At 62.6% G+C, this 57,671-nt stretch carries 47 protein-coding genes (2 of these 47 running past the window's edge); 34 read left to right on the forward strand and 13 right to left on the reverse strand.

What is annotated here, in order from left to right:
* On the forward strand, positions 1–748 hold the 3' portion of the coding sequence (locus BUB29_RS01160; RefSeq protein ID WP_051915080.1) for an MFS transporter. It extends 425 nt beyond the left edge of the window; 748 of the gene's 1,173 nt are visible here — the last part of the coding sequence; its start codon lies off the left edge, out of view; its stop codon occupies positions 746–748.
* A 22-nt stretch (positions 749–770) separates the two neighbouring features.
* Here BUB29_RS01160 and BUB29_RS01165 read toward each other — a convergent pair whose 3' ends face one another.
* A complete protein-coding gene (locus BUB29_RS01165; RefSeq protein ID WP_033523646.1) occupies positions 771–1,487 on the reverse strand; it encodes a hypothetical protein in 717 nt (238 codons plus the stop codon).
* A 236-nt stretch (positions 1,488–1,723) separates the two neighbouring features.
* On the opposite strand from BUB29_RS01165, the gene BUB29_RS01170 reads away from it, so the two are divergent.
* The 10 genes from BUB29_RS01170 to BUB29_RS01220 all read left to right on the forward strand — a co-directional run bounded on the left by BUB29_RS01170 (position 1,724) and on the right by BUB29_RS01220 (position 12,750).
* Complete coding sequence (locus BUB29_RS01170) at positions 1,724–2,386, forward strand: response regulator transcription factor (protein WP_033523647.1); 663 nt, start codon at positions 1,724–1,726, stop codon at positions 2,384–2,386.
* 9 nt (positions 2,387–2,395) lie between these two features.
* Positions 2,396–3,085: a sensor histidine kinase gene (locus BUB29_RS01175; RefSeq protein ID WP_143155113.1), complete on the forward strand. Its 690-nt coding sequence runs from the start codon at positions 2,396–2,398 to the stop codon at positions 3,083–3,085.
* Between the two features lie 1,143 nt (positions 3,086–4,228).
* Positions 4,229–4,807 carry a hypothetical protein gene (locus BUB29_RS09990; RefSeq protein WP_234945669.1) on the forward strand — a complete coding sequence of 193 codons (579 nt, stop codon included), beginning with the start codon at positions 4,229–4,231 and terminating at the stop codon, positions 4,805–4,807.
* Positions 4,808–4,820: 13 nt separating this feature from the next.
* Positions 4,821–5,465, forward strand: a complete 645-nt coding sequence (locus tag BUB29_RS09470) for an ATP-binding cassette domain-containing protein (RefSeq protein WP_033523651.1) — start codon at positions 4,821–4,823, stop codon at positions 5,463–5,465.
* Entirely contained in the window at positions 5,462–6,544 is a 1,083-nt protein-coding gene (locus BUB29_RS09475; protein ID WP_033523653.1) for a hypothetical protein, read from the forward strand. Before BUB29_RS09470 ends, BUB29_RS09475 begins: the two co-directional genes overlap by 4 nt.
* Before the next feature lie 124 nt (positions 6,545–6,668).
* Complete coding sequence (locus BUB29_RS01200; protein ID WP_033523655.1) at positions 6,669–7,448, forward strand: NUDIX hydrolase; 780 nt, start codon at positions 6,669–6,671, stop codon at positions 7,446–7,448.
* A 97-nt stretch (positions 7,449–7,545) separates the two neighbouring features.
* On the forward strand, positions 7,546–8,826 hold the full coding sequence (gene nadA / locus BUB29_RS01205) for a quinolinate synthase NadA (protein ID WP_033523656.1): 1,281 nt from the start codon (positions 7,546–7,548) through the stop codon (positions 8,824–8,826).
* Between the two features lie 104 nt (positions 8,827–8,930).
* Entirely contained in the window at positions 8,931–10,577 is a 1,647-nt protein-coding gene (locus tag BUB29_RS01210) for an L-aspartate oxidase (RefSeq protein WP_051915081.1), read from the forward strand.
* Positions 10,571–11,458, forward strand: a complete 888-nt coding sequence (gene nadC / locus BUB29_RS01215; protein ID WP_033523660.1) for a carboxylating nicotinate-nucleotide diphosphorylase — start codon at positions 10,571–10,573, stop codon at positions 11,456–11,458. The genes BUB29_RS01210 and nadC overlap by 7 nt, the downstream gene beginning before the upstream one ends.
* Complete coding sequence (locus BUB29_RS01220; RefSeq protein WP_033523661.1) at positions 11,455–12,750, forward strand: cysteine desulfurase family protein; 1,296 nt, start codon at positions 11,455–11,457, stop codon at positions 12,748–12,750. Before nadC ends, BUB29_RS01220 begins: the two co-directional genes overlap by 4 nt.
* A gap of 86 nt (positions 12,751–12,836) precedes the next feature.
* Here BUB29_RS01220 and BUB29_RS01225 read toward each other — a convergent pair whose 3' ends face one another.
* Entirely contained in the window at positions 12,837–13,466 is a 630-nt protein-coding gene (locus BUB29_RS01225) for an alpha/beta hydrolase (protein WP_033523663.1), read from the reverse strand.
* A 223-nt stretch (positions 13,467–13,689) separates the two neighbouring features.
* On the opposite strand from BUB29_RS01225, the gene typA reads away from it, so the two are divergent.
* The 4 genes from typA (at position 13,690) to BUB29_RS01245 (ending at position 18,248) form a co-directional block, all read left to right on the forward strand.
* The gene (gene typA / locus BUB29_RS01230) at positions 13,690–15,618 is read left to right on the forward strand and encodes a translational GTPase TypA (protein ID WP_033523665.1); all 1,929 of its coding nucleotides are present in this window, start codon (positions 13,690–13,692) and stop codon (positions 15,616–15,618) included.
* A 120-nt stretch (positions 15,619–15,738) separates the two neighbouring features.
* Positions 15,739–16,209, forward strand: a complete 471-nt coding sequence (locus BUB29_RS01235) for an alcohol dehydrogenase (RefSeq protein ID WP_051915021.1) — start codon at positions 15,739–15,741, stop codon at positions 16,207–16,209.
* Positions 16,210–16,290: 81 nt separating this feature from the next.
* Positions 16,291–17,268, forward strand: coding sequence for a prephenate dehydratase (locus BUB29_RS01240; protein WP_033523666.1), 978 nt, complete (start codon positions 16,291–16,293; stop codon positions 17,266–17,268).
* Positions 17,262–18,248 (forward strand): prephenate dehydrogenase, encoded by a 987-nt coding sequence (locus BUB29_RS01245; RefSeq protein WP_033523667.1) that lies wholly within the window; start codon positions 17,262–17,264, stop codon positions 18,246–18,248. The genes BUB29_RS01240 and BUB29_RS01245 overlap by 7 nt, the downstream gene beginning before the upstream one ends.
* An 84-nt stretch (positions 18,249–18,332) precedes the next feature.
* On the opposite strand, the gene BUB29_RS01250 is transcribed toward BUB29_RS01245, so the two are convergent.
* Genes BUB29_RS01250 through BUB29_RS01260 form a run of 3 tightly spaced genes read right to left on the reverse strand, consistent with a single transcriptional unit; the run spans position 18,333 to position 22,299 of the window.
* The gene (locus BUB29_RS01250; protein ID WP_033523669.1) at positions 18,333–18,593 is read right to left on the reverse strand and encodes a DUF6725 family protein; all 261 of its coding nucleotides are present in this window, start codon (positions 18,591–18,593) and stop codon (positions 18,333–18,335) included.
* 11 nt (positions 18,594–18,604) lie between these two features.
* A complete protein-coding gene (locus BUB29_RS01255) occupies positions 18,605–21,466 on the reverse strand; it encodes an ABC transporter permease (RefSeq protein WP_033523670.1) in 2,862 nt (953 codons plus the stop codon).
* Positions 21,463–22,299 (reverse strand): ABC transporter ATP-binding protein, encoded by an 837-nt coding sequence (locus tag BUB29_RS01260; protein ID WP_033523672.1) that lies wholly within the window; start codon positions 22,297–22,299, stop codon positions 21,463–21,465. Before BUB29_RS01260 ends, BUB29_RS01255 begins: the two co-directional genes overlap by 4 nt.
* A gap of 95 nt (positions 22,300–22,394) precedes the next feature.
* Between BUB29_RS01260 and BUB29_RS01265 the strand changes: the two genes are divergently transcribed.
* The 5 genes from BUB29_RS01265 (at position 22,395) to BUB29_RS01285 (ending at position 29,408) form a co-directional block, all read left to right on the forward strand.
* Complete coding sequence (locus BUB29_RS01265) at positions 22,395–23,336, forward strand: tyrosine recombinase XerC (RefSeq protein ID WP_033523673.1); 942 nt, start codon at positions 22,395–22,397, stop codon at positions 23,334–23,336.
* Between the two features lie 263 nt (positions 23,337–23,599).
* Positions 23,600–25,249 carry a peptide ABC transporter substrate-binding protein gene (locus tag BUB29_RS01270; RefSeq protein WP_033523675.1) on the forward strand — a complete coding sequence of 550 codons (1,650 nt, stop codon included), beginning with the start codon at positions 23,600–23,602 and terminating at the stop codon, positions 25,247–25,249.
* Between the two features lie 234 nt (positions 25,250–25,483).
* Positions 25,484–26,410: an ABC transporter permease gene (locus tag BUB29_RS01275; RefSeq protein WP_033523676.1), complete on the forward strand. Its 927-nt coding sequence runs from the start codon at positions 25,484–25,486 to the stop codon at positions 26,408–26,410.
* Between the two features lie 23 nt (positions 26,411–26,433).
* Complete coding sequence (locus BUB29_RS01280; protein WP_033523677.1) at positions 26,434–27,384, forward strand: ABC transporter permease; 951 nt, start codon at positions 26,434–26,436, stop codon at positions 27,382–27,384.
* A gap of 17 nt (positions 27,385–27,401) precedes the next feature.
* Positions 27,402–29,408, forward strand: coding sequence for a dipeptide ABC transporter ATP-binding protein (locus BUB29_RS01285; RefSeq protein WP_033523678.1), 2,007 nt, complete (start codon positions 27,402–27,404; stop codon positions 29,406–29,408).
* A 144-nt stretch (positions 29,409–29,552) separates the two neighbouring features.
* Here the strand turns inward: BUB29_RS01285 and BUB29_RS01290 are convergent, their stop codons facing one another.
* From BUB29_RS01290 to BUB29_RS01300, 3 genes are read right to left on the reverse strand one after another with little or no spacing between them, the layout of a single operon-like run.
* A complete protein-coding gene (locus tag BUB29_RS01290; RefSeq protein WP_152571764.1) occupies positions 29,553–30,878 on the reverse strand; it encodes a hypothetical protein in 1,326 nt (441 codons plus the stop codon).
* Positions 30,781–31,167 (reverse strand): hypothetical protein, encoded by a 387-nt coding sequence (locus BUB29_RS01295; protein ID WP_034249686.1) that lies wholly within the window; start codon positions 31,165–31,167, stop codon positions 30,781–30,783. The genes BUB29_RS01290 and BUB29_RS01295 overlap by 98 nt, the downstream gene beginning before the upstream one ends.
* On the reverse strand, positions 31,148–32,194 hold the full coding sequence (locus BUB29_RS01300) for a glycosyltransferase family 2 protein (protein WP_234356044.1): 1,047 nt from the start codon (positions 32,192–32,194) through the stop codon (positions 31,148–31,150). The genes BUB29_RS01295 and BUB29_RS01300 overlap by 20 nt, the downstream gene beginning before the upstream one ends.
* A gap of 253 nt (positions 32,195–32,447) precedes the next feature.
* Here BUB29_RS01300 and BUB29_RS01305 point away from each other — a divergent pair, with 253 nt between their 5' ends.
* From BUB29_RS01305 to BUB29_RS01340, 8 genes are all read left to right on the forward strand, one after another.
* A complete protein-coding gene (locus BUB29_RS01305) occupies positions 32,448–33,308 on the forward strand; it encodes an exodeoxyribonuclease III (protein WP_033523868.1) in 861 nt (286 codons plus the stop codon).
* A 116-nt stretch (positions 33,309–33,424) separates the two neighbouring features.
* On the forward strand, positions 33,425–34,291 hold the full coding sequence (locus BUB29_RS01310; RefSeq protein WP_033523861.1) for a DUF3710 domain-containing protein: 867 nt from the start codon (positions 33,425–33,427) through the stop codon (positions 34,289–34,291).
* 2 nt (positions 34,292–34,293) lie between these two features.
* Positions 34,294–35,064 (forward strand): DUF3159 domain-containing protein, encoded by a 771-nt coding sequence (locus BUB29_RS01315; protein WP_033523860.1) that lies wholly within the window; start codon positions 34,294–34,296, stop codon positions 35,062–35,064.
* A gap of 3 nt (positions 35,065–35,067) precedes the next feature.
* Positions 35,068–36,336: a class I SAM-dependent RNA methyltransferase gene (locus BUB29_RS01320; RefSeq protein ID WP_033523858.1), complete on the forward strand. Its 1,269-nt coding sequence runs from the start codon at positions 35,068–35,070 to the stop codon at positions 36,334–36,336.
* Between the two features lie 10 nt (positions 36,337–36,346).
* Positions 36,347–36,931, forward strand: coding sequence for a type 1 periplasmic-binding domain-containing protein (locus BUB29_RS01325; protein ID WP_143155114.1), 585 nt, complete (start codon positions 36,347–36,349; stop codon positions 36,929–36,931).
* A gap of 202 nt (positions 36,932–37,133) precedes the next feature.
* Entirely contained in the window at positions 37,134–39,605 is a 2,472-nt protein-coding gene (locus BUB29_RS01330; RefSeq protein WP_033523856.1) for a cation-translocating P-type ATPase, read from the forward strand.
* Between the two features lie 201 nt (positions 39,606–39,806).
* Positions 39,807–42,506, forward strand: coding sequence for an aconitate hydratase AcnA (gene acnA, locus BUB29_RS01335; RefSeq protein WP_033523854.1), 2,700 nt, complete (start codon positions 39,807–39,809; stop codon positions 42,504–42,506).
* Positions 42,507–42,623: 117 nt separating this feature from the next.
* Complete coding sequence (locus BUB29_RS01340) at positions 42,624–43,010, forward strand: VOC family protein (RefSeq protein ID WP_033523853.1); 387 nt, start codon at positions 42,624–42,626, stop codon at positions 43,008–43,010.
* Between the two features lie 75 nt (positions 43,011–43,085).
* Here BUB29_RS01340 and BUB29_RS01345 read toward each other — a convergent pair whose 3' ends face one another.
* The 4 genes from BUB29_RS01345 to BUB29_RS01360 all read right to left on the reverse strand — a co-directional run bounded on the left by BUB29_RS01345 (position 43,086) and on the right by BUB29_RS01360 (position 48,118).
* Positions 43,086–43,691, reverse strand: a complete 606-nt coding sequence (locus BUB29_RS01345) for a sugar O-acetyltransferase (protein ID WP_033523852.1) — start codon at positions 43,689–43,691, stop codon at positions 43,086–43,088.
* Positions 43,692–43,837: 146 nt separating this feature from the next.
* A complete protein-coding gene (locus tag BUB29_RS01350; RefSeq protein WP_033523851.1) occupies positions 43,838–45,949 on the reverse strand; it encodes a GmrSD restriction endonuclease domain-containing protein in 2,112 nt (703 codons plus the stop codon).
* A 100-nt stretch (positions 45,950–46,049) separates the two neighbouring features.
* On the reverse strand, positions 46,050–46,733 hold the full coding sequence (locus BUB29_RS01355; protein WP_033523850.1) for a response regulator transcription factor: 684 nt from the start codon (positions 46,731–46,733) through the stop codon (positions 46,050–46,052).
* Positions 46,730–48,118: a sensor histidine kinase gene (locus tag BUB29_RS01360; RefSeq protein WP_051915082.1), complete on the reverse strand. Its 1,389-nt coding sequence runs from the start codon at positions 48,116–48,118 to the stop codon at positions 46,730–46,732. Before BUB29_RS01360 ends, BUB29_RS01355 begins: the two co-directional genes overlap by 4 nt.
* Positions 48,119–48,379: 261 nt before the next feature.
* On the opposite strand from BUB29_RS01360, the gene BUB29_RS01365 reads away from it, so the two are divergent.
* The 3 genes from BUB29_RS01365 (at position 48,380) to BUB29_RS01375 (ending at position 51,468) form a co-directional block, all read left to right on the forward strand.
* Complete coding sequence (locus BUB29_RS01365) at positions 48,380–49,198, forward strand: DUF5067 domain-containing protein (protein WP_033523847.1); 819 nt, start codon at positions 48,380–48,382, stop codon at positions 49,196–49,198.
* Between the two features lie 159 nt (positions 49,199–49,357).
* Positions 49,358–50,218, forward strand: a complete 861-nt coding sequence (locus BUB29_RS01370) for a Bax inhibitor-1/YccA family protein (RefSeq protein ID WP_033523846.1) — start codon at positions 49,358–49,360, stop codon at positions 50,216–50,218.
* Positions 50,219–50,517: 299 nt separating this feature from the next.
* A complete protein-coding gene (locus tag BUB29_RS01375; RefSeq protein WP_051915023.1) occupies positions 50,518–51,468 on the forward strand; it encodes a DMT family transporter in 951 nt (316 codons plus the stop codon).
* A 27-nt stretch (positions 51,469–51,495) separates the two neighbouring features.
* Here the strand turns inward: BUB29_RS01375 and BUB29_RS01380 are convergent, their stop codons facing one another.
* Positions 51,496–52,284 carry a GTP pyrophosphokinase gene (locus BUB29_RS01380; protein WP_051915025.1) on the reverse strand — a complete coding sequence of 263 codons (789 nt, stop codon included), beginning with the start codon at positions 52,282–52,284 and terminating at the stop codon, positions 51,496–51,498.
* Positions 52,285–52,307: 23 nt separating this feature from the next.
* Between BUB29_RS01380 and miaB the strand changes: the two genes are divergently transcribed.
* The 3 genes from miaB to BUB29_RS01395 all read left to right on the forward strand — a co-directional run.
* Positions 52,308–53,765 carry a tRNA (N6-isopentenyl adenosine(37)-C2)-methylthiotransferase MiaB gene (gene miaB / locus BUB29_RS01385; protein ID WP_033523842.1) on the forward strand — a complete coding sequence of 486 codons (1,458 nt, stop codon included), beginning with the start codon at positions 52,308–52,310 and terminating at the stop codon, positions 53,763–53,765.
* Positions 53,749–54,795 carry a tRNA (adenosine(37)-N6)-dimethylallyltransferase MiaA gene (miaA, locus tag BUB29_RS01390; protein ID WP_081888404.1) on the forward strand — a complete coding sequence of 349 codons (1,047 nt, stop codon included), beginning with the start codon at positions 53,749–53,751 and terminating at the stop codon, positions 54,793–54,795. Before miaB ends, miaA begins: the two co-directional genes overlap by 17 nt.
* 166 nt (positions 54,796–54,961) lie before the next feature.
* Positions 54,962–57,671, forward strand: partial view of an FtsK/SpoIIIE family DNA translocase gene (locus BUB29_RS01395; protein ID WP_033523841.1) — the 5' portion only. It continues 164 nt past the right edge of the window; the window shows 2,710 of its 2,874 coding nt (coding positions 1–2,710); the start codon lies at positions 54,962–54,964; the stop codon falls past the right edge of the window.

Consider the following 57,671-nt stretch of genomic DNA (forward strand, 5'->3'; position numbering starts at 1 on the left):
GGTGGCCGGCGTGTTCGGCTGGCGTTGGGCGTTCCTGCTGGTGTGCGCCATCACCATCGTGCTCATGGTGCTGATGGTCACCGTACTGCCGCGTAATAGCCATATCGTCAGGATCGGGTTCCTGCCGCAGTTCAGGCTGTTCCTCGACCGGCGCATCCAACTCGGTGTGGCGGATGTGATGTTCGGTGCCGCCGCAAGCTACGTGTTCTACACGTATCTGACGCCGATCATGCGCGATGAAATGCATGTGCCGGAACGGTTCCTGAGCATCGGCCTGGTGGTGTTCGGTGCGGCGTGCCTGTGGAGCAACCTGTATGGTGGCAAGCTTGCCGACCGCGGTAGGGGAGTGGAACCGCTGACGCATATCCGACCCATCTACTGCGTGCATACGCTGCTGCTCGCCTCGCTGATCCTCGTGCATTGGGTGCCGGCGTACGGCGTGCCGTTGCTTGTGGTGCTCGGCATGTTCATGTACCTGCAGAATTCCGCGTCGCAGGTGCTGTACATGGACGTCGCCGCGCAATCGCACCCTGGGTCGCTTAATCTGGCGGCATCGTTGAATTCCATGTCGTTCAACATCGGTATCGCGCTCGGCTCGGCGGTCGGCGGTCTGGTCAACGATCATCTCGGACTGATGTGGCTTGGCCCGGTCGGCGCGGTGTTCACATTGCTCGCCGTCGGCACGACCACGCTGCTGCGTCCGTTCGTGGCGAAGGACCGCGGATTCTACGAAAGATCGGGGAAGTGACTTCGAGTGCCCGGCGTGCCGCTCACTGGAACGGCTGCCATGGCGTCTCGTCGGCCGGTGTCACGTTCACGCCGGAGGTGACCAGGCAATCCAACGCCTTGGCATTGTTCGTCAGACCATTGTGATCGGATACGAGGTCCTTCTCCAACTGTTCGACGGTGTAGCTTTTCGGCTTGACGTTCTCCCGGCGCAAACAGTCGACGGCGACGGCGCTGCTGTTCGTTGAAAGGGTCGGATTGCCGATCTGCAGTTTGTACACCGTGTCGATGTTCGTGATATGCAGCTGGTCGCATGTCACAAGATCCTCGCTGAGCTTGCTGGTCTGCTCCCGGGTGGCCTTGGAGGTGTCGTATGAGGGGAGCGCGTATACGCCGCTGGAATACCGTTGCAATTCCGGCACCGAATAGCCTTTGTCGACGATGCACTGCCTGTAATCCGACCATGCGCGTTCATAATCCGACCGGGAGACCTTGCCATCGTTCTGCACGGCCCGTTCCAAAGCGGAACGTTGCTGGTCGGACATGGTGCCCTTGTCGGCATCAAGCAGGCTTTGGATGTAATCCTTTAGGGTCGGCGCGATCTTTGCACCGTTGTTCTGCGTGCTCGCCGAAGATGATGAGGAAGCCGAGGAATCGGATTGGGAGGCGCCGCCCGGAGCGCCGCACCCCGCGCAGCCTGTGAGGGCCACGCTGATGCAGAGCGCGAAGGCTGCCGTGCGATGCATATGTCTGATGCTCATGATGATTCCTCCCTGAATCCGGTTCCGATCGCCTTGCAAACGGTCGGCTGCATGATCGATTGACAAGTCGTTCCCCTGAAACGAACCTATCCTTCCATTATCGCCGGGATGATGCGATGAAGGCAACCGAAGGTTCCGCATTTGTGTAGAAAGCGAAGTACACATTTGTGTAGGTGATAAGGCATTCCGCCGAGAACAACCTATCCTTTCCTACAGGAAACCGAGAGGGAGGGATTATGCCGAACGGACGCCGTAATGTGCCGAAGCGTATCGCGTTGGTCGATAATGACGAATTGGCGTTGCGAGTGTTGGATTCGCTTGTTTCCGACCATTTACCGGGGTTGTACGTTGCCTGGCAGTCCACGTCAGGTCTTGAAGCGGTATCCGAATGTTCCGGGCAGAATGGGCACTACGATCTGCTGATGCTCGATATGTCGATGGAGGATATGCAGGGCGCATCGGTATGCAGAAGAATCCGTTGCAAGAACAGGTATCTGCCGATATTGGGCATGACGAGTTTCTCCCTGAACAGGTATAGGAACGCCATGATCGAAGCCGGAGCGCAAGGATTGATCGGCAAAGAGGACCTTAACCGGATGGCCGGCGCCATGGCGCATGCGCTCAATGGCGTGGTGATGGAAGGTTTCGAGACACCACAGGGGGCATACTATCGCATCCGGAACAGTGCGGAAGGGGCGCGGTTGACCCCGACTGAGGAGACGGTGATCGAATTGGCATCGAACGTGGGATTGCGGGATGATGAAATCGCTGAACGGCTCCACGTCGCCCCCGCGACGGTGCGTAAGCATATGCAGAACCTCACCAGAAAACTTGGATGCAGGACTTCACGTCAGGCCGTATCACTGTGGCTGCGTAACCATGAACACGATGGACAGTGAGGTGCATGCGTGATAAACATTCGACAACGGCTAAGCCATCCTTTCCGTTTGCTGTTACTGTTGATCCCCATCGTCAGTCTGTGCTCGTACCTGGTGATGGGTGATTTCTTACGTTGGTGGGTTCTGTTGCCCGCTTTGGTGCAGATCGTGTTGCTTGTGTTTGCATATTGGCATCCCAAGGTCGCGTTGTCCACGTTTCTTGTGGTGTCCGTTCTGGCTGATGCCCTGGTCGTGGATTTTCGCATGTATTCCCTCTACGGCATCGTTTTCGCGGCGGGGCTGCTCGCCTATGAAACTTCCAATGCCGTTGCCGTGGTGCTCGTCATTGCGTTGACTTCGGTACAGCTCATCGACACCCTGATTCCGGGATATGATCTTCGGCTGCGTAACGTGCCATCGTTCACGCTCATCTATGTGGTGGCCGTATTGATAGGACGCGGGCTGCGCTGGCGTGAACGTCGTTTCGAACGCGATTGGCAGGCGGAAAGGGACCGGGCACAAGCCGAACAGATGCGCCGCAATGCCGAGATCGCGGATCGTATCCACGATGCCGTCACCGGTGACTTGGCCCTGGCCGCGGTCATGAAACAGCAGGAAATGGAACGGGATGATTGCCCCAACCGTGACTTGTTGGTGCAGATCAACGAACGCGTCCAGATGGCCTTGGCCAACGTGCATAGGGTCATCGGACCAGCTTGATTCGGTCGATGGGGAGCATGACGCCGTTACCGTAGTCCAGCGTCAGTTGGTGGAGGGTTTGCGGGAATCCCTGCATGACGGGGATGAAAAGATGAAGTCGGCCGGTTTCCAAGGTGGGGGGGGGGAACGCTCAGCGTCATCGAATGTCCAAACGAACTCCCTCAGAAAACGCTTCAGCTTGTGCAGGGGCTGATACGCGAGATGTACGCGAACCTTGTCAAGCATGCGTCGCCTGATTCTCCGTATGAAGTGTTCGTCCTGTTGCATGAATCCTCCATCGAGATCACGCAGATCAATCGCATACGCTGCGATGGCCAAGCTCCTGTGCGGTCGGATGGCGGGCATGGGGTCGCGTTCTACGCCGATAGGATTTCGGATTTGGGTGGTGTCCTGACATCGGAGAACTTGGATGATGACTGGAACATGTATGCCCGCATTCCCGTGAAGGCAACGAAATAATGGCCGTGCCTTCTCAATTCAAAGGCGCGGCATATTCCGATATGTCTGGCGCATATACACAAATGAGGTAGGGGAAGATTGCGTTTTTAGGCAGTGGAGCGTGATACTGGCTGAAAACAGACAAGGGATCGTGCGGCATGGATGACGCAGGTTTCGCATGAACATCATCGGGGGACGAGCATGGGCAAACAGGGGAGCGATTCGAAAAATGGCGGTAGATCGCGGAGAAGCGGTCTTACTTGGACGTTGCTGGCCGTTGTCTTGTCCGTATGTCTCGCAGTCGGAGCGTGTGCGCTATGGCTTCCCGACCGTTCTCCGCAGCTATTGTCCGCAGCACGGGAGGTCACTTCAGCTCCAGCATCGGTTCAGGACTACAGCGGATCGCAGCAGGTGACGCTTGTGCCGACGGTTTCCGCCGACCGTGAACTCATCGGTAATGCGACGGGCACTGTAACTGATGACTGGTCCGCAGATGGACTTGCTTCCGGCAGAAGAGCCTACCGCGTCGACGATCGCTCCATAGTGGCCTTGAACACGGCGACACCCCTGTATCGAGATTTGCAGACAGGCGATAAAGGCGATGATGTACTTGCATTGAACAACGAGTTGAATCGGCTCGGTTATAACAGCGTCCCGGACTCGAATACATACTGGTGGGCCACTTCCGACGGGTGGCGTCAACTCATGGCGGACAACGGGAACGCATCGGATGGCTCGCTGAAACTCGCGGACACGATTTGGATTCCCGGCGATTCGGTGAATGTGGATTCGTGGAGCGCCGTCAAGGGAAGTGTGGTCGCATCGGATGCCGCGGTGGGCAAGGTTCCCGGAAATCTGACGAGACTAACCATCAAGAACGGTACCGCATCGTCCGAGGATCGCATCATCGTGGCATCCGGTGTCACGGGCACGTTGCCGGCGAATTCGACGGAGATGACGGATGATACGTTCCTGCAGCAAGTATCGGAAACGGAAGCGTATCGTTCGCTTTCGCAGGACGGGAAGAGCGCCGGCTTGGACGCCACGCTGACATTGTCCAAACCGCTGCGTGCATTGAGGGTTCCCGCCGGGGCGGTGTTCGGCATCAGCGGTTCCGACGGGTGCATCGTGCCGGAATCCGGGAAAACCAAGGGGAAGCCGATGTCGGTATCGATAGTGGGCAGTGAGCTTGGCGTGAGTATGATCACTTCGGATAGTGCGGATATCTCCGCGATTTCGACGATACGTATCGGCAGCGGCTTGGACGCGCTGCGATGCGGGTGATGGGCGGCGCCGTATGCGTGTCGAGATGAAGGGGTTAGCACATCGCTTCCCGGGAACGGATGTGCTGTTCGAAAACCTTGATTACACGGTCGAACCCGGTGTCACGGTGGCGGTGTGCGGTCCTTCCGGATGCGGCAAATCCACTCTGCTGTCGATTCTGGCCGGTTGGGAGAACCCATATAAGGGCGCGGTGGTTCGCGAAGGTGCGGAACGCATCGGTTGGGTGTTCCAGAATCCGTATGGAGTGGCGGAACGGACCGCGTTGGATCATGTGGTGTTTCCTTTGCTGGCGAAAGGGCTGCGTCGAAAAGAAGCCGAACCCGAGGCTCTGGCCGCCATGGACCTGTTCGATCTGGCTTATGCGGCGGGTCGTCGTTTCTCGGATCTCTCCGGTGGTGAGGCGCAACGTCTGATGCTGGCCCGTGCGGTGTGCTCAAGGCCGGATATGTTGCTTGTCGACGAGCCAACGGCGCAGTTGGATACACGTACGGCGCATTCCGTAAGCCATGTGCTGGGCAATCTTGCCGGGCAGGGGATGATCGTATTGGTGGCCACCCATGACCCGGATACGCGCGATGCGTGTGATCGTGTGCTCGATCTGGCGGATTATGCGCCGGGCGGCAAACGGTCCGGTGAAACGGAAGGTGAACGCGCATGAGAATACGGTCGGTGGTTTCCGAAGCGATGCGCAATATCGGCAGTGGTGTCAGTCGTGCATTCACGATGTTCCTCGTGATGCTGATAGCCGGCACGTTATTGGGTGGCTATGAGGCGATGAACGTGATCGGGTTGGAAACCGAAGCGAGCGAGCGTATCCGCTCCGATGCCGATGTGAAGTCCATCGTTGGCGGCGATGTCGATGGTGGTGCCTGCGATAGGCTTGCCGGCGTGCTCGGTGATAGCGCCTCGGCCGGGGCGATGCGTGCCGGTTCCCGCATTGTCATGCAGGCCACGCCGGGTAAGGATATTGCATCATATGAAGTGACTTCAGACATGCTGCGACTGATCGTTTCGGGGATGAGCGGCATGAGGGCCGATGCTTCCGGTGTGTGGATCTCATCCGATGTGGCTGGGGATTTCGGTTTGGCTTGCGGAAGCCTGATGCGCACCGATACCGGCACGGTACGTGTGGCGGGTGTATTCGATTGGCCCAATGATGGACGTGACACGCGGTTCGCCTATGCGGTGATTGTTCCCGTTTCCTCCGATGCGAGCATGTTCAACGAATGTTGGGTCAAGCAATGGCCGCAAAGCGAACAGTCGGAGAGCTTGCTGTACTCCACGTTGGTGGTGTCGGGCCGCGGCGGTGGCGGTGCCGGTGTGACGCAGGTGAACAGGGGATTCGATGCCCGTTACGATGCATGGGCTTCGTATATGAATCGGCAGACCAGATGGATGCCATGGGTTGGGTTTGCCGTCGGTGTGCTCGTCGGTGTGGTTGCGGTGAGACGTCGTCGCTTGGAATATGCCGGGGCGTTGCATTCAGGCCAAGGCAAAGGCTCGCAACTGTTGGGCATCATGATCGAAACGAGTATCTGGTCGGGACTGGCGACGTTGTGCTCATGCGTGCTGCTTGTCGCATACTGTGCGCGTATGGGTGGCTCCGACCCAAGCGGTGTGTTGCTGGGGGCGGTGCGTGCGCCGGTGGCGATGTTCGCGGGCTCGGTGACGGCTGCCGTGGCGGCGGGCGCGTTCGTTCGGCAAAGCCAGTTGTTCAGGTATTTCAAGAAGCGTTGACGCCCGGTGAACCGGCTGTAGGAAGCCGATGATTCCATGATGACACCATTTATGGTCAGCTTGACTATAAATGGTGTTACGCTGTTCCGCAGCAGGGAAAGACCCTGCCGTGAAAGGAACGGCCATGGGCATCGGCAATGTCTCGGAAAGGCGCTTGGCGCAACCGGGAATCGGCGTCTCCGTGGTGATTCTCGCGCTCGGCCCGCATGGCGACAGCGCGGCCAACGGAAGCAGCCGTCTGTGGCTGCCGCTGGTCCGCCGCGTCAGACAACCCTTCATGGGTTCCTGGGCGCTGCCGGGCGGCGACCTGCGCGTAGGGCATTCCCTGGAGGAATCAGCGTTCAAGGCCTTGGAATCCACCACCGAACTGCATCCGAAATATCTCGAACAGCTGTACACGTTCGGCGACCCCTCACGGTCGAGCGGCGGGCTTCCCATGGTCTCCATCGTGTATTGGGCGCTCGTCGGCGAAGCCGAAACCAAGGATTTCGCCGAAAAGGACAACGTCAAATGGTTCCCCGTCGACGATCTGCCGGATCTCGCCTTCGACCATCGACGCATCATCGACTACGCCCTGTGGCGCTCGCGCAGCAAACTCGAATACCCCGACATCGCCACCAAACTCGTCGGCGAGGAATTCACCCTCAGCCAGCTGCATGACGTGTACGAGGCTGTCACCGGCCAGCCGCTCGATTTGGCGAACTTCCGCAGGAAAATGCTTGCATCCGGGCATCTGGAAGACACCGGCAGGAAACTCCACGTGGGGCGCAGCCGCCCCGCGGCCATATACCGGTACCGGCATGACGGCGAGCCGCGCATGGAATTCACGTTCCCCACAACGGTGGAACACGGCAAACCGGAAACCCGCGCCGACGACGCGCTATCCGCGCTCATGCCGTCGTGACAGGGCACGGCGAGCTACATCGGAAATTTTTCGGCATCGACGCACCACAGCGCCATGCCGGCATCATCGTGAACACACCATATGAAAGGAACGCAGCATGACTGCAACACTCTCCTCGCCGTCCGTCGACGAAATCATCGCCAAGCTCGGCGCACAAAGCACCTGCGACGCCGGACTCACCCAGGATCCATGGCATTTCGACACCACCAAGCCGAGCTACGGACCCGGCGCATCCATGTTCGACCCGCTGCCAAGCAACGCCCCCAGACAGCAAGTGCTCCCGGAGGAATACCGCAACGCCTCCGACGAGGAACTGCAGGAACGCATCCGCGCGGCCAAATCCCGCCTCGGCAAGAAACTGCTGATCCTCGGCCACTTCTACCAGCGCGATGAGATCATCTGTCACGCCGACTTCGTGGGCGACTCCTTCCAGCTCGCCAAGAACGCCACCGAACGCCCCGACGCCGACCATATCGTCTTCTGCGGCGTGCATTTCATGGCCGAAACCGCCGACATCCTCTCCACGCCCGGACAGACCGTGACCCTGCCGAATCTCTCCGCCGGCTGTTCCATGGCCGACATGGCCAACATCGACCAGGTCGAGGAATGCTGGCAGCAGCTCGGCGAAATCTGCGGCACCAAGCCCGGTTCCGATGGTCGCCAGCAGATCGTGCCCGTCACCTACATGAACTCGTCCGCCGCACTGAAGGCGTTCTGCGGGCGCAACGGCGGCATCGTATGCACCTCCTCCAACGCGCACGCCGTACTCGAATGGGCGTTCGCCCGCGGCAAGCGCGTCCTGTTCTTCCCCGACCAGCATCTGGGCCGCAACACCGCCCGCGCCATGGGCATTCCGCTGGAGGAAATGCCGCTGTGGGATCCGTTCAAGCCCGCCGGCGGCGCCGAAGACCCGTCCGTGTATGCCAACGCCAAGATGATCCTGTGGAAGGGTTTCTGCTCCGTGCATCAGCGCTTCACCGTCGAACAGATCGAACGGGCCCGTAAGGCATACCCCGGCGTGAAGGTCATCGTGCACCCAGAATGCGCGATGGACGTGGTCGACGCGGCGGACGGCACCGGTTCCACCGCCTACATCGTCAAGGAGATCGCCAACGCCCCGGCCGGATCCGCCGTGGCGGTCGGCACCGAAATCAACCTCGTGAACCGTCTCGCCGCGCAATACCCCGACAAGACCGTGTTCTGCCTCGACCCCGTGGTCTGCCCGTGCTCCACCATGTACCGCATCCACCCGGCCTACCTCGCATGGGCGTTGGAAAACATCGAACAGGGTAACATCGTCAACCGCATCACCGTGGACGACACCACTGCCCGTGACGCCAAGATCGCCCTGCAGCGCATGCTGGAGGTGCACCCGTGATCGTCGTGATCGGCGCCGGCATCGCCGGACTGTCCGCGGCGCTTGCGGCCGCGGGGGATAAACGCGTGGGGGCGGAAGGCCTCACCGCATACGGGAACGCGAACATCGCCGGGGGCGACGCCTCAGATGACGTGCTGCTCGTCTGCAAGGACGAATTCGTGGAATCCAACACCTACCATGCCCAAGGCGGCGTGGCATGCGCCATCTTCAGCGATGACGATCCGCGGCTGCACGCCGAGGACACCATGGCCGCCGGTCACGGATTGTGCGACCGTACCGCGGTGGACGTGCTCACCGACGAGGGGGCGCGCCACGTGCGCGAACTTATCGCCGCCGGATGGCATGTGGATCGCGGCGAGGACGGTTCGGTGCTGCGCGGGCTAGAAGCCGCGCACTGCCGTTCCCGCGTGGTGCACGCCGGAGGGGATGCCACCGGCAAGGTGCTCGAACTCGATGTGAGCGCCATGGTCCGTGAGAATCCGCGCATCCACGTGCTCGAACATGCGTTCCTGAACGATCTGATCATGCGCGACGGGCACGTTTCCGGCGTGCGGCTTACCGTGCGGGGCGCGGACGGCGAAGCCGAATCCCGCACAATCGACGCGACGCGCGTGATTCTCGCCACGGGCGGTGCGGGCCGACTCTACCCGTACACCACCAACCCCGCAGTGGCCACCGGCGACGGACTGGCCGCCGCACTGCGTGCCGGAGCACAGGTCACCGACCTTGAGTTCTACCAGTTCCACCCCACGGCCATGGCCATCGGCGAACACTTCCTCGTCTCCGAAGCCGTCCGCGGCGAAGGCGCGGTACTGCTCGACGAGCATGGGCACCGGTTCATGACCGACGTGGACCCCAGGGCCGAACTTGCGCCGCGCGACGTGGTGGCATGCGCCAACTTCCGCACCATGCAGGCGCAGGGCGGCAAGCCGGTCATGCTTGACGTTTCGCCCATGGCCAAGGAGAACCCCGATCTGGCGGCGTTCCTACGCCACCGATTCCCGACCATCGACGCATACACGCGTTCCCTCGGCTTCGACTGGAGCAAGGAGCCGATTCCGGTCGCCCCCGCCGCGCACTACTGGATGGGCGGCATCCGCACCGACCTGTTCGGACGGTCCAGCATCCCCGGCCTGTATGCCGCGGGCGAATGCGCGCGAACCGGCGTGCAAGGCGCGAACCGTCTCGCCTCCAACTCGCTGCTTGAAGGACTCGTCTACGGGTACCGCGCGGGACTCGCCACGGTGCGTGATGCGGACGATGCCGTATGGCAGCCGCAAACCCTTGACAACAGTGCGATTACGGGCCTGCCGGTCGCCCAGGAGCCGATGGTGTTGGATATGCCCGGCCATGACGGCGGCAACGCCGATGGCGACGGTGCGGGCGCGAGCGTATGGGACCGCGGGCGCATCGAGAACGAGATGTGGAAGCATGTCGGCGTGCTGCGCGACCATGACGGGCTTGCCGCAGCGGTGACGGATCTTGCCGGTGCGCTCGCCGAAGCGAACGCCGCGGTGCCCGCCGCAGTGCCCGCCGCAGTGCATGGGTCCGGTGTTTCGGGCGCCGCCTCGTATGCCGATCGCATCGCCATGCTCGAGAACCGTAATCTGCTCACCGTCGGATACGTCGAGGCCGTCGCCGCGCTGAACCGTTGCGAATCGCGCGGTGCGCACACCCGCACCGACTATGCGACGGTCAATCCGACCATCGCGCATTCCATCGCCTACCGTCTGAAAGGAACGTCATGCTGACCCGTCAGGTCATCCGTAAGGCCGTGGAGGCCGCTCTCGAGGAGGACGCGCCCAACGGTGACATCACCTGCGCCACGACGATTCCGCCGCAGGCACGGGGCGAAGTGCGTCTCGTCGCCCGCGAGCGTGGCGTGATGAGCGGCATCGACGTGTTCGTCGCGGCATTCAAGGCGCAGAATCCCGAAACCGTGGTCATGCAGGCGATCGCCGATGGTGACCGTTTCGAACCGGGGCGGACGCTCGCCACCGTGAGTGGCCCGGTGCACGACCTGCTCACCGCGGAACGCGTGGCGTTGAACTTCACCCAACGCATGTGCGGCATCGCCACCATGACCGACACGTTCGTGGCCGCGGCCGACCAGGCGAGAACCCTGCCCGGGTATCGCGCCCCGCGCACCTACGCCGCCCCGCGCATCGTCGACACGCGCAAAACCACGCCCGGACTGCGCCCGTTCGAGAAATACGCGGTCGTTTGCGGCGGTGGGCACAACCACCGGTATGGGCTGTCCGACGCGGTGATGGTCAAGGACAACCACTTGGCCGCGCTCGCCGAGCAAGGCATCGACATGGCCGGCGCGATCAGGCATATCCGCGAACAGGTGGGGCATACCACGCATATCGAAGTGGAAGTCGACCGGCTCGAACAGATTCCGGCGGCGCTTGACGGCGGTGCGGACACCATCATGCTCGACAATTTCACGCTTGAGGATACGTGTGCCGGCGTGGATATGATCGACGGTCACGCGATTGTGGAGGCCAGCGGCACCATGACGGTGGAACGCGTGCCCGAAGTGGCGGCCACGGGCGTGGACGTGATCTCCGTGGGCGCGTTGACGCATAGCGTACGCAGCATCGACTTGGGATTGGATTGGGTGCGATGAGTGGAAACGAGGCAGCGGACGAACTGTATTTGGACGCGGCATCCACGGAACCGGTGTCACGCGATGTGATCGAAGCCATGATGCCGTTCCTCACCGAGGCGTACGCGAATCCGCTGAGCGTGCACCAGCCGGGCAAAACCGCGGCGCGTGCGCTCAGTGCGGCCCGCGCCTCGCTGGCCGCCGATCTGGGGGCGCGCCCGGATGATGTGATCTTCACTTCGGGCGGCACCGAATCCGACAATCTCGCCGTCAAAGGCATCGCCATGGCTAGGATGCGCATGCTGCGCGACCGGTACGGTGAATCGGTGAAACCGCGCATCCTCATCTCCGCGATCGAACATCCCGCCGTGGCGCAGTCGGCGGACTGGATGGAACGCTGGTTCGGCGTGGAAGTCGTGCGCATCCCCGTCGACGAACAAGCCCATATCGATATGGCGGCGTTGGAACGTGAACTCGCACAAGGCGATATGACCGACATCGGCAACGGCGAACACGAAACGGCCGGGCAGGGGAGCGGAAGCACACTCGCCCTGACCAACCGCACGCTGCTGGTATCCGTCATGCTCGCCAACAACGAGGTCGGCACCATCGAACCCGTCGACGAGATCGCCCGCATCACGCACACCCACGGCGTACCCGTGCACGTCGACGCGGTGCAGGCGGCCGGGCAGATCCCGATCCGCATGCGCGACTGGGATGTGGACGCGCTGAGCATATCCGGGCATAAGTTCGGTACCCCGAAAGGGCTCGGCGCCTTGCTGCTGCGCGGCCGCACGCCGGTCGAACCGGTGCTGTCCGGCGGCGGGCAGGAGCGGGGATTGCGATCCGGCACGCAGAACGTGGCCGGTGCCGTGGCGCTCGCCATCGCGTTGCATGAATCGAATGAGCGTATGGCCGGGCGATACCGGGCGTTGGCGGAGTCGCGCGACAGGCTGATGGATGCCGTGCTGCGCGTCGAGCCGAGGGCGCAGGTGACCGGTGACCCGAAACGCAGGCTTCCCGGTCACGCGTCGTTCGTGTTCCCCGGCCTGTCGGGTGAGGCTCTGCTGGTCGACTTGGATGCTCGGGGCATCGCCTGCTCATCCGGTTCGGCGTGTGCGCTCGGCCGCCATGAGGCGCCCGCCACGCTGTTGGCCATGGGATTCACCGCGCCGGTCGCGAAATCGGCGTTGCGCATGACCTTCCGCACGCCGCTTACACCCGAGCAGGTCAACCGCGTCGCCGCGGCCATCGAGGAATCCTGCCATTCGCTCACCCACGCGCACCCCTCCGCGCCTGCGGGCGCACGGTGATCCCGTGATGCCATGTCGCCCGCCGAAACGATCATCGGTCGATTCGGCGGGCGACATGCGTTCCAGTATTCCGTTATTGCGCCGTTTTACGCCCGATCGGCATCGAACAGCTTGGCGTCGAACAGCCACGAACGCAACGCCGCGATCTCCCCATCGTCGATGCCATGACCCAGGCCGGGGCACACATGGTGGAACAGTCTGCCGGTCCGCGCGAGCACCTCATGCGCATTGCGCTGGTCATCGGCGGGAATCGTATGATCCCCATCCCCGTAACACAACGCGAACCGGGTGGAGCCATCTATGGTCTTCGCATCCTCCTCGCCCTTGAACGATGGGCTCATCAGCACCGCCGCATCGAACATGTCGGGATGTTCCAACACCATGCGATACGACAGATACCCACCTTGGGAGAAACCGATGAGCACCTTGCGGAAGCGGTCATAGACGGGGGAGTGCAGCAGTTCCACCCCCGCCTCGCCCACGTGGGTGCATTCACGCCGGCGCTCCGCCACCCCGCAGCCATCCGGATACCAGTAGCTGCCGCCGGTGAACGGCCTGTCATACGTGCCGTGGAACGACAAATAGTTCGGTTCACGGCCCGTGCCCGCATACAACGCGTCGATGACGCGGATCATCTCATGCTCGTCGTTGCCGAACCCATGGAAGCCGAGCAGCAGCACATCGTCATCGTGTTCGACATCGACGCTCGCCATCATCCTGAGCCGTACGCCGTGACGGCCATTTCCAGCATGATCGGTCAATCGGAACCTCCCTCGAACATGCGGGACGCGAACGGCGCGCAAAGCCCGGAACCAAGCGGCCCGCACGGGCGCTGTCGCATTACCTCGCTAGTATTGGCTCGGTTTATGTGTAAGTGCAGATAATCAATCACGTACCGAACATTACGCAACAAGAACAGTAATACTAAGAGAGGTTTCGATGGCGGTTCGCGGCGATATTCGAAATGTAGCGATTGTGGCACACGTCGATCACGGCAAGACCACGCTGGTCAATGCCATGCTTCAGCAGTCCCACGTGTTCAACGAGCGTGAGGAAGTGCCGGATCGTGTGATGGATTCCAACGATCTGGAACGCGAGAAGGGCATCACCATCCTCGCCAAGAACACCGCCGTGGAATACAACGGCCCGATGGCCGCCAAGTACGGCTGCCCCGACGGCATCACCCTCAACATCATCGACACCCCCGGCCACGCCGATTTCGGCGGCGAGGTCGAGCGCGGCATCTCCATGGTCGACGGCGTGGTCCTGCTCGTTGACGCCTCCGAAGGCCCGCTGCCGCAGACCCGTTTCGTGCTGCGCAAGGCCCTCGAAGCCAAGCTGCCGGTCATCCTGTGCGTGAACAAGGTCGACCGTCCCGACGCCCGTATCGAGGAAGTCGTCGGCGAAACCTCCGATCTGCTGCTCGGTCTGGCCGATGATGTGCAACACGAAGGCATCGACCTCGACCTCGACCAGCTGCTCGAAATGCCGGTCATCTACTGCGCAGCCAAGGCCGGTTACGCCTCCACCAACCAGCCCACCGACGGTGGTCTGCCGGACAACGACAACCTCGAACCGCTGTTCGAAGCCATCATCTCCACCATCCCCGCCCCGGAATACGAGGAAGGCGCACCGCTGCAGGCCCACGTCGCCAACATCGACTCCTCCGACTTCCTCGGCCGACTCGGCCTGGTCCGCATCTACAACGGCACCCTGGAGAAGGGCAAGACCTACGGTCTGAGCCGTGTGGACGGATCCATCGAAAACTTCCGCGTGTCCGAACTGCTGCGCACGCAGGGTCTGGACCGCCTCCCGGTCGAATCCGCGGGCCCCGGCGACATCGTCGCCGTCGCCGGCGTGAACGACATCATGATCGGTGAAACCATCGTCGACCCCAACGATCCGAAGCCGCTGCCGCTCATCCACGTCGACGACCCAGCCATCTCCATGACCTTCGGCATCAACGACTCCCCGCTGGCCGGCACCGAAGGCAAGGACCACAAGCTCACCGCCCGCATGATCAAGGATCGTCTGGACCGCGAGCTCATCGGCAACGTGTCCATCAAGGTGCTGCCGACCGACAGACCGGACGCTTGGGAAGTCCAGGGCCGTGGCGAACTCGCCCTGGCCGTGCTCGCCGAGCAGATGCGCCGCGAAGGCTACGAGCTGACCGTCGGTCGCCCGCAGGTGGTCACCAAGACCATCGACGGTGTGATCAATGAGCCGATGGAAAACACCACCATCGACGTGCCGGAAGAGTACATGGGCACCGTCACCCAGCTCATGGCCGACCGTAAGGGCCGCATGGACAACATGACCAACCACGGTTCCGGCTGGGTGCGTCTGCAGTTCACCGTGCCGTCCCGTGGCCTGATCGGCTTCCGTACCGCGCTGCTGTCCGCCACCCGCGGCACCGGCATTTCCTCCTCGCTTTCCGCAGGCTACGCCCCGTGGGCCGGCGCCATCACCATCCGCCAGAACGGCTCCATGGTGAGCGACCGTCAGGGCGTCGCCACCCCGTACGCCATGCAGCGCCTGCAGGCTCGCGGCAACTTCTTCGTCGAACCGCAGTCCCCGGTGTATGAAGGCCAGGTCGTGGGCGTGAACAACAAGCCCGACGAGCTCGACGTGAACATCACGCTGGCCAAGCACATGACCAACATGCGTTCCGCCACCGCCGACGTGCTGGAAACCCTGACCCCGCCGATCAAGATGAGCCTCGAAGAGTCCTTGGACTTCGCCAACGAGGACGAGTGCGTGGAAGTGACCCCGGAGTCCATCCGCGTGCGCAAGATCATCCTCAACCGCGAGGACTGGTACAAGTGGCGCGCCAAGCAGCGTCGGCAGAACGCTCAGAACAATAAGTGATCTGAGCATTCTGAGTGAGGCGTAAGGCCTCTTCCCGTATGGGAAGAGGCCTTTTGTTGTTCATGGTCCGTTGTTCCCGGAACGCGAACGTTCTCGCCCACCGGCGGTAGAGTCAGGGGTATGAGTCGCAGGAACAACGAATCCCTGATGCCCTGGTCGCATCGCCAAAGCCCGTTCATGCAGATGTTCATCACCATGCTCGCCGGGGCCGCCAGCGCGTTCATCGGCACCATCGCGCACCGCATGGGTGCGTTCATGAACATTCCCTACGGGCTGGTGATCGCGCTGCTCATCCTCGGCATATCCACCTGGTGCGCACGGGCCCGCATGGGCTCCACCGGCATCGGCGTGCATCTGATCGCATCCTCCATCACCGCATGGGGCGTGGCCATCTGCGGTGTGAACGGCAGCGCCCTCACCCCGGTCGGCTTCTCCGGCAGCGTGCCGTTCTTCAGCCAGAACGTGGGATACCTATGGCTGTACGGGCTGGTCGTGCTTCAGGTCATCATGCTGTTCCTGCCGCGCAAGTGGTTCATGATCCCGCCGCGCAAGGAATACACGACGGCCGCGAAACGCACGTCACGACCGTGACGTTCCGCCCCGCATCGCGGTTCGACGCCGCGCAACGGAACAATACCGGCGCGCGCACGCGACGCGCGGTACGGTGATGATATGACCCATAAGCAACTGACCTATCTTGGGCCGGAAGGCACCTTCACCCATCAGGCCGCCATCGAGGCGGGCAACCTCCTGACGGAACAGTACGGCATCGACACGCCGGAACTGGTGGCCGCACCCGATGCGCCCGCCATCATGACCTCGGTGCAATCCGGCGAATCCTGGGGCGTGATCGCTTGGGAGAACAACGTCGAAGGGTATGTGATGCCCAATCTCGACGCCCTGATCGACGCCCATGACGCCGCCGGACTCGCACGCGTCGGCGTCGACATCTCCTTCAACGCCTTCGTCACGCGCGGCGCTTCGCGCGATATCGACGGCCTGACCGTCAGCGCCCACTCGCATGGGCTCGCGCAATGCAAACGGTTCATCGCCGACCATCATCTGAAACCCACGCCAGCATCGTCGAACGCTGCCGCATGCCGTGACCTGCAACCCGGTGGTGTGGCCCTCGGCCCGCGCATCTGCGGCGACCTGTACGGCCTCGACCTGGTGGAGGAGCGCGTGGACGATTTCGACGGCGCGCACACCGATTTCCTCGTCATCGCCCCGCGCGACGACGTCATGGCATACTCTTCGCGGGCGCGGGAACGCGAATTCGAAACCGTGATCACCTTCATCCCCCTGGCCACAGGCCCGGGCGTCGTCGCCAACTTGTTGGACGTGCTGCGCGACTGCGGGCTGAACATGACCAGTCTCATCTCACGCCCGATCAAAGGCCATGACGGTACCTACAGCTTCATCATCACACTTGACGCCGCGCCTTGGGAACCACGGTTCCGCGACATGCTCGTCGAAGTCGCGGAACACGGCGATTGGGCGAAAACCATCGCCGTATACCCGCGTAGGGAACGGCCGAATCCGCCGGTCGACTCGTGGATGCTGCCCGAAGGCGGCATCAGGCTCGACTCCTCGAAACTGGAATCGGATTGGCAGTCGGAACAACGCGCAAGAAGGGAATTGCTGTGGTAGAGCAGGTAGGCATCATAGGACTCGGACTGATCGGCGGTTCACTGGCGCGCAGATTGAACGAGCGCGGCATCGACGTGACCGCATGGAACCATCGTCCGCACCCGTATGCGGCGGCGTGTGCTGAAGGCATCCGCTGCGTCGACACGTTGCGTGAACTCGTCGCCGCGGGCCCGCAGGTGCTGGTGCTGTGCAATCCGTTGAAAGCCATGCCGGCGATCCTGGACGAACTTCAACCGCTACTGGCCGCACACCCCGAGATCACGCTCACCGACGTCGGCAGCGTCAAAGGCATGGTGCGCGAACAGGTCGAACAGGCCGGACTGGGGGAGTGGTACGTCGGCGCACACCCCATGGCGGGCAACGAACTGTCCGGCTGGACCGCCGCCGACCCCAGCCTGTACGACGGGGCATTATGGGCGATCACCGTCGACGCGAACACGGCTTACGAACGTTTCCTCGCCGTCGCCGAACTCATCGTCGAGGATTGCGGCAACCGTCTCATTGTATTGGACGACGCCACGCATGACCGCGCGGCCGGACTCATCAGCCATATGCCGCACGTGGTGGCCACCTCGCTCATCAACGAGCTGGTCGGCAACCGTGACCGCAACATCGCCGCGGCGCTCGCCGCCGGATCATGGCGTGACATGACGCGTGTGGCGCTCACTGATCCGAACCGCACCCGCGCCATGGTGGAGGAGGATCGGGTCAACGTCGAACACCTGTTGCGCAGCATGGCCGAGCGACTGACTGCGGTGGCCGACGAACTGCGTGACGGCGACGCCGACGCGTTGGGGGATTTCTTCACCGAAGGCCAGCCGTTCCGCGACTACAAGGCGGCGAAAGGACAGGACGGCGGCGAACTGGCCATTCCCGAACACGGGTGGCGGCAGGCGCTGCTGGAATCCGCACGTCGCGGCGAAGCCATCATCGGTTTCATCGACGAACATACCGTGCGGCTGCGCGTCCACGCGATGTGACGCGGCGTTCATACGGAATATGGATTGGGGGCTGGCCTCCCGGCGATGCCGGGGACCAGCCCCCATCGAAGTGCGGGCGATCGGCTACTTTTTCTCCCGCACCACGTGTGGACGTTCCGGAATCGGTTTCAACCGGGCGATGGTGTCCGCCTCGATCCGTACGCGCTGCGCCGGGCGCGAGCCATTGGCGGCGGCATCGCGCATCAGTTCGAGCGTATAGCCGTTCCATGATTCCACGTGCCCCACGTAATCACGGAACTTGGTGCGCCCGTCCTGCGGGTCCACCCCTTCGATCACACGCACCACGATGCGTGCGCCGGTCGGAATCTCACGAGGTAAAGCCATGAGGAGCCTCCTTACTCCGAAGCGACGGCGTCAAGCACCGGTGCCTTCAACGCACGGCGTGCGGGAGGCAGCGAAGCGAGAACGCCTATACCTATCGACAGTAGCAGGAACACGCCGAGTTGTCCCCACGGAATCGCCAAATGCTCCATGCCGCTGGACCTGTAGGTCTGTTGGATCACCACGCCGGCCGCGGTTCCCGTCACCAGTCCGAGTACCGTGCCGAGCACCGAGATAAGTGCCGCTTCGATGGCCAACATGCCACGGATCGTCGCCTTGGACGTGCCGATGGCGCGTAGCAGGCCGATCTCGCGTGTACGTTCCGACACGCTCAGCGACAGCGTGTTCACGATGCCGAAGATCGCGATGACGATGGACAAGGCCAGCAGCGCGTACAGCACGATCAGCATCTGATCGACGAGCGAACTCACCGTGGACTTGTATTCGTCATGGTTCTTCACGCTCAGCACGTAATACGGTTTCGTCTGCTTGAGAATCTTCGCGCGCAGTCCGTCCACGTCGGAACCCTTGCGTGCGGTGACGAACAGCATGATGGTGAACATGGCCTCCTTGTTGGTCAGCTTCTCCGCCTGTTCGTCGTTCATGAGCACCATGGTGCGGTAGATCGAATTGGAGATGACCGCGCCGATGCGTTTGACGGCCTTGGTCGGTTCCTCGCGTGTTGTGATCAGCGTGGACGGGTCGACGTTTCGGGCGTCGTCGACGACCTTCTGCGCTTCGTCGCCTTTGGCCTTCGCTCCGGCGACATCGCCCTGCGCGAGCAACGCCTGCGCCTCGGCCTGCAACGCCTGGGCATTGGACTGCACCTTCGCCTGGTAATCGGCTTGCGCCTTCGCCGTGGCATCCTTGTCGACCACCACGCGCTTGCCGGTGATCGTGACCTTGTCGCCGAGCTTCCAGCCGCGATCCTCCATGAGCTTCTCGCCCACGACGAGCTCGCCCGCGCGAAGCGCCTTGTCGGCATCGCCCTGGGTGGACGTGGGGTCCATCACATCGGAGAACACGGTGGGCTGTTCGGCGAACGCCATGGCCGACTTGCCGTCGAATTTCACGCTCGGCATCATGCGGCTGACGGATACGGATTTCACATCCTTGATGCTTGTGATGCCTGCGACGGCCTTGTCCGGAATCCGTCCGTTGTTCGAATAGACGATGTAATCGGTCCGCAGTTCGTTGTCGATGAGGCCCGCCACGGAGGCGTTCACCGAGGATGCCACCACGCCGAGGCAGCTGACGATCGCCACGCCTACGAACAGTGCCGCCGCGGTGTTCGAGGTGCGGCGCTTCTGTCGTGAAAGATTACGCATCGCCAAACGTCCGGCGACGGGGAACAGCAGGGAGGGAAGCCAGCCGAGCAACACGCTTGCCGCATTCACCAGGGCCGGGCCGATCATGATCACGCCGATCACCACGCAGGCGGCGCCAATGCCCAGCGTCCAACCGGTGCCGAGCATTTTCGCCAGCGCATTCACCGGGGCGAACGGTGTCGGATCGCCGCTGCCGGATGCGCCGATACGCCAGCACAACACCCACGACGCCGCGCCGATCAGCGTGACGACGGTGCCGGCCACGGCACGCGGCACCACGGACGGCTCCGGATTCACGGTTTCGTTCATCGCCTGGATCGGCGGGGCCATCGCGGCCCTGCGTGCGGGAAGCGCCGCGCCGATCACTGCCACCGCGACGCCGACCAGCAATCCGACGAGCATATCGTTCGGCGTCGGCGCGACCGAACCGGTCAACGGCATGCCGATGCGGGCCAGCAGTGTGGCGATGGCCTTGACCATACCCCAGCCGAGCGCGATGCCCGCCACGGATCCGGCCAATCCCAAGAGCAATGCCTGGATGATTACGGTGAGGAACACCTGCCCGCCGGACGCGCCGATCGAACGGAGCAGCGCATACCCGCGCATGGATTCGCGCACGATCATGGAGAAGGTGTTCGCGATGATGAACGAGCCGACGAACAGGGCGATCACCGCGAAGATGAGGATCAACGGCTGGATGAAGCCCAGCATCTCCTTATTGCTTTTGGAACTTTCGTCGCGCATCTGGTCGCCGGTGATCGCATGCGCCTTCGCCGAGGCGGGAAGCGCCTTGTCGATGCGGTCGGCGAGCTCGCGTTGCTGGTCGGCGTCGAGCGGTGAACCACCGTTGGCGGAGCCATACACGTTGATGGTCTGCGTGCGGCCGCTTTGCCCGCTGCTCTGCTCGCATAGATCCTTGACCACGCTGCCGGGAAGCCCGATAAGCAACGCGCCGGCCTGCGAGGATTCGGTGGAGAACACACCCACGACCTTCACATCCTCGGGGCCGGACGGGTAGACGAGTTTGGTGGTGTCGCCGACATGCAGACCGGACTGTTCGACGGCGAAGGAATGCAGGGCGACCTCATGGCGGTTCTTCGGCCATCGGCCCTCATCGAGCCGCGCGGAACGCCATGCTTTGCCGTCGACCCCGGTGGTGCTGCCGGACATGCCGCCCGAAACGGCGTTGCCGTCCTTGCCGACCAACGTCAGCCTGCCGCTGATCGAAATGTCGGTGCTGACGGAATCCACGCCCTTCACCTTGCCGATGACGGATACGAGCGAGGTGTCGATGTCGTTGTATGCCGTGGTGCCGGAGGAGGAACCGGAATCGGATGAATCCTGATCCCCGTCCTGCTGTTTCTCGGTGCCGCGCACGTACACGTCATGGTCGGCGTTGGTGGCCATCATCTCGTCGACCTGATTGTTGAGCATCTCGCGGAAGCAGAACGAGCCGACCACGAACGAGACGCCGAGCGCGATGGCGACGATGGATAGGAGAAAACGTGAGAAATGGGCGCGTGCGTCGCGCAGGCCTACTCGAATCATGCGGCGGCACCGTCCCCGGATTCGGCGGGCACGGCGGCGTTCGCGTCGTCGCCCATATCATCCTCATCATCCGCGGCGAACACCTGCAGGATTTCCTGATACGTCGGATGATGCAGGTCGCGCGTGATCGCGCCGTCCGCAAGCACCAGCACACGGTCGGCATACGATGCGGCACGCGGATCATGCGTCACCATCACGATGGTCTGCCCGTATTCGCTGACGGAATGCTTCAGGAATCCCAACACCTCACGGCTGGTACGCGAATCGAGATTGCCGGTCGGTTCGTCCGCGAAGATCACACTCGGACGCGCCATGATCGCGCGGGCGCACGCCACGCGCTGCTGCTGGCCACCCGACAGCTGGCTCGGCCGATGGGACAGGCGCTCGCCCAGTCTGACCACATCCACGACCCTGTCGAACCATGCGCGGTCGATGGGTTTCTTCGCGATCTGCAACGGCAGCAGGATGTTCTCCTCCGCGGACAGTGTGGGAACCAGATTGAACGACTGGAAGATGAAGCCGATCTGCTCGCGGCGGAAGCGCGTCAGCTGGCGTTGGTTCATCGAGGAGACTTCAAGGCCCTCGACCTCGACCCTGCCGGAAGTGGGCTTGTCAAGCCCGGCCATGCAATGCATGAGCGTGGATTTACCCGATCCGGACGGTCCCATGATCGCGGTCATTTCACCACGGGCGAAATCGACGCTGAGATGATCGAGCGCCTTCACCTGGGCGTCGCCCACACCGTACGTCTTGACCAGGTCGATGGCCCTCGCCACTACGGAATCGTCGCCGGAAGCGCGCTGATCGATGTGATGTGTGCCGTATCTTGCCATGTCTCCCTCGATTGCATGATGGCGAAACGCCCTACGGATATGTCATTGCCGAGTTTATATGCAGGTGTGCTGGATGTGCGGGTAAGGTGGCCGCTATGGGCGATTGCATATTCGAAGGGCTGGTCGACGGGTTCGAGGCCTATCTCAAGGCGAATCTGGGATTGAGTGAGCACACGTTGAAGGCGTATCGCACTGACGTGCTCGATTGCCTCGTGTACTTGCAGGAGCACGGCATACGCGCCCTCGACGAGATCACCACCGATGATCTGCGTGCCTGGATGGGGAAGCGCTCGCCGTCCCACGCACGTAGCAGCATGGCTCGTGGCGTCGTCGCCGTGCGCCGGTTCTTCGCCTGGGCGTATGAGCATGGCGCGACGCGCTCCGACCCCGCATCAGCGTTGATGACGCCGAAGATTCCGGGCGTCCTTCCCGTGGTGCTGTCCGAGGATCAGGCAGGACAACTCATGGATCGCGAGGAATGCGACGTTGCTGCGGATCCGGCCGACCCGAAAGCGCTGCGTGACGCGGCGATCCTCGAACTGTTGTATGCCACGGGTATTCGCGTGGCCGAACTCGTGGGACTTGACACGGGTGACATTGACTTCTCCAGCCGTACGGTCAAGGTGACCGGCAAGGGCGACAAGCAGCGCGTGGTGCCGTTCGGCCTTCCCGCCGCGAAGGCGCTGGAGACGTGGCTGGAACATGGCAGGCCCCGCGTGCTGGCGTCCCGTTCGGGCAAGGGCGGCGTGCCGGACGATGCTCGTGACGCGCTGTTCCTCGGCACGCGCGGCGGCAGGTTGGATCAGCGGATCGCACGTCGTGTGGTGCACGACGCCGCGCGGGAGGCCGGTGTGCCGGACATTGGCCCGCATGCTCTGCGGCATTCGGCGGCCACGCATCTGCTGGATGGGGGAGCGGATTTGCGTGAAGTGCAGGAGATGCTGGGGCATTCCTCGCTTAAGACGACCCAACGGTATACGCATGTCTCCATTGAACAGCTGAAGTCGCGCTATCGTCAGGCGTTTCCGCGGGCCTGAATCGCGGCCTCGGCGTTGTCGATGGTTTCGGCGTTGTCGTGTGCTTCAGCGATGTACCGATTGGAACGGAAGGCCTTGTTCGTTTACAGCGAAGTTATGGGGACTTCGAAAAGGGTGTGCCGTACCACTACCCGTCTGTCTTCGTCGTGGGACACAATGGAGACAGTGTCAAAGGGGCTGGATGCTCGGCAATGGAACGTCGTGCACCCGCCCCTTCGCATTCAGGGCGTCGACCATGCGCCCGCATCGAATAGGAGAAACATATGAAGAACAAGGCATTCGCCGTAGCGGCCGCTGTGTGCGCCGCCGCGATGATGCTCGGTGGTTGTGGCGCCGGCAACGGCTCCAGCTCTGCCAGCGACAACATCATCACCGCGTATAATTCCGAACCCCAGAAGAACCTGATTCCGGGCAACATCAACGAGACTGGTGGCGGCAAGCCCGCCGACCTGCTGTTCGCCCGTCTGGTGTCCTTTGACGCCAAGGGCAACGCGTCCAACGAAATCGCTGAATCCATCACCCCGAACGCTGACGCCACCCAGTACACCATCAAGCTGAAGGACTGGAAGTTCGCCAACGGCCAGACCGTGAAGGCCGAGAACTTCACCAAGGCCTGGAGCTACGTCGCCAACGCCAAGAACGCCATGCTGTGCTCCTCCTTCTTCAACACCATCGCCGGCTACGACGATCTGCAGAAGACCAGCGGCCTCAAGGGTAACGAGCAGCTGAGCGGTCTGAAGGTCGTCGACGACAAGACCTTCACCGTCACCCTGAACCAGCCTGATTCCGTGTTCCCGCTGAAGGTCGGCTACACCGGTTTCGCCCCGCTGCCCGACTCCTTCTTCAAGGATGCCGCCTCCGCCAAGGCCTTCGGCCAGAATCCGAAGGACGGCTGCACCGGTCCGTACGTGTTCGACCACTGGGATCACAACAAGGAGATCGCCATGCTGAAGAACACGGATTACAACGGTAACCGCAAGGCTCAGAACGATGGCGTGACCTTCAAGGTCTACACCTCCGACACCGCCGCCTACGCCGACGTCCAGGCCGGCAACCTCGACGTGATGGAAGTCGTCCCGGCCGCCCAGACCAAGACCTTCGAGAAGGATGCCAAGGTCCAGGCCTACAACAAGGCCGGTTCCGTCATCCAGACCTTCACCATCCCGTCCAACCTCGAGCACTTCCAGACCAACACCGAGGAAGGCCAGCTGCGTCGCCAGGCCGTCTCCATGGCCATTGACCGTTCCGCCATCACCTCCAAGGTGCTCTCCGGCACCGGCACTCCGGCCTTCGACTTCACCTCCCCGATGACCCCGGGGTACTCCAAGAGCCTGAAGGGCAACGACGTGCTGAAGTACAACAAGGCCAAGGCCAAGGAACTGTGGGCCAAGGCCGACGCGATCTCCAAGTTCAGCGGCAAGCTGACCTTCTCCTACAACGCTGATGGCGGCCATGAGTCGATCTACAAGGCTATCGTCAACTCCATCAACAACACGCTGGGATCTGAAGTCGCTGCCACCAACCCGATGCCGACCTTCAACGAGTTCCGTGACGCGGTCACCAACCGCAAGATAGCCGGCGCCTTCCGCACCGGCTGGCAGCCTGACTACCCGTCCGCCGAGAACTACCTGTTCCAGATCTTCGATTCGAAGGCCGCGGACGGCAACGGCTCCAACGACGGTGATTACAAGAACGCCGAGTTCGACGCCCTGCTGGCGAAAGCCTACGCCACCACCGACACCGACGAAGCCAACAAGCTGTACCAGCAGTCCGAGGAGATCCTCCTCAAGGAACTGCCGGCCTTCCCGGTCTACAACGCGAACGCCTATGGTGTTGCGTCCAAGAACGTGAAGAGCGGTTTCGCCATGAACTGGCAGAACCTGCCGACCTACGAGAAGATGAGCAAGAAGTGATGCTTCTTCCGTGATCGGATTCCAAGGGCGAGGGCCGGATGGTCCCCGCCCTTCTTGTTTCCGGCGAACCCGTGGCGCTACGGGCCTGCGCACAGGCGTCCGCCAGTGGCACTGAACGCCAAGTCAGTCCATGCGGTAGACTGTCACAGTATTTATTGACCGCGCATGAAGTAACGCCAGGTGAAGCGGAACGATGCCGCCGGTGCGTGCGTGGTTATGGAACAAGGAGTTTCTATGGGCAAGTATCTTCTGCGCCGAGTGCTGCAGGTGATCCCCGTGGTTCTCGGCACGACGTTGCTGGTGTATGCCCTCGTCTTTGCCCTGCCCGGCGATCCCGTGAAGGCGATGTTCGGCGACAAACCCGTCAATCCCGCCGTCGAGGCTCAGCTGCGAGCTGAATACAATCTCGACAAGCCGTTCATCGTCCAGTACTTCATCTTCCTGAAGAACGCGCTGACGCTCGACTTCGGCAAGACCTTCTCCGGTCAGCTCGTCATCGACGAGATCGGACGCGCGTTCCCCGTCACCATCAGGCTCGCGCTGATGGCGTTCGTGTTCGAAGCGGTGTTCGGCATCATCTTCGGCGTCATCTCCGGTCTGAAGAAGGGCAAGTGGTACGACACCGTCATTCTGATCGTCTCCCTGCTGCTCATCTCCGTGCCGACCTTCGTCACCGGCTTCCTCGGCCAGTACCTGTTCGGCATCAAGTGGAGCATCCTCCCGGTCACCGCCGGCAACGACCCGACCTTCATCGACCTGCTGCTGCCGGCGATGGTGCTCGGATCGGTGTCGATGGCGTACATCATCCGACTCACCCGTTCTGAAATCTCCTCGAACATCGCCGAGGATTACGTGCGCACCGCACGCGCCAAGGGCATGAGCAACAGGCAGGTCATGCTGCGCCACGTGCTGCGTAACTCCCTGATCCCCGTGGTGACATACCTCGGCCAGGACATCGCGGCCCTCATGGGTGGCGCGATGATCTCCGAGACCATCTTCAACATCCACGGCGTCGGCTGGCTGACCTACCAGAGCATCCTCAAAGGCGAAGGCAACCTGGTGGTGTCGATCGTGACGCTGCTCATGCTGATCTTCGTGGTGTGCAATCTTATCGTCGATCTACTGTACGCGGCGCTCGATCCGCGTATCCGCTACGCCTGATTCGGAAAGGAGCATAAGGAAACATGACTGATATGACCACCCTTCCCGGTCAGGAGCGTTACATCGCACCGCTCGACGAAACCCCGTTGCAGGATGTCGACAAGCTTGACGAGACCGCACCCGCCAGCAGCATGTGGGCCGACGCATGGCGCACGCTGCGCAGGAACCCGATGTTCATCATCTCGGGCCTGCTCATCATCTTCATCATCATCGTGGCGCTGTTCCCGTCCCTGTTCACCAAGCAGAACCCGAACTACTGCACGCTGGAGAACTCGCTGGGCCCGGCGTCCGCCGGCCACCCCATGGGCTTCGACTTCCAAGGCTGCGACGTGTACACGCGCGTGGTCTACGGCACCCGCACCTCGCTGAGCGTCGGCCTGTGCGCCACCATCCTCGTGGTGCTCATCGGTACGATCATCGGCGGTTTCGCCGGCTTCTTCGGCGGCTGGCTCGACTCCCTGCTGAGCCGTCTGACCGATATTTTCCTCGCGCTGCCGATCCTGCTCGGTGCGATCGTGGTGCTGCAGATGTTCAAGACCAACAGCTCGATCTGGAAGATCGTGTTCGTCATGGCACTGTTCGGCTGGACCTCGACCGCCCGCATCGCGCGAGGCGCCGTGATGGAGGCGAAGAACCTCGAGTTCAACACCGCATCCACCGCGCTCGGATCCTCCCCGATGCGCAACCTGTTCCGCCACATCCTGCCGAACTCCCTGGCCCCGATCATCGTGGTCGGCACCACCTCGCTGGCCACCTACATCGTGCTTGAAGCCACGCTGAGCTTCCTCGGTGTCGGTCTGCCGAGCACCACCGTCAGCTGGGGCGGCGACATCTCCCAGGCGCAGACCAGCCTGATGACGAACCCGATGGTGCTGTTCTACCCGTCCGCGGCATTGGCCATCACCGTACTGTCCTTCATCATGATGGGCGATGCCGTGAAGGATGCCCTCGATCCGAAGAGCCGTTCGCTCTGAGCTAGGAGGAGAAGACAATGGAAAACAACGAATCCAAGCTCGTCACCATGCAAAAGGAGCAGGGACCCCTGCTCGAGGTGAAGGATCTCGCCATCGATTTCACCACCGATGACAAGCGTGCCGTCCATGCGGTGCGCGACGTCTCCTTCTCCGTCTACCCCGGCCAGTGGGTCGCCATCGTGGGCGAATCCGGATCCGGCAAGTCCACCTCCGCCATGAGCGTGCTCGGCCTGTTGCCCGGCACCGGCCATGTGGTCGGCGGTTCCATCAAGCTCGATGGCCAGGAGCTCGTGGGCTTGAAGCAGAAGGACTTCGACAAGCTTCGCGGCACCAAGATGGGCCTCGTGCCCCAGGACCCGATGAGCAACCTCAACCCGGTGTGGCGCATCGGCACCCAGGTCAAGGAGGCGCTGGTCGCCAACAACATGGACGTCGCCCACGAGAAGCGTTCGAAGCTCGCCAAGGCGCTCGCCGGCGACGAGGTCGCCGTCAAGGGCAACGATGACGAGACCTTCATCTCGTCCACCGAACTGCCTGCGCTGCTCGACGCCACCAAGGCCGCGATCGCCGAGGTCGGCATCACCGGCGAAGCGGCGGAACGCTCCCTCGCCTACTTCAAGGAGGAGTGGGTCCCCGGCTCCGAAACCCGTTGGCGCGTCGCCGACGATCTCATCAAGGCCGGTGTGAAGGACGACACCGCCTGGGACATCGCCAAGAAGCACGTCACCGGTTCGACCATGGATGACCGCATCGCCGGTCTGCTGTCCGAAGCCGGACTGCCCGACGCGGCGACCCGCGCACGCCAGTTCCCGCACGAGTTCTCCGGTGGTATGCGTCAGCGTGCACTGATCGCCATCGGTCTGGCATGCCGCCCAGACCTGCTCATCGCCGACGAGCCCACTTCGGCGCTTGATGTGACCGTGCAGAAGAAGATCCTCGACCATCTGCATATGCTCACCGATTCGCTGGGCACCGCCGTGCTGTTCATCACGCATGATCTTGGTCTGGCCGCTGAACGTGCCCAGCATATCGTGGTGATGTACAAGGGCCAGGTCGTCGAATCCGGCCCGTCCCTGGAAGTGCTGCAGCACCCGCAGCACCCGTACACCAAGCGTCTGGTCGCGGCGGCGCCGTCACTGGCATCCCAGCGCATCATCTCCGCGAAGGAGCACGGCGAGAGCACCGATGCCTTGCTCGAACACCATGTGGTGGGCGAGCAGAAACTCGAAGCGAGCGAGACGATCATCACCGTCGACCATCTGACCAAGGAGTTCAAGCTCCCGCGTAAGAAGGAAATGTTCAAGGCCGTCGACGACATCTCCTTCTCCGTCAAGCGTGGCAGCACCCTGGCCATCGTGGGCGAATCCGGTTCCGGCAAGTCCACCGTGGCGAACATGGTGCTCAAGCTGCTCGAACCGACAAGCGGCACCGTGACTTATGAGGGCAAGGACATCTCCGGCTTCAAAGGCAAGGAACTGCTTGACTTCCGTCGCCATGTGCAGCCGGTGTTCCAGAACCCGTACGGTTCGCTCGACCCGATGTATTCGATCTACCGTTCCATCGAGGAGCCGCTGCGCATCCACGGCATCGGCGACAAGAAGAGCCGTGTCAAGCGCGTGCGTGAACTGCTCGACATGGTGGAACTGCCCGAGTCCGTGATGACCCGTTACCCGAACGAGCTGTCCGGCGGCCAGCGCCAGCGTATCGCCATTGCACGTGCCATGGCGCTCGATCCCGACGTGATCGTCTGCGACGAGGCCGTGTCTGCGTTGGACGTGCTCGTGCAGGATCAGGTGCTGCGACTGCTCAACGACCTGCAGGTCGAAAAGGGTCTGAGCTACCTGTTCATCACGCATGATCTGGCCGTGGTGCGTCAGATCGCCGACGAGGTGGTCGTGATGCAGAAGGGCAAGCTGGTCGAGCATGCCACCACCGATGAGGTGTTCGATCACCCGCGCAAGCAGTACACACGCGACCTGCTCGACGCCATCCCCGGCGGCAAGCTCCAGCTCGGTTTGGACTGATAGCCCGAACCCGGCAACCGGCATCAGCCGGCAATATGGCGTTGGGCCCGTTCCCGGAATTCCGGGAACGGGCCCAACGCCATATTTAGTGATCTTCTCAGCGTCAACTTATCGGCATCGACTATCGGTGCGCGTTCCTGGCGCTCAGCCGGCGGTGGAACGGTTGCTTTCATAGAACACCATGGTGGAGCTGCCGACGTGCAGCGTCCTGATCTTCCGGTATCGCGACGTTTCCGGCTGCGAGAAACCCATACGATTGACGATCACCACGCGCTTCGTATCGAGGTCGTCGAGATTGCGCAATTGGGCGTGGCTGCCGTGCAACGGCGCATAGCCGCCCCGCGTATCAACGTTTCCGCGTTTCAGGAACCGGTACCGGCTGCAGGAACGGAAATAGTAATACGACTCGATGTAATCGAATTCGCTGGCGGCGACAATCGTCTGATCCGCATCGCAGGCGACTTGCTCGGCCGCCTGCGCGGTAGAAGGCGTGGTCGCCTGTTCATAGATATAGTTGCTTTGGAAGGCGTAACCGATTGACCCGCCGGCAAGCAACGCCATCGTGAGTAGCCAGGCTGACCAACGGCGTATGAAACGGGCATAGGCGCGGCGCTCGACCTGTGTTCCACCCGGCACGTATTCAATTACCGTATACGAGCAGGTCAGGCCGATGAACGCGTAACAATACGGCGCGAAGGGAGTGGTGTAGCGCATGGTGAAGAAGCCGTACGGATGGGTGAACGGCTCCCTGATTGCGGAAATAAGCAGCAGTATGACCATCGGCGTGAAGGCGAAAAATGCGATGGCGCCCAGCGTGTTACGTGCGGCGCGGGTTTCGTCGTTCTGCCGGAGCCTCCATGCGTCGTGCAGTCGAATCGCGCGTGTGATGATCAGGGCGAGCATTGCGATCAGCATGACGGTCACGCAGGATGGGAGACGGGAGCCGTTGAGCCCAGTGACGAAAACCGAGAATATGGAGCCAAGTTCATTGAGATTCATGGTCTCCTTAAGCGCGGGCAACGCGTTGTGCGTGACCTGATCGACCGCCGACGGCAGCCATGGCAGATACAGCGCCACCGAGAGAACATAGGGCGTAAGATACCGGCGCAGCGCCGTGAAACCTCCCACGCGCCGCGCACGCATGTACAGCCATGCAAGATGGGTCGTCCACACCAACGCCATCATGTACTGCGTGTACATGCCCAGCGCGACGACGGTCGCATACGCCGCCCACCAGCGTCGGCCTTTGACCGGCATGATTCCATGAATCCGCGGATCGGGATTCCCTGACGTGTGTTCGGCCTCGATGGCACGCACCAGCGTGTACGTGCCCAATACCGAAAGGAACGGTACGAGCGAATACATGCGGATCTCATAGCCGTAACGCAGCAGCATCGGTGCGGCAACGAGGAACGGCATCGTCATGAGCGCGGCCTTGGCTCCGGCGAGGCGGCGTAGCAACGCCATCATCGTCAGTACGGTCAACCCCGCAGAACAGGCAGCTCATCGCCCGCATGGAGGTCGCGGATGGGCCGAATATGCCGGTCCATCCGCGTAGCAGCAGGTAGTACAACGGCGGATGCACGTCCACTTTCAGCAACGCCATCATGCGGTCGAACGGCTGATCAAGCACGATGATGCTGTAGCCTTCGTCGAACCACACCGACCTGCCGAAGCCGAGCGCGAAGGAGATCAAGGTGGCGAGGCATGCACCGATTGCGGCGACGAACGTGAAGCGCTTAGTCTTGATGTTCACCATCGATCTTCGACTCCTGCACCAAGTAGCCGGGGCGGTGCTTCACCTCGTTGAACACGCGCCCGAGATATTCGCCGATGATGCCCAGCGCCAGCAGCTGAATGCCGCCGAGCAGCAGCGTCACGACCAGCAGCGAGGCATAGCCCGGCACATCCACGCCGAACGTGAGCGTGCGGGCGATGATGAAGATGGCATACGCGATCGCCGTCAGCGAAACGACGAGGCCGCAGCAGAACGCGACGCGTAGGGGAGCGGTGGAGAACGACATGATGCCGTCCATTGCAAGCCCGATCAGCTTCGGATAGTTCCACTTGCTCTTGCCGGCGACGCGCGGGTCACGGTCGTACAGGAACTCGATCTTGCGGAACCCGATCCAACTGAACAGCGCCTTGCTGTTACGCCCGGTTTCGCGCAGACGACGCAGCGCGAGGATGCACTTGCGGTCGAGCAGACGGAAATCGCCGGTATCCACCTGAATACGAACCGGAGACATCGCCTGCAGCACGCGGTAGTACAGGTGCGAGGTCATACGCTTGACGAAGCCTTCGCCGCGCCTGGTCCGGCGCCTCGCATACACGTCGTCGTATCCGCGCAGCCACAGGTCGACCATGTCGGGGATCAGCTCCGGCGGATCCTGCAGGTCGGCGTCGATGATGGCCATGGCGTCGGATTCGATGGCGTCGATGCCGGCGAGCATCGCCTGCTCCTTGCCGAAATTGCGCGACAGGAAAATGAAGTCGACATGCTCCCTGGTGGCGGCGTAGTCGGTGATCATGCCGCGCGTGGCGTCCTTCGACCCGTCGTCGACGAACATGAACCGGTAATCGGCGGTTTCACCCGCGTTCGAACGAAGCCCGTCGAGCCGGTCGAACAGGGCTGGCAACGCCTCCTCCTCGTTGTAGCAGGGGATGAGAATCGTGATGGTCGGCGTGTTATTGAAGATGCGCTGGCGGTTCCCCTCGCCGCCCGGTGCCGTTCCGTTCGTCGTATCGGCCGCCATTGTCGTTCTTGCGTCTGCTGTTGTTGCCATGGGATCGACTCCTTTGCGCTGTGTATGCCTGTATGTCGCCGTTCGTTCATTTGATGCGGCTGTTGCCATGAAAGCCCCAATCTCCTCATGAGGACGTTGCGTTCTCTCTGTTCTCCCATGGCCGCGTCTGTGCCCAGTATGGCAGGGAGGGTTGAGTTTTTCGCGTACCACCCGTGTTCCCGCACTCGTCACATCCATGGTGGGCGAATTCGAGCCGCCGGCGTTTTCGCGCATCCGGGCTACGCTGGGCGCTATGAGCATCACCATCACCACCTCGAATGTCAACGGCATCCGCGCGGCCAAGCGCAAAGGCATCGAAACCTGGGCGGCGCAGCATACGCCGAACGTGTGGTGCATGCAGGAAGTGCGTGCGCCGCAAAGCGAGATCGACCCGATTTTCGACGAGTTCGCCTTCGAATACGCCACGGCGGGCGCGGTCGGCGATCAAGGCGAGCTTGCCCGCACCAATGAGGTGTGCCGGGTGAAAGGGCGCGCCGGGGTGGCGCTGCTGACCGATCTTGAGGTGACGGAACGCCGTTACGGTTTGCCGGGCCTTGACGAGGATGTGGATTCCGGGCGTTGGATCGAGAACGACATCACCACGCCGTCCGGTAATCGGCTGACGGTGGTCTGCGTGTACGTGCATGCGGGCAACACCGACGATCCGTTGAAAATGGAACAGAAATACCGTTTCCTCGACACCATGCTCACGCGCATGGGCGAGTTGAGGGACACCGCCGCCACCGGCGGCAGACAGGCCGTGCTGTGCGGTGATTTCAACATCGCGCACACGCCTGCGGACATCAAGAACGCCAAGGCCAACGAGAAGCACGCCGGCTTCCTGCCCGAGGAACGCGCTTACGTGGACCGTTGGCTTGGGGAGTACGGCTTCGTGGATGTGACGCGCCGCCTCGCCGGCGACATCCAGGGACCGTACACCTGGTGGAGCCAGCGTGGCCGCGCCTTCGACAACAACGTCGGCTGGAGGCTCGACTACCAGTTCGCCACCCCGGCATTGGCCGAAACCGCTGTCGCATTCGATATCGACAAGGCGCCCAGCTATGACACCCGATGGTCCGACCATGCGCCGTTGAGCGTCACCTACGAGTTCTGAGTCGCAGCCGTGCCGGCGTGAACGGCACCTGACGCCGCCGATGGAGCCATACGGCACGTTCGCAGCGTCAGGTGCTAGTCTGGTCACGGTTACACACGCATCGAAATGAGGAGCCCATGGGACTATTCGGATTCGGTAAGAAGAAGGACAAGACCGACAAGACCACCAAGGCCGAGGACGAGGACGTCAAGGCGGCGAAGGCGGCGAACGAGGCGGCCAGGGCCGATAGCGAACTGGCGCAGAAGACCGCCGCGGCGGCGCTTCCGGAAGCCGCAAGCGACTATGAGGGTCGCGGCGAGGAGCGTGGCCCGTGGGATGTGAACGACGAGAACGTTCCCGACTACGACGAATACCTCGATCTGGGCGCCTATTATCTGCCGTTCCTGCAGCACATCGAGCTGCGCATCAAGGCGTCCCGCGCCACCCGCGCGGTGCTCGGCTCCACCACCACCTATTACAATTCCAGCCTTGAGGTCGAGGCCTATGCCGCCCCGAAGACCATGGGCCTGTGGGAGGATTGGCGCGAGGACTTCCTCGCCGCCAACCCGAACGCCAAGGCCGTGGACGGCGTGTTCGGCACCGAGATCCTCCTGCCGGTCGAAGTGTCCGGCGGCAAGAAGGTCCTCACCCGCATCGTCGGCGTGGACGGCCCGCGATGGATGCTGCGCGGCATCTTCTCCGGCAACGCCGCCAGCGACCCGGATTCCGAGGAGACCCGCAAGCTCAACGAGTTCTTCTCCAACATCGTGGTCGAACGCGGCGATGAGCCGCTCGCCCCGCGCGACCCGATCCCCATGCATCAGCCCGTCACGCCGGGCGAGCGCAAGGCCGCCGCGGCAGCTGAGGAAGGCGAAACGGCAGGCGAAGGCAAGGAACATCTGAAGGACATCCCGAACCGTCCCGACGGCCCGCTTTCCCAGGACCAGCAGACGGAAGTCAAGACCACGCTCTCGCGCGGCCCGATGTTCTCCGAAGTCCGTTGAGCATGGCGGAAAGCAAAGCCGGTTCCGCCAACGGCACGGGGCTCAAGGCGCTTGCCTCGGCCGGCGAAGGCGACGATTTCTCCGTCATCGCGGCGATTGGCGGCGTGCGCGGCGTGGTGGAATCCATGCTGCCGGGCATCGTGTTCGTGGTATTGTTCGTCGCCACGCAGAATCTGGATCTCACCATCGGCGTCTCCGCGGCGCTGGCCGTGGCCCAAGTGGTCGTACGATTGCTGCAACGCCAATCCGTGATGGGCGCTTTGAGCGGACTCGTGGCCGTGGGCATCTGCCTGATCTGGGCATGGAAATCCCATGAGGCGCGTGACTACTACATGTTCGGATTCCTCACCAACGCGGCCTACGCCACGCTGCTCGGCGTGTCCCTGGTCGCGAGGGTTCCGGCATTGGGCGCGATCATCGAATTCATCCGCCAGCTGCCGACCGAACATTTCCGGGCATGGTTCGACGATTGGACGGGCGATAAGGCGCTGAAGAAGGCATACACCATCATCACCTGGCTGTGGATGGCGTTGTTCCTGCTGCGCTTGGCGGTGCAGGTGCCGTTGTACCTGACCAACCATGTGGCGGCCCTCGGCGTGGCCAGACTGCTCATGGGCATCCCGTTCTGGGCGCTCGCCATCTGGGTGAGCTATCTCATCATCGCCACACCGATGCACCATCACAAGGTGGCTCAGGCCCGTGCCGCCGAATCCGCCGCGCGGGAACGCGACGGACTGAACGAATCGACCATCATCACGGAAAAGGACAGATGATTTATGCAGGCTGAGGTTCGCATCGAACGGTATGCCGATCAGGGCCGTTGCGTGGCCCATATCGACGGACGTGTGGTATTCGTGCGTTTCGCGCTGCCGGGTGAACTGGTACGCATCGAATTGGATGAGCCGCACGACCGTGACGAACGGTTCTGGACCGGCGAGGTCGTCGAAGTGCTGGAAGCGAGCGCCGACCGTGTGGAACCGGCGTGGGCGCTCGCCGGTCCGCTCGCCATGGGCGGTGGCGTGGGTGGCGCCGATCTGGTGCATGTCTCGCTTGCCGGGCAGTTGACGTGGAAGGCGGTGACTGTCAGCGAGCAGATGAAGCGTCTCGGCCATGTGGATGTGTCCGTTCCCGTTTCCCGCGTGGCGGGCGATGAGGAGCTTGGCGGCTTGCATTGGCGTACGCGCATCGAGATGATCGCGGATGAGAACGGCATGCCGTCCATGAGACGCCGCGGCACGCATGTGCGCGTGCCGTTGGCCACCATGCCCTTGGCCACGAACGCGCTGTTGGATGTGGCTGCGGCCAATGGCGTCTGGGATGGCGGGTTCGAACCTGGTTCGCAGATTCGCCTGTCTGTGCCGGAGCCCCGCCATGGCGAGGATGGTGCCGGTGTGGGCGGTAATTACGCCGTGCTGGTGGATGGCGAATTGAAGGCTGGAAGCCGCCGTCTGACGGAGCAGGTCACGGTGGCTGGCCGTGAGTTCACCTATGGGGTGGATGCGAACGGTTTCTGGCAGGTGCATCGTGAGGCTCCGGTCGCTTTGGCCGATCATGTGATCGACTTGGTGCGCGGTGAGATGGATGGCGCGGTTTCCGCCGTGCTGTGGGATCTGTATTCCGGTTCCGGCCTGTTCACGCTTCCGCTGGCCACGCTGATCGCCGAACGTACGCGCGTGTTCAGCGTGGAGGGCGGCGATGTGGCGGTGAAGAGCCAGCAGCGTAATCTTCGCGCGTTGGATTTGAATGATGTGGATGTGTGCTGCGGTGACGTGTCGCGTACGCTCGCCCATGTGCCGGCCCATCTGGCGCATCCCGATGTGGTGGTACTCGACCCGCCTCGCGCCGGCGCGCATGCCAAGGTCTGCCGTCAGATCGCCGAGGCAGCGCCGCATGCGATCGTCTACATTGCATGCGACTGCACGAGCCTCGCCCGCGATACGGCCACGATCCTCGATCTGGGGTATGAGTTGGCGGATATCCACGCCTACGACATCTACCCGATGACCCATCACGTCGAAACCGTGGCGTTGTTCCGTCGCGTCTGAACCGCGGATCATGGCACAGGGGATGGGAGCGTTCGTGCGCCGTGTCGGCGTCGTATTGCTGGCGGCGGCGTTGATGCCGCTCGCTTCGTGTGCGCCTGCCGGGGCTGCGATAGGGGATTCCGGAAGCGGTGAACCGGACGTGCAATCGACCGGGGTGGAACGCAATGATGTGTCGATTGGCATGGTCGGCTCGCATGGGGCGTCGGCGGACGGCTTGGTGCTGGATGCGTACGATCATGCCGGATTGGACGCCTCGTACGTGCGGTTGTGTGACAGTGCGGATCCGGTGGAGGCCGGCCAGCGGGCCGTACGCGATCTGGTATCCCGTCAGGTGGCAGTCATCGTCATCAGCGGGCTTGACGTTTCGCGGGATGCCGACGGTTGGAATGACGCTTTGAACAGCGTCCGTACGGCGGGCATTCCCGTCATCCTGCTCAATCCCGTTCATGAACCGGGGGATGCGCGCCTGTACGCGGCGTCGTTCACGGTCAACGACCGTGCCACGGATGCCATGCCGATCGACAAAGCGACCATGCTGGTGGTCGACGACCGCGCGCATGAACGGAATCTGATGGTCTCCACCGTGACGCGCTGACGCATCGATGCGCTGGCCCGAATTGTGCCGAACCATGTCGAACCATGTCGAACCGCATCGGAGTGCATGGGATTGCGTGAATGTTCCGTGTCGTTCTGCAATCGGAATCATCCGCTGACCAGGCGCAAACCGGTCGGATACCGTCCGGACATCATCCCGGCGGACGAACGCGTCTGACGGCCACCGGAGTAGGGTAGTGCTCATGGAATCTGCAACAACCGTAGCCATGCCAAGCATCGACGAGCCTGGACTGAGCGCGCGCGATGTGGCCGAACGTCAGGCCGACGGGCACGGCAACGCGATGAAGACGTCGTCGTCCCGTTCGATTAAGGACATCATCCGCGCCAACGTATTCACCCTGTTCAACGGCATCATCCTCGGAGCCATGCTGCTGGTATTGCTCACCGGCTCATGGAAGGACGCCGTGTTCGGGTTCGTGATCATCGTGAACACCGGCATCGGCATCGTCACGGAACTGCGTTCCAAGCGCACGTTGGACAAGCTATCCATCCTCGTCGCGTCGGATTATCTGGTGCACCGCGACGGCGGGGACGTGGAGGTCTCGCATGACGCGATCGTGCTCGACGACCTGCTGTGGATCCGTTCGGGCGAACAGGTGCCGGCCGACGGCACCATCATCGAAACCTGGGGTCTGGAACTCGACGAGTCCATGCTCACCGGCGAATCGCGCACGGTGCGCAAGAAGGCCGGCGACGAGGTGTATTCCGGTTCCACCGCCGTATCCGGCATGGCGCTGATCAGGGTCACCGCCGTGGGCGAACACTCCTACGCGGCGAAGATCACCGCCGAAGCCAAGGTGTTCAAGAAGACCACGTCCGATCTGAACAAGGGCATCAACACGATCCTGAAGGTGATGACCTTCGTGGTGGTGCCGTTGTGCGTGCTGCTCATCTGGTCGCAGATGCGCACGGTCGGCGGATGGTCGCAGGCGATCGCCACCGGCCAGTGGCGTCAGGCCGTGGTGTCCGCGGTCGCCGGCGTGGTCGGCATGATCCCGGAAGGCCTCGTGCTGTTGACCTCGCTGAACTTCGCGGTCGCCGCCATGAGGCTGGCCCGCAAGAACACGCTGGTGCAGGAACTCGAATCGGTGGAGACCCTGGCTCGCGTCGACTGCCTCAACCTCGACAAGACCGGCACCATCACCGACGGCGGCATTGCCTTGAATCAGGTGACCATGCTCGCCGGCGCGAACGGCATCGCGGAACATGACGTCAAACAGGCGCTGTTCGACCTGTCGAACGAGGAGCAGCCGAACGGCACCGGCAAGGCCGTGCTCGAAGGCTTGGGACGCGAAGGATTCTCGGGCGGCGCGGTCGACGCGCGTGTGCCGTTCTCGTCGGCACGCAAGTGGAGCGCCATCGTCTCCGATACCGGCGTCTGGTTCATGGGCGCGCCCGAAGTCATCATCTCCGCGTTGAACGGCGCATACGATCACGTGCTCGACATGGTCAACAGGAACGCCAACGAAGGCAACCGCGTGCTGCTCATCGCCCATCAGAGCATCGGCGCCGCACCCGATTTCGAGGAGAATCCGAGACTCGACCCCGCGGCCGAACCCGTGGCGCTCGTATTGTGCTCCGAACGCATCCGTTCCGACGCCGAATCCACGCTCGCCTGGTTCCGCGAACAGGGTGTACGCTGCCGTATCATCTCCGGCGACAATCCGGTGACGGTCGGCGCCATCGCACGCAAGGTGAGACTCACCGGCGAGCGCGAACCCGTATACATGGATGCCCGCGAGCTGCCTGATGACATCGACGAGCTGGCCGACGTATTGCAGAACGTCGACGTGCTTGGGCGCGTGCTGCCGAATCAGAAGAAGGCCGTGGTGCAGGCCCTGCATCGCGACGATCACGTGGTGGCCATGACGGGTGATGGCGTGAACGACGCCCTGGCACTGAAGGAAGCGGATCTCGGCATCGCGATGGGCAATGCGGCGCCCGCCACCAAGGCCATCGCGCAGGTCGTGCTGGTCGATTCGAAGTTCTCCCACCTGCCCGACGTGGTCGCCCGCGGTCGCCAGGTCATGGCCAACATGGAACGCGTCGCGAGCCTCTTCCTCGTCAAAACCGTGTATTCGGCGCTTATCTCGCTCGGTGTGGTGCTCACGCAGATTCCGTTCCCGTACCTGCCGCGCCACATCACCTATCTCGGTGGTCTGACCATCGGTGTGCCAGCGTTCATCCTCGCCCTCGCGCCGAACACGCGCCGCTACATCCCCGGATTCCTCGGGCGCGTGGTGAGATTCGCCCTGCCCGGAGGCATAGCGGTGGCGTTGTCGATATTGCTGTCCACGTGGATTCTGCCCGGTGCCATGGGATGGGATATCACGGGCAATCCGGCCGACCTCGCCAAACTGCGCGCGGTGAACGCCATCATCCTGTTCGTGCTCGGCATCCTCGTGCTCGCCCGTGTCGCCCAGCCGCTCACCGGCTGGCGCGGACTCATGGTGCTCGCCTTCGCCGCGGCCGGTGCGCTCGGCATGTTCATCCCGTTCATCAGGCGGTTCTTCGCGCTCATCGTGCCCGGCGGCTCCATGCTGGTCGCCGTGCTCATCGCGCTCGCCATCGCCGCGGTCATCTTCTTCATCTGTGTCGGTACGGCCCGCATGCTGGCCAGGCGCGGGAAGGCCGGCATCGCCGCGGGGAAGTGAGAGCCGCAACCGGGCGCGACGTGACCTTGTTCACGCCGCGCCCGTTCGTTTTCCCGATGTTCCCGCTCACATGCGCCGGCGCGGCCGCGCATTGTCTCACATCTCAAACCGACACGCCAGAAGCGTAGTAACGCGGCCGTACCATTCGAAGTGTTATATCGACGATGGTATTGCACTATCGCTTATCGCAACGGAGGGAACATGTCCTTGACTGATGATCAGCTGACGACTCTGACCGCGGCTGGCAAGGATTACGAGTACTACAACATCGCGAACCTTCCCGGTATCGACCATCTGCCTTACTCGTTGAAGGTCCTCGTCGAAAACCTGGTACGCAACATCGACGGCGCCAACATCACCGACGAACACGTCAAGGCGCTGCTCGACTGGGATCCGAACGCGCAGCCGAGCCATGAGATCCAGTTCACGCCGTCCCGCGTGGTGATGCAGGACTTCACCGGCGTGCCGTGCATCGTCGATCTGGCCACCATGCGCGACGCCGTCAAGGAGCTCGGCGGCGACCCGGAGGTCATCAACCCGCAGGTCCAGTCGGATATGGTGATCGACCATTCCGTGCAGATCGACAAGTATGGCGTGGCCGATGCGGTCGAACAGAACATGGACATCGAATACCAGCGCAACGGCGAACGCTACCAGTTCCTGCGCTGGGGCCAGCAGGCGTTCCGCAACTTCCGTGTGGTGCCGCCGGGAACCGGCATCATCCATCAGGTCAACATCGAATACCTCGCCAAGGTCGTGATGACCAAGGCCAGAGACAACGGAAACACCCTCGCCTACCTCGACTCCTGCGTGGGCACCGATTCGCACACCACCACCGTCAACGGCCTGGGCGTGCTCGGCTGGGGCGTAGGCGGCATCGAAGCCGAAGCGGCCATGCTCGGCCAGCCGATCTCCATGCTCGTGCCGCGCGTCGTCGGCTTCAAGCTCACCGGTTCCATCCCCGAGGGCGTCACCGCCACCGACGTGGTCCTCACCATCACCGACATGCTGCGCCAGCATGGCGTGGTCGGCAAGTTCGTCGAATTCTACGGTGAGGGCATCGCCTCCGTGCCGCTGGCCAACCGTGCCACCATCGGCAACATGGGTCCGGAATTCGGTTCCACCTGCGGCATCTTCCCGATTGACGGGGTCACGCTCGACTACCTGCGTCTCACCGGACGCTCCGAGGAGCAGATCGCACTCGTCGAAGCCTACGCCAAGGCCAACAAGCTGTGGGGGGACACCACCGACCCGAACTACGTGGAACCGCAGTACTCCGAATACCTCGAACTCGACCTCGGCACCGTCGTGCCGTCCATCGCCGGCCCGAAGCGCCCGCAGGACCGCATCAAGCTGTCCGAATCCAAGGCGAAGTTCGCCGAAACGCTCCCGGCCTACGAGACCGGGAAGACCGTGCAGGAGCCGGTCGCCGTCTCCACCGACTTCCGCGGTGATTTCGAGATCGAAAACGGTGACGTGGCCATCGCCTCCATCACCTCCTGCACCAACACCTCCAACCCGTCCGTCATGATCGCGGCCGGCCTCATCGCCCGCAACGCGCACGCCAAGGGCCTCAAGCCCAAGCCGTGGGTCAAGACCTCCTTGGCTCCCGGCTCGCAGGTCGTGGCCGACTATCTCAAGGCCGCCGGCCTGCAGGACGATCTCGACGCGCTCGGCTACCAGCTCGTCGGCTTCGGCTGCGCCACCTGCATCGGCAATTCCGGCCCGCTGCTGCCGGAGATCTCCGAAGCCATCAACGCCAACGACCTGACCGTCACCTCCGTGCTGTCCGGCAACCGCAACTTCGAAGGCCGCATCAGCCCCGACGTCAAGATGAACTATCTGGCATCCCCGCCGCTGGTCATCGCCTACGCGCTCGCCGGCACCATGGACTTCGATTTCGAAACCCAGCCGCTCGGTGTCGACGCGGATGGCAACGACGTGTACCTGAAGGACATCTGGCCCACCAATGCCGAGGTCGAAGCCGTGGTGAACGGCACCGTCAGCCGTGAGATGTTTCTCAAGGATTACGCTTCCGTGTTCGAAGGCGACCACCGTTGGAAGGGTCTGGACGTGCCGGAGGGCGAGCTGTTCGCCTGGGACGAGCAGTCCACCTACGTGCGCAAGCAGACCTTCTTCGACGGCATGAAGGCCACGCCGGATCCGGTCGAGAACATCCACGGCGCCCGCGTGCTCGCATTGCTCGGCGACTCCGTGACCACCGACCATATTTCGCCGGCAGGCGCGTTCAAGGCCTCCAGCCCTGCGGGCAAGTATCTGACCGATCGCGGCGTCGAACCGAAGAACTTCAACTCCTACGGTTCCCGTCGAGGCAACCATGAGGTCATGGTCCGCGGCACGTTCGGCAACATCCGCCTGCGCAACCAGCTGCTCGCCTCCGTCGGCGAGGAGGTCACCCCCGGCGGCTTCACCTACGATTTCCTGGAAGGCAAGCCGACCACCATCTTCGAAGCCTCGCGCGACTACATCGACCATGATGTGCCGCTGGTCGTGCTCGCCGGCAAGGAATACGGCACCGGTTCCTCCCGTGATTGGGCGGCCAAGGGCACGGTCATGCTCGGCGTCAAGGCGGTCATCACCGAAAGCTTCGAACGCATCCACCGTTCCAACCTCATCGGCATGGGCGTGCTGCCATTGCAGTTCCCTGAAGGTGAATCCTATGAGAGCCTCGGTCTCGACGGTACGGAAACGTACGACATCGATGGTGTCGAGGAGCTCAACAACGGTTCCACGCCGAAGACGGTCCATGTCACCGCCACCCACGCGGATGGCGCCAAGACCGAATTCGACGCGGTCGTGCGCATCGACACCCCCGGTGAGGCGGATTACTATCGTAACGGCGGTATTCTCCAGTACGTGCTGCGCAATCTGATGAAGTAATCGGTTGACTCACATCGGATTCGCGTAGGTTTCACGCGAATAGCGAACAGGCCCGGAATCGCAAGGTTCCGGGCCTGTTCGCGTATCGGGGGAGGCGGTGGGATTAGGGTTGGAGCCATGATCGATCACATCACCCTGCATATGAGCGACGCCGAACAAGGCATCGCATTCTACACGCGTGCGCTCGCGCCGCTCGGCTATATTCCCAAGGTCCGTCATGGGCGGACCGTCGGTTTCGGGGTGGACGACGGCACGCCGCGATCCGACTTCTACGTCTCACCGATGGAGGACGGTGCCGAGGCTCCCGTGCCGACGCATATCGCGTTCCGCGCTGATGGCGAGCATGCGGTGCGTGAATTCCATGAGGCGGCCATCGCCGCGGGCGGCATCGACAACGGCGGGCCCGGGCCGCGTGCCTATCATCCCGGTTATTATGCGGCGTTCGTGCTCGACCCGGACGGCAACAACATCGAAGCCGTCGTCGACTGGTCGCACGCCGATTGACCGGTAGGGGAGAGGGGCGTGCTCTTCCCTACCGGCCGGTCGGCTGATCGCCGGGCGTGGGGTGCCGGCCGGCAATCAGCCGTCGAGCGAATCCTTCCACGCGCGGTATTCGGCGGCCTTGCCTTCCCAGTAGTCGCGGTCGGCATCCGTGATTTCGCGGATCACATGGCAGGGATTGCCTACGGCCACCGAATGGGACGGGATGTCCTTGACCACCACGGAACCGGCACCGATCACCACATCGTTGCCGATGGTGACGCCGGGGCCGACCACCACGTTGCCGCCGAACCACACGTCGCTGCCGATGGTGATCGGCCGTGCGCCTTCCGGGCCGGAGGCGCGCACTGCGGCATCGATCGGATGATACGGGGTGTACAGGCCTACGCGCGGGCCGAAGAACACGCGGTCGCCGATGGTGATTGGAGCCACGTCGAGGAAGATGCAGTCCATATTGGCGTAGAAATTGTCGCCGGTATAGGTGTTGCACCCGTAGTCGCAGTTGAACGGCGGTTCGAGGAACGCGCCCTTGCCAAGCGAGCCGAACAGTTCATGGAACAGCCTGTCACGCTCTTCGAAGGCGTCGTATGCCGACGTGCTGATGGCCTGTACGAGCCTGCGCTTGCGCATGTTCGCCTCGCGCTGTTGCGGGCCGTCGGCGATGTAGAGTTCGCCGGAGAGCATGCGCTCCCATTCATCTTTGGCGGGGCGTGCGGATGCATGGATTGCGAAGTGGATTCCGTCATGATGATGCTCCTTTGCTGTCAAACGATTGACGTTAGTTGTTCCAACATCTTACAGCCTGTGCCAATCGTGACGCGCGCGGAACTTCACCGCCTGCGCATGCGGTAGGTCTTCCAGATCTCGCTGAGCTTGCGCCCGTCGGATGTCCGCTTCCACACGTTCAGACCGGCGCTCGTGCCGCCGACCGCGCGTGCGGCTGCGGTGGGGGTGGAGTATTCCTCACCGTCCTCCATCCTGAGCCTGCCCTCGGGGGTGACCGTCGCGATCCAGCGCTCGCCCTTGCGCGGGCGCTCCCACACCAGCGTCTCACCCGCGACCAGCAGGCCGGCCTTGAGCACTTGGGCGATGGTCACGCGTTTCGCGTTCGGAGTGGCGGACGAGGTCTCATGGGTCAGCTGCTGCTCGTCAAGGATCGACAAGTCGACGTGACCTTCGTCGTAGCGGATATTCCAGAATTCAGCGATAAGCCGTATCGTCTCATCCTGCCGCCCGTGCAGCGTCTCGGGCGTGCATTCGGCGATACTGCCCAGCCTGTCCGTCAACGGGAAACGCCTCGAACTGGCGGGCAACAGCATGCGGTCGCGCCGTTCGGCGAACGTCTGCAGGGATTTCATCTGATCCTCATGGGCTTGGGTGAGCACGAGGTTGCCGATGCGGTCCGACCAGAAATCGCGCACGGATTCCGGCCATGCGGCGAACGGTGAATCCTTGGCGACATGCTTGGGGATGATCGGCACGGCGTTCAGGCTGCGCGGACGCGTGATGCGGAATCCGGCCAGCTGTTCGTTCGCGCGGATCAGCAGCAGACGGTTCATCCGCGCATTGGTTTGCAGTTCGCCACGCAGATGGGCCAACGCCGACCGGCGCTCATCGTCGGTGATGAGGAAGCCGCGGTTCTGCGGCATCGTATAGCCGCGGTCGAGATACCTGACCGCGGAAGCGGCACGTGTGCGCCGCGCCAGCGAACTTTGCCTGTTCAACGCGTCGACGCCGGTGACGCGCTCCAACGCGGACAGGATCGCCCGAAGCCTCGTCTCATCATGCAGGCGCAACGGTTCGCGATCCTTCCCGCCATCACCCGTCCCGGCTGCGTCGTTCCGCGCATCATCCGTGAACACCTTGACGCCGGGAGTGGCGAGATTGCCGATGGAATGCACCAGCGCCCACATGGCCACCGGCTTCCAATCGCCGGTGGGGTAGTCGTTGAGCAGCACAAGCTGCCTGACGATCCCCGAGGGAAGCATGGAATCGGTCGGATGATCGAGAATACGCCACGCCATGGCATACGGCGCGAGCAGTTCGTCGACGAACGAAATGACGTTCTGCTCCCGAATATATGGCAGGAGCACATCGGTGCGGAACTCCTCCAACAGCTGCGAACAGACCGCCTTATGCGAAACGATGAGATGCAGATCCGTGAAGAACTCCTCCAATATCTGGGAGTCGTCGCCGATCGGATCCATGATGTCATCCCATCGCGCGGCGTACACGCTCCTCGCCGCCGGCGACATCGCCGCGACCACTTTCGCCTTGAACACGTCGGATGCGGTCAGCGGCACGCCGCGCATGTTCATCACGTCGAAGATGCGATGGGCGCCGGCCAGATCGTCGGTGGTCACGATGACCAACGTGACCTGATTGACCAGATACGAGGCGAAACGGTGGCGTTCGTCATCGTCGAGCTTGGCGAGTTCGTCGAACACGCTACGCGCGTTGAACGCGATATTATGCTGGGCGCGTGTCTCGAAATCACTGTCACGCAGATCGAACAGGCCCTCCAGGTCGCCCTCCTGCACGTAATCGCGGAAGAACGCCGCATCACGGTCGCGCAGCCGCAGCCTCGGCTCGGCCTTGATGCCACGCAGCTTGTTGCCCGGCTCGCGGATCAGCTCGTCAAGCTCCTGCAACAACACCGGATCGGTTTCCAACTCACGCAGCACCGCGATGATGATCGACAGGGAGATCAGACGCTGCTGGCCGTCGATCACCTGATACTTGGATTCGCCGTCGCGTACCAGAATCAGCGACCCGAGAAAATACGGCGTACCAGCCGACGAACCCGCATCCTGCAAGTCGGAGACAAGTTGCAGAATATTCTCCGTCTGCCAGGTATAGGCCCGCTGGAACGACGGGATCGCAAAACGGTAATCGGACATGAACACCCTGCTCAGGGGCTTTTCCGTTGCATTGATCGCCATGAATGTTCTCCTCCCCGGAACACGTCACGCATTCATTGTAAACGGCGTGCAAAACAGCGGGGTCACCCCGTCGTGCCGCGCATGGCGGAATCCCGCACGACTATTGCAACGGAGGAAGATCGGCACGCTCCACCAGACGTGCCATCTGCACCCTGCCCATGCACAGCCTGTCACCGGCCGAGGAAAGATGCGATTTGACCGTGCGCTCCGAAATGAACATCCGTTGCGCGATCTCCGCGTTCGTGAACCCTTCGGCGGCAAGCAGCACCGCCTCGCGTTCGCGTTCCGGCAGCGCGTCGAGCATCGCCCGCGCCTCATCCCTTCTGGATTGCGGGCGTTGCCTGTTCAGATCGCCGATGAGCTGACGCTGGCTGGCCGGATTGAACTGCGGATCGCCATCCACCACGCCGATCACACGGCGGATGATATCCTCCGGCGCATCCGTCTTGGACACGAAGCCCTCGGCACCGGCCTCGACCGCACGCGCCACGGTATTGGTCGGACTGAGCGACGTGAGAATCAGCACATGCGGGGCGTGGGGGAGCGCTCGCAGCCGCCTGGTCGCCTCGATCCCATCCATGCCGGGCATCGCGATATCCATAAGCACCACGTCGGGCTGTTCGCGTTCGGCATGGGCCAAAGCCAACGCGCCGTCGGTCGAAGTGGAGACGACGTCGATGCGTCCCGAGGAATAATCAGTCAGAATCAGGCGCATGGCCTGGCATATCATCGGATCGTCGTCGATGATGCTGACCGTAATCGTCCGTAGCCCTTCATTCGTCATTCGACCCATGGTAGTTGCACTACCAGATGGAAGACCCGCCGCTCGTCGAACCCATACCTGCAAGTGCCGTTCGCCTTGCGGACCCGTGCGAGCAGTCCCGCAAGACCGGCTCCGGAACGTTTGCCGTCATGTCCGGCGGCCCCGGTTCGGCCGTTACCCTCGGCGTTGCCGGTGCTGTTGCCGGCGCTAGCGGTGCCGGCGTTGCCAACGGCCGGCAGGGGATTGGCGACATGCACCAGCACTCCCCGTGCGGGGTTGGCGGTGATCTCCAACGAGACGGGAACGCCCGGCGCATGCCTACGGGCGTTGGTGAGCCCCTCCTGCACGGCGTGGTAGGCGATCGTGCCGATGCGGTCGTTCAAACGGCTCAACTGCTGGATATCGATCCACGCGTTGATCTGCATGCCCGCGGAACGGCAGTCCGTCAGCAGCGCGTCGAGCGAATCCCTCGTCAACGACGCGTCATCATCGTAGGCGATTTGGATACGCGCCTGATCGGGATGCCGGAGCATGTCGATCACGCTATGCGCCTCATCGAGCGCACCAGCGGCCTGCTTGCGGATATCCTCCGTTTTACGTCGGATCGACTCGGACTGTTCGATGATGCCGTCGACATCCGTGCTGTTGCCGCCGTCCCCATCCACGGCATCGGCGGCGCCGTCATCGTTCCCGTCCAAACGCGACACCGACCGCTGCAGCTTCGTCGATTCGGCCTGCAGCGCGCTCGCATTAAGTGCCAACAGCGACAGGGAATGCGCCAACGTGTCATGCGCCTCGGCTGCGATGGCATCCGCAAGCTGCTGATTGCTCAAATCGGCGTGCAACGCCTTCGCCTCCTCCTCGGCCGCGCTCGCCTTTGCCTGGGCGGCACGCGCCGTGGCACGCGAACGGATGAAGAAACCCGCCAGCACCGCGATCAGCGTGGCGATCAATCCGACCGTGACAGCGGTGATTTCAATCGTGGTATCGGAAGCCAATACCCGCAACGGGACACCCGAATCGCCGCCAGTATGGGGTTCGGCGAACAACTGATGCCAGAACGACGCATCCGGCGTACGTCGCGCGTCGCGCAGCTGCGCCCATACGGTTATGCCGGCGGCCACGGGAATCGCTCGCAGGGCGATGCGCCGGTCCGTACGCCTCGCCAACAGCGAGGTGAGCGACATGAGCACGATCAGCGAATCGAAGGGGAGTATGACGACGAGGATGCATGACAGCACGAATATGGGTTCGGGATATTCATTGCGTGCCACCAGGATGAATCCGGACAGAATCGCGACCAATGCGCCGAGTACAGTCCACAAGGTGCCAAGGGTGTCGTTCCCGTACTGCGCATTGGCGAAAGCGTCATGGAGAAGACACATGAACCCCGCGCAGGGGACCATCACCAGCGTGCACCAAAGCTTGGTGCGCACCGGCACATCCACGTCCTCGCGCGGCGTGTTCGGATTCGTATTGCTCATAGCTACCAATGTATAGCCGGGGCGAAGCCCATGCCATTGTCCTTTCGGCTGCGAACGGCATTGCACGAACAGGCAACCGGGACTGCACACTTGTCCAATGGTGCGCTCGCTCGCCGCGGCATAGGCTCGAAATCGACAACATTCAAGGAGCCGAAAGCTCTTCCGGAGAAGAAGGAAACGAACATGAGCGAAGCAAACTTCCCGCAGCAGCCCCAATCGCCGATGCAGCCGGTCGGAGCACAGCCGTCCAGACAGGATCAGGAGTATCAGGATCAGGGGCAGCGCCCGCCGATGACCGTCACCGGCGTCGTCGGCGTAGTATTCGGCGCGTTGGGCCTCGTTCTGAGCTTCATCCCGATCGTCAACAATCTGGCCGCGATTCTGGGTTTGGTCGGTGCGGTCCTCGGCGTCATCGCCATCGTCGGCACCTTCCGCGGCAAGAAACACGGCAAGGCGCTGGCCATCGTCGCCGTCGTCCTCTCGGTGCTCGCCATCATCATCACGCTGGCCATGCAGTCCGCCGCAAGCAAGGCCATCGACGACGCGATGGGCGTGTCCACCAGCCAGACGTCCGGCGATTCCTCGTCGAAGAAGTCGGATGCGAAGAAGACCGAAAGCAAGGGCGAACAGGATATGGAAGGCGATCTCAAGAGCATGCATGTCAAGATCGTCTCCGCGGTCCGCAGCGGCAACGACTACGAGAACAACCCCACTGTGCTCGTCACCTACGAATGGACCAACAACACCAAAAAGAACAATTCGTTCGCCGTGCTGGCCAACCCCAAGGTGTTCCAGAACGGTTCCTCCCTCGACACCGCGATCTACACGGACGCCCCCGCCGGTTACGATGCGAGCTCCTACCTTGCCGAAGTGCAGCCCGGCGCGACCGCCACGGTGACGATCGGCTACGTGCTCAAGGACGATTCGGCGGTCACCGTCGACGTCACCGATTTCATCAGCATGGACGATTCCACCAAGGTCAAGCACGTGTTCACGCTGTAACCCCCACGGATGCACACCCGATGCATATCCGCTCCGCGCTCGCCGGTCACCCTTCCCTCCGTGACCGGCGGGCGCCCGCGGTTTCAAGGCCCCGCATATTGAGGCTATTCCAAGGTTCTTGGGTACACTGGGGACTGTACGTACGATAAAGGAGCGATCATGGCTTTCGGTCAGAACCCCCGCAACAATCTCGGCAATCCCCAATACAACACCGCCGACTACAACAATCAGATGCAGATGGATTACGGCCAGCCGGTCCAGCAGCAGGCCAACTACCAGTACAACCAGTACACGCAGGGCGGTGCCGCGGCGGCCTTCCAAGCGACCGCGGACCGCCAGGAGGAATACGCGCGCGCCTACCATTCCGCCGTCACGCGATCCTATGGCGAAATGACCATCGGCCTCATTGTCACCGCGGTCGTCGCCATCCTCACCCAAATGACCAACCTGTATATGGCCTTCATCTCCGCGACCGGCATCATCGGCGTATTCGCCCCGCTGGTCGTCGAAATCGTGCTCGCCATCGCGCTCAGCGCCCGCATCACCAAGATGAAGACATCCACGGCCCGCGTCATGTTCTACATCTACTCCGCACTCATGGGCTTCTCCTTGAGCGTCATCTTCATCACCTACGATCTCGGCTCCATCGGCCTCGCACTCGCCCTGTGCGCCGGCTTCTTCTTCGCCCTCACCATGCTCGGCATGACCACCAAGGTCGATCTGCTCAAGGCCGGCCCCATCCTGATGGTCGGGCTGATCGTCCTCATCATCGCCGAAGTCATCCTCATGTTCGTCGCCCCCGGCCAGACCACCCTCATGCTCATCTCCGCCATCGGCCTCGTCCTCTTCGCCGGTTTCACCGTCTACGACGCCCAGCAGACGCGCGCCATCTTCGCCCAGTATTCCGGCCAGGATCCCGAGATGATCAAGAAGCTCTCCATCCTCTGTGCCCTGAACCTGTACCTCGACTTCGTGAACATGTTCCTGTATATCCTTCAGCTCCTCGGCAACAGGGACTGAACAACAACGCAACGGAGCGTCCCCGGCGTTGCTCCGCGGTCGCGGTATTGGAATACCGCTTCCCTTGGTGCGCCTTGGGGACGCACGCGTTGCGTTGTTGTTCCGTTGGGCTTGGGTGACGGAGCGTCCCCGGCGTTGCTCCGCGGTCGCGTGGGATTCAATCAACGGGAACAATGCCAGCATTAGGCATATAGTTCAAGCCTGTACAATAAGGTCTGACCGTATTTCGGTCAGACCTTTTTCGTTGGTTGCGGATTCATTTACGGTGGTGCCTTATGCAGAGGAAAGAGATCGCCGGCATGGGATGCCTGGTATTGACCGCGCTGATCTGGGGATTGGCGTTCGTTTCGCAGGTACAGGGCATGGACTCCATGTCGCCGTTGTTCTTCAACGCCACACGATTCTCACTGGGGGCGTTGTCGTTGATCCCGTTGCTCGTGTTCCTCCGGATGCGCAAAGGCAAGGATGGCGAAGGCAACGGGGAAGGGAACCAAGCCGTTCCGCCGACGGTCACCATGGGCAATGGGCGTGAAGTGACATTGCCGGCATGGGCGGGCAATCAGATCGTGGTCGGCATCATCTGCGGACTGGTGTTGTTCACCGCAAGCACCATCCAACAGTACGGCGTCCTCTACAGCAGGTCGGCAGGCAGGTCCGGATTCATCACCGCACTCTACATCGTCATGGTGCCGCTTCTGGCGTTCGCGGTGCTGCGCCGCCGCATCCATCTCAACGTCATACTGAGCGTCGCGCTCGCGGTGCTCGGCTTCTACCTGCTGTGCATCACGGGCGGCTTCGGCTCCATCACCCTGGCCGACCTCGTGCTGCTGGCCAGTGCGGTGCTGTTCGCCGTGCACATTCTCGTCATCGATACGCTCGGCAGGGGATTGGACGCGCTGGTCATCTCGTTCTTCCAGATCGCCACCACCGCGCTGCTGAGCTGGATCGGCGCATTGGCGGAAGGCTCCGTGGACTGGGCGGGGGCCGGGCAAGGCTGGTTCGCCATCGTCTACGCCGGTATCGGCTCGGTGGGCGTGGCCTACACGTTGCAGGTCGTAGGGCAGCAGTGCGTGCCGCCGACCCGCGGCGCGATGCTCATGTCGTTGGAATCGTTCTTCTCCGCGGTCGGCGGTGCGATCATCCTCGGCGAGGTGATGACGCCGCGCGGCTATCTCGGATGCGCTTTGATCTTCGCCGGCACCATGCTCGCCCAGGCGCCGGTCGAACGGTTCGTGCACCATCGCCCCTGACCGTAGCGCACGAACCGTCCGATGCCGTCACGCGGTCGTGTGAGGCGTCTCCTCGACCCGCGGCGCGCCATTGATGTCGCGGTGGATGTTCTGCATCTGCACTTCGATGTTCTGCAGGCTGCGTGCGCAGTCCAGCAGGGTCTGCGAATGCTCGGCCAGCTTGGCGTCGGGCAGGTCGCTCTTATAGCGCAGCGCATGCTCCAGGCTCGCCCAGTAATCCATCGCGATGGTACGGAACTGGACCTCCACCGGCATGTAATGCTCGCCGGACGAGAGGAACACCGGGGCGGCGTAGATCACATGCAGCGAACGGTAGCCGTTCTGCTTGGGGTTCTTGATGTAATCCTTGACGCGCAGCACCTGGATGTCGGACTGCGACGACAGGTAGTTCGACACCGAATACACGTCGTCGCGGTAGTTGCAGATCACGCGGATGCCGGCCACGTCGAACAGGTTGTCGCGCACCGAATCGATCGAGATCGGCAGGCCGCGGCGCTGCAGCTTGCCGATGATCGATTTGATGGACTTCAGGCGCCGCTCCATGTGGTGGATCGGATCATGGCTGAACCGCACCTGGAACTCATCGTCGAGGATCTCCAGTTTGGTGCTCACCTCATACATAGCCCCCTCATACAGTTGCATCAGGTTGATGAATTCGGTGATCTCGTCGATGCTGAACTTCCCCTCGGTGGTGTCGAGCATCTTCAGCTGTGCGCTGATATCGGATGTTTTGAATCTGCTGTGTCGATCTAATATCACGCTCCCCAATATAGCCGACCGGCTCGCACGAACCTGTGATATTACTGAACGGGTCATGCCACGCCGATACAGTGAGCACTATGAACGAAGAGATGATGACCGAGGCGGAGCGCGCCTCGAAACTGGCCGAAAGCACCGTCGACCCCGCTCCCGCGGCGCGAGGCAAAGGCGTGTTCTACGTGCATACGCTCGGATGCCAGATGAACGTGCATGATTCCGAGCGCATCGCCGGCGTGCTGGAGGAAGCCGGCTACGTTCCGGCCACCGAGGAGCAATACCTCGACCATGACATCGACCTGATCGTGATGAACACGTGCGCGGTGCGCGAGAACGCAGCCGAACGCATGTACGGCACAATCGGCCTGTGGGCCGGGATGAAGCGCGAACGCCCGAACCTGCAGATCGCGGTCGGCGGCTGCATGGCGCAGCTCGATCGGGAGAAGATCGCCAGGAAGACGCCGTGGGTCGATGCCGTGTTCGGCACCAAGAACATCGGCGCGTTGCCGCAACTGCTCGAACAGGCCCGCATCGAAGGCCACGCGCAGGTGAAGGTGCAGGAGGATCTCAACTATTTCCCGAGCCAGCTGCCCACCGACAGGGCATCCAAGGTGTCGAGCTGGGTCGCCATTTCCGTCGGTTGCAACAACACCTGCACGTTCTGCATCGTGCCCACCACGCGCGGCAAGGAGCATGACCGTCGTCCCGGCGACATCCTCGCCGAGATCCGTCGGTGCGTGGACGAGGGGGCCAAGGAGGTCACGCTGCTCGGCCAGAACGTGAACTCGTTCGGTTACGGCATCGGTGACCGGTTCGCGTTCTTCAAGCTGCTGCGCGCCTGCGGCGAGATCGAGGGGCTGGAACGCGTGCGGTTCACGTCGCCGCACCCGGCGGCGTTCACCGATGATGTGATCGCGGCCATGGCCGAAACGCCGAACGTCATGCATCAGTTGCATTTCCCGCTGCAGTCCGGTTCCGACAGGATTCTGCGAGCCATGCGCCGTTCGTACCGTTCCGCCAAATTCCTCGATATTCTGCGTAAGATCCGTGAAGCCATGCCGGATGCGCAGATCTCCACCGACATCATCGTCGGCTTCCCTGGCGAGACCGAGGAGGATTTCCAGGAGACGATGCGCGTGGTGGAGGAGGCCCGCTTCTCGTCCGCGTTCACGTTCATCTATTCGCCGCGTCCGGGCACTCCGGCGGCCGACATGGAGCAGCTTCCGCGCGACGTGGTGCAGGACCGCTTCGATCGTCTCGTCGCATTGCAGGAGCGCATCACCGAGGAGAATCTGAAGACCTTCGAAGGCCGTGACGTCGAGGTGATGGTGACCGGCACTCCTGGTAAGAAGGATGCCGCCACGCATCGCGTGACCGGTCGTGAAAAAACCGGTGTGCTCGTGCATATCGGCGTTCCGGAAGGCGAACCGATGCCGCAGGTAGGCGATTTCGTCACCGCCACCGTGACGCATGCCGGCCGGCATAACCTCATCGCGGATCCCGATCCGAAAGCGGGGCAGACCTATGCCGTCCGTCACTGAACCCATCGAACATGCCGCTGAACCCGTCGAACGGACGGTGCGGGAACGCGTCCCGCGCGTGGTTTCCATCGTCGGCCCGACCGCTTCCGGCAAAACGGGGCTCGGCATCGCCATTGCGCGTCGACTGGCCGAGCAAGGCGAGCGGGCGCAGATCGTGAACGCCGACGCCTACCAGATGTACCGTGGCATGGATATCGGCACGGCCAAGCCGACCGTCGAGGAACAGGCGGCGGTGACGCATCACCTCATCGACATCATCGACCCCGATGACACGATGACCGTGGCCCGGTTCCAGCGTCTCGCCCGCGCAACCATCGCCGACCTGCAGGCCCAAGGCATCCGGCCGATCCTGGTCGGCGGCTCCGGCCTGTACGCCCGCGCCGCGATCGACGACATCTCGTTCCCGGGCACCGATCCGAAGATCCGCGAACGGCTTGAGCAACGCGAACGCGAGGAGGGGGCCGGCGCGCTGTTCGAGGAGCTGCGTGCCAAGGACCCGCAGGCTGCGGAGCGCATGGATTCACGCAATCCGAGGCGCACCATCCGTGCCCTTGAGGTGATCGAGCTGACCGGCCGGCCGTATTCGGCGAGCTTGCCCCGGTACCGGTACGTCATCCCCACCGTGCAGATCGGTCTTGATCTGGACCGTGCCGATCTTGACAGACGTATCGACATCCGTACCGCGCGGATGCGCGAGGACGGCTTCCTCGACGAAGCCCGGCGGCTGCGCCCCCATATGGGATTGACCGCATCCCGCGCATTGGGCTACCAGCAGATGTTCGATCTGCTCGACGGTTTGTGGGACGAGCGCGACGCATGGGCGGATGTGGCGCAGAAAACCAAACGTCTGGCACGCAAACAGATGGGGTGGTTCGGCCGCGATCCGCGCATCCACTGGCTGCAGGCGCTGAACCCGGCGCTGGTGGACAACGCCATGGCCATCATCGCCCATGCCGACAACGGTGACTACGATGCCATCGACGCGCAGGCCGACGCCTACGTACAGCATCATCTGGGCGACATCGGCTGATCGGACGTTCCGTTCGGCTAACGGTTGTTTCCTATCCGTGAAGCATGGGATGCGGCGGCTTTCGCCCGGCGCATCCCGGAGCGGGAAGCGGCGGTGGAAACCACGACAGGATATTCACGGTACGGCGGGCCGCGTGGGTGCGCCGATGAGTAGAATCTGACACGTTATGGCAAGAACAGCATCATCGAGCAGCGGGAAGAACACCGGCAAGGGCACATCGCCCAAGCCGAGGGACGACGATTACGAGGAAGAGGAGCCGTTGTGGGAATCGATTCTGATGGCGATTCCACGCGGTCTGGGGAACCTTGTGCGCGCGACGACGGGCACAGGGGAGTACGATCCCGCCTACCAGCGCGACGGCCTGTGCCTCGTGATGGTGGTGCTGGGCGTGATGTTCTGCGCGTCCGAATGGTTCCGCGTGCAGGGGCCGCTCGGCGTCTTCCTGCATTCCCTCGCCTCCGGTGCCTTCGGCCTGATGAGCGTCGTGCTGCCGGTGTTCCTGTTCGCGGTGGCGATACGGCTGATACGCCATGCCGGCCGCGGGTCGGGGAATCCTCGTGTGATCGTCGGACTGGTGGTGCTGTTCTGGACGATCTGTTCGATTCTCGACGTTGAGCTCGCTTCCCAGGCGCAGGGTTTCGACATCGCCGCGATGCAGCAGGCCGGCGGTCTGCTTGGCTATATCGTCGGCACGCCGCTCGCCTGGGGCCTTTCCGAAACGTTCGCGGTGATCGTGTTCGCGATCATCGGCCTGTATTCGCTTATGCTGATCGTGCGCATCCATGTCGACGACATTCCCCGCATCTGGAACAATCTCGTCTCCAAGCTGCGTGGTGCCAAGGCAACGGATGAGGACGGGCATGAGGACCGCGACAAGGCGGAGCGTTCCCCCAACGAGGTTCGTCTCGATGACGACGAGCTTGAATTCGCCGAAGGCGTGCCGAGGCATGACGGCAGCGACGAGGACCAGGACGACGGCGAACAGGGCGGAAACAGCTTCCTGGACAAGATCCGTGGATTCTTCCAGCGCAAGAAGCAGGAGAAGGATGACACGAAGCTCGATTCGTATCAGGGTGACGACCCCTTCACCCAGGCCGCATCCCGCCACGGCGAAGCCGCGGAGACCTCGTTGGACGGCGATCACGGTTCCACGCGTGTCATGCCGGCGGGCGGCCCCGAGATGCCGCCGGCCATCCCGGACGGCGAATTCACGATGACGCCGCCTCCCATGCCATCCGACGAGTCCACGGTGCCGCTGACCTCCGATTCGCAAGCCGTTTCGGCTGGTGTCGGTGAACAGGCCGATCCGTGGAGTGCGATGGCCGACTCGAACGAGCCTCCGGCTCCTCCATCGGATCAGGCGCAACCCTCCACGCGCTCCTATGGCGCGGGCTCCGGTGCGTACGGCGCCGATTCCGGCGAGCATAGCGCGGTTCCCTCCACGGCGGCTGCTGCCGTGGCCGGGGGAGCGCAGACAGCGCACGCCGAGGGGAACGAAGACTTGGAAGGTGCGGAACCGCCGTACCAGCTGCCGAGCCTCGACATCCTTGCCAAGGGCAAACCCCATGCGGCGCGCACCCCGTCCAACGACAGGGTCATTCGCGCCCTGACCTCCACGTTCCAGCAGTTCAAGGTCGATGCCAAGGTCGTCGGCTTCCTGCGCGGCCCGTCCGTCACCCAATACGAGGTCGAACTCGGCCCCGGCGTCAAGGTCGAGAAGGTCACCAATCTCCGCCGCAACATCGCCTACGCCGTGGCCAGTTCCGACGTGCGCATCCTGTCCCCGATTCCCGGCAAGTCTGCCATCGGCATCGAAATCCCGAACGAGGACCGCGAGATCGTATGCCTGGGTGACGTGCTGCGCAGCGACAAGGTCGTCAGCGACCCGAATCCGATGCTCTCCGGCATCGGCAAGGACGTGGAAGGCCATTTCGTCACCGCCGACCTGACCAAGATGCCGCATCTGCTGGTGGCGGGCGCCACCGGTTCCGGTAAGTCGAGTTTCGTCAACTCTATGCTGACCTCGATCATCATGCGCGCCACGCCCGAGCAGGTGCGACTCATCCTCGTTGACCCGAAGCGTGTCGAACTGTCCGCCTACGCGGGCATCCCGCATCTGCTGACGCCGATCATCACCGATCCGAAGAAGGCCGCGCAAGCCCTCGAATGGGTGGTCAAGGAGATGGATTCGCGCTACTCCGACCTCGAATACTTCGGTTTCCGCCATGTCAAGGACTTCAACGAAGCCGTGCGCGCGGGCAAAGTGCATGCGCCGGAAGGCTCCAAGCGCAAGGTCGCCCCGTACCCGTACATCCTCGTGGTCGTCGACGAGATGGCCGATCTGATGATGGTGGCGAAGAACGATGTGGAAAGCTCCATCCAGCGCATCACCCAGCTCGCCCGCGCCGCAGGCGTGCACCTGGTGCTCGCCACGCAGCGCCCGTCCGTCGACGTGGTGACCGGCCTGATCAAGGCGAACATCCCGTCACGACTCGCGTTCACCACGTCATCCGCCACGGATTCGCGCGTCATCCTCGACACCACCGGCGCCGAAACGCTGATCGGTCAGGGCGACGGCCTGTTCCTGCCCATGGGGTCGGCCAAGCCGATCCGTGTACAGGGATCGTGGGTGAACGAGTCCGAGATCCGTAGGGCCGTGGAATTCGTGCGCACCCAGCGCAAGCCGAAGTATCGTGAGGACATCGAGCAGATGGCCGCGCAGGCCGAGAAGAAGGCCGCGGAACCGGACGAGGAGATCGGCGACGATATGGACGTGCTGCTGCAGGCCGCGGAACTCGTGGTCTCCACGCAGTTCGGCTCCACCTCCATGCTGCAGCGCAAGCTCAGGGTGGGTTTCGCCAAGGCCGGTCGTCTGA

Source organism: Bifidobacterium merycicum DSM 6492 (assembly GCF_900129045.1).
Classification (GTDB): domain Bacteria; phylum Actinomycetota; class Actinomycetes; order Actinomycetales; family Bifidobacteriaceae; genus Bifidobacterium; species Bifidobacterium merycicum.

Bases quoted from the DNA above. Each gene is read 5' to 3' on its own strand.
- BUB29_RS01165 (WP_033523646.1), bottom strand. From the start codon at position 1,487: ATGAGCATCAGACATATGCATCGCACGGCAGCCTTCGCGCTCTGCATC.
- BUB29_RS01170 (WP_033523647.1), top strand. From the start codon at position 1,724: ATGCCGAACGGACGCCGTAATGTGCCGAAGCGTATCGCGTTGGTCGAT.
- BUB29_RS09990 (WP_234945669.1), top strand. From the start codon at position 4,229: ATGGCGGACAACGGGAACGCATCGGATGGCTCGCTGAAACTCGCGGAC.
- BUB29_RS09470 (WP_033523651.1), top strand. From the start codon at position 4,821: ATGCGTGTCGAGATGAAGGGGTTAGCACATCGCTTCCCGGGAACGGAT.
- BUB29_RS09475 (WP_033523653.1), top strand. From the start codon at position 5,462: ATGAGAATACGGTCGGTGGTTTCCGAAGCGATGCGCAATATCGGCAGT.
- BUB29_RS01200 (WP_033523655.1), top strand. From the start codon at position 6,669: ATGGGCATCGGCAATGTCTCGGAAAGGCGCTTGGCGCAACCGGGAATC.
- nadA (WP_033523656.1), top strand. From the start codon at position 7,546: ATGACTGCAACACTCTCCTCGCCGTCCGTCGACGAAATCATCGCCAAG.
- nadC (WP_033523660.1), top strand. From the start codon at position 10,571: ATGCTGACCCGTCAGGTCATCCGTAAGGCCGTGGAGGCCGCTCTCGAG.
- BUB29_RS01220 (WP_033523661.1), top strand. From the start codon at position 11,455: ATGAGTGGAAACGAGGCAGCGGACGAACTGTATTTGGACGCGGCATCC.
- BUB29_RS01225 (WP_033523663.1), bottom strand. From the start codon at position 13,466: ATGATGGCGAGCGTCGATGTCGAACACGATGACGATGTGCTGCTGCTC.
- typA (WP_033523665.1), top strand. From the start codon at position 13,690: ATGGCGGTTCGCGGCGATATTCGAAATGTAGCGATTGTGGCACACGTC.
- BUB29_RS01235 (WP_051915021.1), top strand. From the start codon at position 15,739: ATGAGTCGCAGGAACAACGAATCCCTGATGCCCTGGTCGCATCGCCAA.
- BUB29_RS01240 (WP_033523666.1), top strand. From the start codon at position 16,291: ATGACCCATAAGCAACTGACCTATCTTGGGCCGGAAGGCACCTTCACC.
- BUB29_RS01250 (WP_033523669.1), bottom strand. From the start codon at position 18,593: ATGGCTTTACCTCGTGAGATTCCGACCGGCGCACGCATCGTGGTGCGT.
- BUB29_RS01255 (WP_033523670.1), bottom strand. From the start codon at position 21,466: ATGATTCGAGTAGGCCTGCGCGACGCACGCGCCCATTTCTCACGTTTT.
- BUB29_RS01260 (WP_033523672.1), bottom strand. From the start codon at position 22,299: ATGGCAAGATACGGCACACATCACATCGATCAGCGCGCTTCCGGCGAC.
- BUB29_RS01265 (WP_033523673.1), top strand. From the start codon at position 22,395: ATGGGCGATTGCATATTCGAAGGGCTGGTCGACGGGTTCGAGGCCTAT.
- BUB29_RS01270 (WP_033523675.1), top strand. From the start codon at position 23,600: ATGAAGAACAAGGCATTCGCCGTAGCGGCCGCTGTGTGCGCCGCCGCG.
- BUB29_RS01275 (WP_033523676.1), top strand. From the start codon at position 25,484: ATGGGCAAGTATCTTCTGCGCCGAGTGCTGCAGGTGATCCCCGTGGTT.
- BUB29_RS01280 (WP_033523677.1), top strand. From the start codon at position 26,434: ATGACTGATATGACCACCCTTCCCGGTCAGGAGCGTTACATCGCACCG.
- BUB29_RS01285 (WP_033523678.1), top strand. From the start codon at position 27,402: ATGGAAAACAACGAATCCAAGCTCGTCACCATGCAAAAGGAGCAGGGA.
- BUB29_RS01290 (WP_152571764.1), bottom strand. From the start codon at position 30,878: ATGATGGCGTTGCTACGCCGCCTCGCCGGAGCCAAGGCCGCGCTCATG.
- BUB29_RS01295 (WP_034249686.1), bottom strand. From the start codon at position 31,167: ATGGTGAACATCAAGACTAAGCGCTTCACGTTCGTCGCCGCAATCGGT.
- BUB29_RS01300 (WP_234356044.1), bottom strand. From the start codon at position 32,194: ATGGCAACAACAGCAGACGCAAGAACGACAATGGCGGCCGATACGACG.
- BUB29_RS01305 (WP_033523868.1), top strand. From the start codon at position 32,448: ATGAGCATCACCATCACCACCTCGAATGTCAACGGCATCCGCGCGGCC.
- BUB29_RS01310 (WP_033523861.1), top strand. From the start codon at position 33,425: ATGGGACTATTCGGATTCGGTAAGAAGAAGGACAAGACCGACAAGACC.
- BUB29_RS01315 (WP_033523860.1), top strand. From the start codon at position 34,294: ATGGCGGAAAGCAAAGCCGGTTCCGCCAACGGCACGGGGCTCAAGGCG.
- BUB29_RS01320 (WP_033523858.1), top strand. From the start codon at position 35,068: ATGCAGGCTGAGGTTCGCATCGAACGGTATGCCGATCAGGGCCGTTGC.
- BUB29_RS01325 (WP_143155114.1), top strand. From the start codon at position 36,347: ATGGCACAGGGGATGGGAGCGTTCGTGCGCCGTGTCGGCGTCGTATTG.
- BUB29_RS01330 (WP_033523856.1), top strand. From the start codon at position 37,134: ATGGAATCTGCAACAACCGTAGCCATGCCAAGCATCGACGAGCCTGGA.
- acnA (WP_033523854.1), top strand. From the start codon at position 39,807: ATGTCCTTGACTGATGATCAGCTGACGACTCTGACCGCGGCTGGCAAG.
- BUB29_RS01340 (WP_033523853.1), top strand. From the start codon at position 42,624: ATGATCGATCACATCACCCTGCATATGAGCGACGCCGAACAAGGCATC.
- BUB29_RS01345 (WP_033523852.1), bottom strand. From the start codon at position 43,691: ATGCTCTCCGGCGAACTCTACATCGCCGACGGCCCGCAACAGCGCGAG.
- BUB29_RS01350 (WP_033523851.1), bottom strand. From the start codon at position 45,949: ATGGCGATCAATGCAACGGAAAAGCCCCTGAGCAGGGTGTTCATGTCC.
- BUB29_RS01355 (WP_033523850.1), bottom strand. From the start codon at position 46,733: ATGACGAATGAAGGGCTACGGACGATTACGGTCAGCATCATCGACGAC.
- BUB29_RS01360 (WP_051915082.1), bottom strand. From the start codon at position 48,118: ATGGTCCCCTGCGCGGGGTTCATGTGTCTTCTCCATGACGCTTTCGCC.
- BUB29_RS01365 (WP_033523847.1), top strand. From the start codon at position 48,380: ATGAGCGAAGCAAACTTCCCGCAGCAGCCCCAATCGCCGATGCAGCCG.
- BUB29_RS01370 (WP_033523846.1), top strand. From the start codon at position 49,358: ATGGCTTTCGGTCAGAACCCCCGCAACAATCTCGGCAATCCCCAATAC.
- BUB29_RS01375 (WP_051915023.1), top strand. From the start codon at position 50,518: ATGGGATGCCTGGTATTGACCGCGCTGATCTGGGGATTGGCGTTCGTT.
- BUB29_RS01380 (WP_051915025.1), bottom strand. From the start codon at position 52,284: ATGACCCGTTCAGTAATATCACAGGTTCGTGCGAGCCGGTCGGCTATA.
- miaB (WP_033523842.1), top strand. From the start codon at position 52,308: ATGAACGAAGAGATGATGACCGAGGCGGAGCGCGCCTCGAAACTGGCC.
- miaA (WP_081888404.1), top strand. From the start codon at position 53,749: ATGCCGTCCGTCACTGAACCCATCGAACATGCCGCTGAACCCGTCGAA.